Source organism: Streptomyces sp. NPDC048606, assembly GCF_040650855.1.
GTDB lineage: Bacteria > Actinomycetota > Actinomycetes > Streptomycetales > Streptomycetaceae > Streptomyces.
In genome coordinates this window covers 1-46,468 of the sequence record NZ_JBEZIB010000048.1, presented here as the reverse complement: position 1 = coordinate 46,468, position 46,468 = coordinate 1, and the positions used below count along the sequence as shown (strand labels likewise).

Sequence of the window (46,468 nt, the reverse complement as noted above, 5' to 3'; positions counted from 1 at the left end):
GTGGACGGCCGCCGACCAGCGCACCGCCCGCGCCTCCATGGCCTCGGAAGCCGCCCGTCTGCGACCCCGGGGCGGCGGGCCCGTCGCCCGTCAGGAGGAGCGGCGCCGCAGCCGCGTCGTCAGGTGGTGTTGCAGGGGCTGCCCCACCGCCGCCATGTCGTGGACCACCGTCAGCAGGTCCCCGTCCAGGGCGTAGTGCCGGCGCGTCGCGGTGACCTCCTTGGCCAGCGGGGTCAGCGCCACGTCCTTCGTCTCGATCTCGATCTCCGTACCCGACACCGCGCCCACGTACGTCTCGACGATTCCCGTCGGGTGGGCGAGCACGACCTCCAGCCCGGCGTCCGGCGTCACCCGCCACCAGCCCGCCTCGCGCCCGGCCGGACGGACCGGCGCCCCGTCCCCGTCCACCAGCCAGGCACGGGCCTCGTAACGCAGGAACGGCCGCCCGTCGTGGCTGAAGGTCACCTCCTGCTCGTACCGGAAGTCCTGCTCCAGGGTGGGGTAGTGGCCCTCCCCCCGACCGTGCCAGCGCCCCAGCAGCGCCAGCACCGGCGTCAGCTGGGGGTGCGGCGGGGCGCCCTCGCCGAGGACGTGGCTGTCGGGGTACGGATTCTCCTGCACCGAATCGAACATGTTCACCTTGTCTGTTCGTGGATGACGTCGCTCGCGCGCCCCGGACCAGCCCTGCCCGCGCGCCCGGACCGCGCCGCCTGGCACCGTACCCCGGCGGGGGAGCGGACGGCGCACGTCCGGTGCGCACACCGCCCCCGCGCGCTCGACCGGCCGGCACGCGGCGTCCTCACATCGTGTGACGTTCGAATCCGGGCGGCCCCGTCGCCCGCCGGGCCGCCGTGCGCCGGGTCGACCCTGGCCCGCAGACCGGCACGTCCGGTTCCCCCGGGTGAGAAGGAGAAGCGGCCATGGACTTCACCAAGCTGGCGCCCCCGTTGGCGGCGGTCTACGAACGCTACGAACAGCAGGGCCGTCGACGCGCCCCGCTCGCCCCCCAGGCCCGCACCCTCGGCCTGGTCTCCGTACGCGAACGGGCCAAGCCGCTGCGCATGGTGGTGTCCCTCATCTGTGATCCCGAGGCCGACCTCGGGCAGGGCCCGGACGAACACGGCCTCGGGGACGGCGTGGTGGTCAACGCGGGCGGTCGCACCGTCCGCACCGCCATCGTCGCCCTGGACGCGCTCGAACGCCTCGCCGCGCACCCCGCCGTGCGGCGCATCGTGCCCTCCACGCGCCTGCGGCCGTGCCTGAACCTGGCTCAGGAGAAGGTCCACGTACAGCGGTTCCGGGAGAGTTCCGGCACCGACGGCCAGGGCGTCGTCGTCGGCGTGGTCGACACCGGCATCGACCCCCGCCACCCGGCGTTCGCCGGCCGGATCGACCGGATCTGGGACCAGACGATCCGCGGCGGCGACGGGGTGCCGGAGGGCCGGTACGGCGCCGAGTTCCGCCAACCCCAGCCGGGCGCGGGGGCTTCGGGCACGCTGTCCCGGGACGTGGAGGGGCACGGCACCCACGTGGCGGGCATCGCCGCCGGGACGAGCGGGGTCGCCCCCGGATCCCGTCTGGTGATCGTGAAGACCGACTTCCAGGACGCGCACATCATCGACGCCGTCCAGTACGTCTTCCGGGTGGCGCGCGACCTCGGGCTGCCGGCCGTGGTCAACCTGAGCCTCGGCGGGCACTCCGACCCGCACGACGGGACCGACGCCATGTCCCGGGCGATCGAGGAGGAGTCGGGGCCGGGCCGGATCGTGGTGTGCGCCGCCGGGAACGAGGGCGACGACGACATCCACGCCCGCCTGCGGATCGCGGAGGGCGCGGTGCGCTCCGTCCCCTGCCATCCGGGGATCCTCGACGGCGAGCCGGACGTCTTCGCGCTCAACGGCTGGTACGGGGGCGGCGACCGCTTCGAGATCGCGATGGCCACCCCCTCCGGCGTGACGACGCCCTTCCGGCCGGTGCGCACGTCGGCGAGCCCCGCGGCGGAGTTCGAGCTGGACGAGGGCCTGGTCCAGATCGTCACCCCCGGCCCCAGCCCGGACAACGGGGACGTCAACTTCTTCGTGCAGGTCCAACCGGAGCCGCTCGGTCCCGGGGCGCCCCGGGGCCCGTGGCGGCTGCTGGTGCGCGGGGAGAGCGTCGCCGACGGGACGGTCGACGTGTGGATGCTCGGGGGCCCCGACGCGCGGCCCCAACCGCAGTTCAGCGGGCCGGTCGTGCACGACGCGCTGAAGATCGGCTCGCCGGGGGCGGCCCCCTCGGCGGTCACGGTCGCCGCCGCCACCACCCGTACGGAGTGGAAGGACATCGACGGCGTCGAGGAACGGGCCCCCTGGCTGGAGCTCGGCGACATCGCCTCCTTCAGCAGCGAGGGGCCGCTGCGCGACGGGACGCCCAAGCCGGACGTCGCGGCGCCCGGCGCCATCATCATCTCCTCGCTGTCGCGCGACGCCCGCGACCAGCCGCGGGAGTTCATCACGAGCCCGCGCGACGTCGGGATGCAGGGGACGAGCATGGCCTCCCCGTTCATCGCGGGGATCGCGGCGCTGGTGCTGGAACGCGACGCGACCTGCGACCCCGAGGGGTTCAAGGAGCTGCTGAAGGCCAACGCCCGCGTGCCCGGCGGCGGTGCGGGGACCTTCCACCCGAAGTGGGGCCACGGGCTCCTCGACGCCACCGGTCTTTGAGCGTCGGCCGATGGACTACGGGAAGCTCGACGCGGCCCTCTCCCTCGCCGTGGACGCCGAGGGCCGCGACCCGGCCGCCCGGGACCTGTCGGTCCTGGTCCGGCTCACGCAGCGGCCGTCGCCCGAGCAGTGGCAACGGCTGAGGGGGGCCGGGGTGGAGGGGGCGGACGGCGAGGGTCCGGACCGTACGGTGCTCACCGGCACCCTCTCGCGCCGGGACGTGGAGTCCCTGTCGGCCGAGCCGTGGGTGCACTCCCTCTCCCTGTCCGGGAGCCGCCGCCCGACGCGGTGACCCGTCCGGGCCCGTCCGGTCCGGTCCCGGCCCCGACGCGCCGGGTGCCCTCGGCGGCGCGTCGGCCCGGGTGCGGGAGGGTGGGGTCGAGCAGGGTACGGGGAGGGCCCGCACCCAGGAGGAGGCTTCCCATGAACTGGACGCTGGAGGTCGTCCCGGTCCCCGTCACGGACGTGGACCGGGCGAAGGCGTTCTACGCCGACGCGGTCGGCTTCGCCGTCGACGTGGACGACGAGGTGGCGCCCGGCACGCGCGTCGTGCAGCTGACCCCGCCCGGCTCCCGGTGCTCGATCGCGCTGCTGGAGGGCATGCCGCCCGCGCCGGGGACGAGGACGATGGCCCCGGGCACCCTGCACGGTCTCCAACTGTGCGTCACCGACATCGAGGCGGCCCGGGCCGCGCTGCTGGACCGGGGGGTCGAGGTCTCCCCGGTCCGGCACGTCGGGGCCACGGGCTGGGAGGAGGGCAAGGGCGGCACCTGGAACTCGTTCCTGACCTTCGAGGACCCCGACGGCAACGGCTGGGTCGTCCAGGAGGCCCCGAGCGAGCTGTCCCGGCGCTGAGCTGTCCCGGCGCTGAGGCGGCCCGGGGCCCGGCGGACCGCCGGTCAGCGACCGCTGTCGGCCAGGACCGTCGGCGGGGCGTCGCGCTGGTGGGGGAGCGTCGGCACCGGCGCGCCCCCGTCGGCGTGGTGGAGGGAGACCGTACGGGTGGGGGCGGGGATCGAGATGCCCTCGGCCCGGTAGCGCCGGTGCAGCCGCTTGATGAACTCGTGCTTGATGCGGTACTGGTCGCTGAACTCGCCGACCCCGAGGATCACGGTGAAGCCGATCCGGGAGTCCGCGAAGGTGTGGAAGCGGACGGCCGCCTCGTGGCCGGGGTCGGCGCCGAGGACGTCGGCCATCACCCCGTCGACCACGTCCAGCGTCACCCGCTCGACGTGCTCCAGGTCGCTGTCGTAGCCGACGCCGACCTGCACGAGGATGGTCAGCTTCTGTTCCGGCTGCGTGTAGTTGGTCATGTTGGTCTTGGCCAACCGGCCGTTGGGGATGATGACCAGGTTGTTCGACAGGTTGCGCACCACGCTGTTGCGCCAGTTGATGTCGACGACGTAGCCCTCCTCGCCGCTGCTCAGACGGATGTAGTCGCCCGGCTGGACGGTCTTCGAGGCGAGGATGTGGACGCCCGCGAAGAGGTTGGCGAGCGTGTCCTGGAGCGCCAGGGCCACGGCGAGACCGCCGACGCCGAGGGCGGTGACCAGCGGTGCGATGGACACCCCGACGGTCTCCAGGGCGACCAGGACGCCCATCGTGAGGACCACGACGCGCGTGATGTTCACGAAGATGGTGGCCGAGCCGGCGACCCCGGTACGGGAGGCGGCCACGGCCCGGACGAGCCCGGCGACGACCCGGGCCGCCGTCAGCGTCGCGATGAAGATCAGCAGGGCGGTGAGGGTCTGGTTCACCACCCCCGAGATCCGCGCGGTCAGCGGCAGCGCCGAACCCGCCACCGCCGCGCCGGCGATGACGGCCGCCCAGGGGGCGAGCGAGCGCAGCGCGTCGACGATGACGTCGTCCCCGCTCCAACGCGTGCGGCTCGCGTGCTTGCCGAGCCACTTCATCAGCACCCGCAGCAGCAGGGCGGCGACGCAGCCCGAGGCCAGGGCGATGGCGGCCACGATCCAGTCGTGGAGGACGAGGTCGCGGGTCAACGGACCGCCTCCGATCGGCCCGCGGCCGCTCCGGAGGGCGAAGCGGAGGCGAGGGGTGTCGCCGGGCGCCGTATGTGTCGTGTCGTCACCTTGTCACCTGTCGGGTCGTGTTGCGTGGTGTCCCCGTTCGGACGCGTGTGCGCGATCGGAACGGAATGCCATCCTCTCCCATACGGTCACGGCCCTCGCAGGGGGGCGGACGGGACACCGGTGACGGCCCCTCAGGCGGTGCGGTAGCGCGCCTCGATGCCCTCGACCACCAGCCGCAGCCCCTCCTCGAACCCCGCGTCGTAGTCCTGGAAGAGGTCGGCGCCCGCCGCCGCGGCGAGCGGGAAGGCGGCCATGCGCGCCGCGCGTTCGGCCACGTCGAAGCCCTCCCGGCGCTCGCCCGGCAGGGGCTGGACGCCCTGTTCCTCGGTGACGAAGCCGAGGGTGAAGAGGTAGGTCGTGGTGGTGGCGCGCACCGCCTGCGGCAGCGTGAAACCGGCCCCGACCAGGGCGGCGAGCTCCGCCTCCATCCGCTCCGCGTGCTCGGTGCCGGTGAAGCGGGTGCCGCTGAAGACCTTCGCGCCGTCGCGGTAGTCCAGCAGGGCCGCGCGCAGGCCCCGGTTGGCCTCCAGGAGCCGTTCGCGCCAGTCGGCGTCGGGGGCGGGGCGCCCCCGCGCGACCATCCGGCGGTACATCTCCGTCGCCATCTCGTCGAGCAGGTCCTGCTTGTTCTTGAAGTGCCAGTACAGGGCGGGGGCCTGGACGTCCAGCTCCTTGGCGATGGCCCGCAGGCTCAGCCCGTCCAGGCCGACCTCGTTCAGCAGGCGCAGCGCGGTCTCGACGGCCTGCTTCTTGTCCAGCCTGGGGGATCTGCGAGTAGCCACGGCGACAGCTTAACGGCCGCCGCGCTTGACGGCTTAACGCTGTTAAGTGCACCCTCGGACGGTCATGTACTTAACGGTGTTAAGGAGTGGGATCGTGGACACGGACGTACTGATCGTCGGAGCCGGAGCGGCCGGACTGGCGCTCGCCGTCGACCTCGCCCGCCGGGGCACCCGCGCCCTCGTCGTGGAGCGCTCCGCGACGCTCTTCCCGGGCTCGCGCGGCAAGGGCCTCCAGCCCCGCACCCTGGAGGTCCTCGACGACCTCGGCGTGGGCGAGGAGATCCGGGCCGCCGGCGGCCCCTACCCGGTCGGCATGATCTGGCAGGACGGGCGCCGCCGCGGCGAGTACCGGATGTTCGACGAGAACGACCTCGACGAGGGCTCCGCCCACCGCGAGCCCTGGATGGTTCCCCAGTGGCGCACCCAGGAGATCCTCCACGCCCGCCTGCGCGAACTGGGCGGCGAGGTGGCCTTCGGCCGGGAACTGACCGGCGTCGCGCAGGACGCGGACGGCGTGACCGCCGCCTTCGCCACCGGTGCCCCCGTACGCGCCCGCCACCTCGTGGCCGCCGACGGGGGCCGCTCCACCGTGCGCCGCGCCCTCGCCATCCCCATGACCGGCGAGGAGGTGGACCCCCACCCCATGCTGGTCGCCGACGTACGCATCGAAGGCCTCGACCGCGACAACTGGCACGTCTTCCCGCCCTCGGACACCGCCGACTTCCTCGCGATCTGCCCGCTCGCCGGCACCCGGGACTTCCAGATCGCCGCACGCTTCCCCGCGGGCACCCGGATCGACACCGGCCCCGAAGGCGTCCGCGCGACCATCGCCGCCCGCACCCACCTGGCCCCCGAGGACGTGACCGAGGTGCGCTGGGCCTCGGACTTCCGACCCCGCGCCGCGCTGGCCGACCGCTTTCGCGACGGCCGCGTCCTCCTGATCGGCGACGCCGCCCACGTCCACTCGCCCGCCGGCGGCCAGGGACTGAACACCAGCGTCCAGGACGCCTACAACCTGGGCTGGAAACTGGCGGCCGTCCTCACCGGCGCCGCCGACGCCGCCCTCCTCGACACCTACGAGCACGAACGCCGACCCGTCGCCGCCGACATGCTCGGCCTCACCACCCGCATCCACCGCGGCGAGGCCCGACGCGGCGCCGCCACCCGCCAGCTCGGCCTCGGCTACCGCCGCTCCCCGATCTCCGTGGAGACCCGCCCCGACCTGCCCGAGGACGCCCTGCGCGCGGGCGACCGGGCCCCCGACGGCGCCCCCGGCGGCATCCGCCTCTTCGACGCCTACCGGGGCCCCCACTGGACCCTGCTCGCCGTCGGCCCCCACGCCGAGCCGCCCCACCTCCCCGGCGTCCCCACCGTACGGATCCCCTCGTACGCGCCCTACGGCGACGGCCTCTTCCTCGTCCGCCCCGACGGCCACCTCGGCTGGGTCGGCCACAGCCCCCGGGAGGCGGCCCGCTACGCCGCGGCCTTCGTCCGCCCCTGACGCCCGCACGCCCCCTGACGCCCGTACGCCCCCGACACCCCGACACCGCGCCGCCGCGCGGCCGGGCCGGCCCCGCACACCCGCCGGGGATTCATCCGCCCGGCCGCGCAACGGATGCCGGGCGGACACCCCGGATGCAGGCTGTGGCCAGGACAGCCGTCACCACACAGACGAGGACCGTGCCATGACGACCCACCGCCGGCGCATCGGCGTCATCACCGGGGCCGCCGCACTGCTGCTCACCGCCACCGCCTGCTCGGGCCTCGGGCGCAGCACCGTCGGCATGCTGAGCTTCCGCTCGCACGACTCGCCGGTCGAGGTGAGCTACTCCAACACCCTGGTACGGGGCTGCCACCCCATCGCCCTCCCCGAGGGCGCCGCCCACGTGGAGAACAACACCCTCGTCGACATCGTCCTCTACCGCTCCCTCGACTGCGCGAAGGAGGACGAGGACCGCCCCGAGGGCACCTACGTGGCCACCACCCTCTCGAACGTGACGGCCCCCCACACCCGGCCCTGGCGCAGCTTCCGCGTGATCCACTGACCCCCGCGTCCGCGTCCGTGCCCGGGCCGGCCTCCGCGACCGTCACCCGGAGGCCCGCGCCGGCCCCCCGTCGAGCCGTACGAGGGCCCGCTCGCGGTGCGACAGCGGCGGACCCGACAGCGGCGGCAACAGCGGCCCGCGCGCGGCGCCCAGCAGGACCCGCGGCCGCACCAGCGTCGCCAGCGGCGCCTGGAGCGAGGTCACGGCCGTCAGGTCCCGCACCATCGCGAAGTCCCCGCAGCTCGTGCGCACCAGCCGGTCGACGTACCCGGCCACCACCCGGTCCCGGCGGCTCGGCCCGCCGCCCCGCACCCCGGGGAAGAACACGTCCTGCCCCACCGCGAGGTCCCACGCGGCGGAGACGGGCCGGGCCACGGCCCGCTGCACCCGGCGCGCCAGCCGCGGCGCCTCCACCCCGTCCACCCGCACCAGGTTCCGCAGGACCAGCGCCGCCCGCGCGGCGGCCGACATGCCGTGCCCGTAGAGCGGGTTGAACACGGCCAGCGCGTCCCCGAGGACCACGAACCGCTCCGGCCAACGCCGCACCCGCTCGAACATGCGCCGCGTGTTGCGGGTGCTGCGGCTGACCGCCACGTCCGTGAGCGGCTCCAGCCGCGAGATGATCTCGCCGACGATCGGGTGGCGCAACCCCCGCGTGAAGGACTCGAAGTCCGCGGCCGCCCCGCTCGGTTCGCCCCCTCGGGTGCCCACCGCCGTGACGATCCACCGCCCGCCCTCGACGGGCAGGATGCTCGCGCCCTGCCCGGGACGCCCGGTCCGCGGCAGCGGGTGCACGGCCACGATCGGGAAACCCTCGGCCCCCTCGGGGGCGCGGAAGACCCGCGTCGCGTACACCAGACCCAGGTCCAGGGAGCGTTCCGGCGCGGCCGGCACCCCCAACGCCCGCAGGAACGCGGGAGCCCGCGACCCCCGACCGCTCGCGTCGACCACGAAGTCCGCCTCCAGGACCTCCTCGCGACCGTCGGCCCCGCGCACCCGCACCCCGGTGATCCGCAGCGCGCTGCCGACGAGGCCCACCACCCGCCTGCGCTCCAGCACCCGCACGCCCGGGCGGGCCGTCAGCGCCTCGCGCAGCACGGCGTCCAGGAGCGGACGGGTGCACGCGATCACGAAATGGGTCTCGGCCCGACCCCAACGCCGGAACCAGCCCTGCGCGCTGAAGCCGACCATCCCGGTGGGGATCGGCACGCGCCGCGCCCCCGCCGCCAGCCACCGGTCGGTCACCCCGGGCAGCAGCTGCTCGGCGGCCCGCACCCCACCGCTCCAGAACAGGTGCGCGTGCCGGCCCTGGGGCAGCCCCCGGCGCGCCGCCGTCCCGTCGGAGAGCCCGTCGCCGTCGAGCACGAGGACCTCGTCCACCACGTCGCGCAGCGCCGCGGCGGCCAGGGCGCCGGCCAGGCTCCCGCCGATGACGACGGCCCGTCGCCGCCCGAACGGGGACCGGAGGTCGCGAGGGTCGGTCATGTCACCGCTCTCCGGGGTGTCGCGGGCGGACGGGGCGAGTCGGGGGCCGCGTCGAGCACCGCGAGGACGCGCACCGCGTCGGACAGCCGGACCAGTTTGTCGTCGTCGCCCTGGAGCATGGTCTCGAACCCGCCGGACCCGGGATCCACCGCACCGGGACGCAGCGTCCGGTACGCCGCCACCACCAGGGAGACGTACCGCGCCGACCCGGGCGCGAGACCGCCCGCGCCCGTCGGCCCGCCGCCCCGCCCGGGGGCCGCCTGCGCCGAGGGCCCGCCGTCGGGCCGGACGCCGAACTCCCCGGCCGGTTCCGTCTCCCGCTCCAAATAGGGCGTCAGCAGCCGCAGCCCGTCGCGGATGTCGCAGGTCCGGCGCAGGTGCCGCTTGCCGAGCGAGGACCACCACGGCAGGCGCACCAGCTCGTACGGGGTCACCGCGCGCGTGATCCGCCACAGCGGACCCAGCCGCTTGTACTGCGACCAGGCCCGCCACTGCCGGGCCACCCCGTGCCCGACGGACGGCAGGGCCAGGCCCACGCACTGGAACAGCGAGGCCACCGAGGCGACCACCGGCGCCACCGTCGTGCTCATGACGTCCCAGTCGTGGTCCGTCCAGCGCGCGCCCACGGCCGCCAGTTTGCACGTGTCATAGACGAGCGCGAGGGCGGACCCGTACACGATGATCAGCAGCCCGACGCGCAGCAGTCCCGCCACGTCGCGCGCCCAACGCCGGCACAGCGAGGCCAGGATCGCGCTCGCCGACGCGTGCGCCAGCAGGTACAGCACGATCATCTCGCGGACGAACGGCGTGTTCGCGTAGTACGTGTCGAAGTCCCGCAGCCGCTCGTCGGGCGCCTCCCCGAGCGCGAACAGCGTGAACAGCGTCGCGATCAGGACCCCGTAGGCGCCGACGCACCAGCGGGTGGCGGAGCGACGCCGCTCCTCGGGGCCGCCCCGCCAGGTGATCGTCAGATTGACGAGGGCGGCGCTGAGGGCCGCGACGATCCCGTACACCAGGGGGGCCGAGAAGTTCGCCACGCCCGTCAGCGCGTTCACCTTGGCCACCGTCGGCGGCGCCGCGAAGAAGAACACGGCGGCGGCCAGGGGCAACAGCACCGACACCGAACGGACCAGTGGATCGCGCCAGTACCGCAGCACCCCCGGCCCGCGCAGCGCGAAGGCCGCGAACAGCAGGGCGACGAGGACGTAGTAGTGCGCGTTGTTCATGAGGTGCCCCCTGAGGCTCGGACACCACGCGGCCCGGCTCCGTTGCCGGCGGGGGTGTGTGACAGTGACTGCGAGATCCGGACGAGATCGCCGTACTCGCCCGTCCCTTCCTGCAGACCGCGCGACGACGTGATCACCCGCCGCTCGGGATCCGCGCGCAACGCGCGCACGGCGGCCAGCAACATGGCGGCGTCGGCGCCGGCCGACGCCTCGTCCGGGCACGCGCCGCGCGCCCGGGCCGCCTCGAACACGCGGGCGCGCAGCCCGAGGTCGAAGTACGGGTTCAGGGTGAGCAGACCGTCACGGATCGCGGACTCGCGCTGGAGCCGACGTACGCCCACGGGGCAGAGCAGCACCATCCGCACCGTCGTGGCGCGCGGCGCGAGGTTCCCCACCAGCCGCGAGAGGGGCCCCAACCGCCGGTAGCGGGTCCAGTCCCGCCAGGGCTCGCGCAGCCGCTGCACGACCAGCGGCACCCCGAAGGCGAACGCCACCAGGGGGGCCGCCGCCGCGCTGAGGGCGCGGGCGACATCGGTGCTCAGCACGTCCCAGTCGAGGCCCGCCCACCGTGCGCCGACGGCGGCGAACTTGCACAGGGCGTAGCCGAGGGTGAGCGCGTATCCCGCCATCATGAGGGCCAGCCCCGCCCGGAGCTCTCCCGTGACGTGCGGCAACCAGCGCCAACACAGCGATGACATGGTCACGGCCGCCGCTCCGTGGGCCAGCAGATAGAGGACGATCATCTCACGGATGTACGGGGTGTTCGCGTAGTACGTGTCCAGGTCGCGCAGCCGCTCGACCGGCGCGTCCCCGAGCGCGAACAGGACGAACAGGGCCACGCTCAGGGCCGCGTAGCCCGCGACGCAGCCCCGACTGGCCCGCCGGATGCGCTCGGGCGGACCCCCGCGCCAGTTGATGACCAGCACGATCCCCGAGCCGGAGCACGCCATCACCCAGGTGTAGACGAAGGGGGCCGCGAGGTTCGGGATCCCGCTCACCGCGTTGACCTTCGCGATCATCGGGACGGCCCCGAAGAAGAAGACCCCGGTGGTGGAGAACAGGAACGCCGTCACGGCCCGCAGCAGCGGGTCGCGGGGATCGCGCAGCAGGCTGGGCAGCCGCATCAGGATCGCCACGGCCCCCAACACCGACGGGATCAGGAAGAGGGGATCCGACACCGTCAGCCTCTGCCGCCCGGATGGCCGAGGGCGGCCCCGATCCGTCCGGAGGTCGTCCCCCGGTCGAAGGGGGTCGGGCCGGGTGCAGCCAGCAGGTGCTGCACCGCGTGCGCCAGTTCCAGGCCGTACTGCTCGGCCGCCTCTTCCTCCCGCTGCTGCCGGCGGGCCCGGGACCCGTCCCGTTCCACCAGCGCGGGGCTCTGCCGGCCGGCCACCGACAGCACCGAGGTCACCACGCCGCGCAGGTCGGCGTCGTGGTCGAGGAGCCGGGCGGCCACGGAACCCTCGTCGAGGTGCTGGTGACAGTGCCCCAGCTCCAGGTGGCGCAGTTCGTGTCCGGTGATGATGACCTGGTGGTCGGGAGCGGTCAGCTTCTCCACGATGACCAGGTCGCGCTCGCCGAGGTCGAGGGCGAGACCGCTGGCGGTACCCGGCGGGAAGGAGGTCGTGCGGAACTCGATCCGCCGCCCGCGCCGCCGGCCCATGGCCTCGCACAGCGCCCGGCACACGGCCTCGCCCGACGCGGGCGCCTCCAGGTGGCCGACCGCCTCCACCAGGGCGCCGACCGACTGCCGCATCTCCCGTTGCCTGAACACACCGATCATCGCCGTCCCCCATGCCTTCGTGCCTCGTGCCCTGATGCCTTCGTGCTCCGGTGCCGTCGTGCCGTCGTGCCTTCGTGTTCTCGACCCCGCGCGCCGACGCGTGGCCCCGCCTCCCCGCCTTCCCGTACGCGGCCTTGACCACCCTCCCGGACCGGTCCGCGGCCCCGGAAGGCCGCGTACGCGCCGGGGCGCCGCTCCCGTCCCGCCGACGGCACACGCGGCCGACTCTGTCACGGGGCCGGCGGCAAGACCGCCCGTCCCCGGCCAACATGGCGCCGTCTGGCGGGAAACCTACGCTACTGCCCGCCCCGGGCCGGCGCGGCTCCGGGGCGGCGCCGACCGCGGACCGCCGGTTCTCCACCGCCCGCCCCGGTGCCGCCCGGCCGGTGCCGCCTGCCCCGGGCCGCCCGGCCCACGGTGCCGCCCGGCCCACGGGGCCGCTCAGCCGGGGAGGTCCGCCTCGGCCGCCGCCGCGGCGACGGCCAGCAGGTCCGCCTCCCGGCCGGCGGGGGCGACCAGTTGCAGCCCGACCGGCTCCCCGGCGGCCGTGAACCCGGCGGGCAGGCTGATCGCGGGATGCCCGCTGATGTTGAACGCCCAGGTCAGGGCCACGCTCATGACCTCGCCCGGTCCTTCGTGGCCGTGCGGCGGGTTGGGGGTGGTCGGCGTGGCCAGCAGGTCGGCGCGGGCGAACACCGCGTCCAACTCCGCCCGCAGGGCGGCCCGGCAACGCTCCGCCTCCCGCCCGTCGGTCGCCGTCCCGGTCCCGTCCCCCTTCCCGGACCGGCGCAGGTCATGCCAGGCGCGCGCCGGATCGGTGAGGCGTACGGGGAACTCCCGAGGGGTCACGGCCCGGACGGCGACCAGGGCCTCCAGGAAGGCGAGGGCCGTGGCGGAGACGGCCCCGTCGGTCGCGGCGAGGCCCAGCGTCGGGGACCAGACGACGGCCGGCGGCCGGGCGGGCGGTCGGGGGGCGGGTCCCACGGGGGAGCCCGTCAGCACGTCCAGGTAGCGCGCCGCGTCGCACGCGTGCCGGGCCAGGGGCCCGGCGACGTTCAGGCCGGCGCGGTCCCGGGACGGCGCCCGGCCGTTGGTCGGCTTGAGCCCGACGACCCCGCACCAGGCGGCCGGGATGCGTACCGATCCGGCGCCGTCGCTGCCCGTGGCCAACGCCACCATCCCGGCCGCCACGGCGGCGGCCGAGCCGGCGGAGGAACCGCCCGGACTGCGCAGCGGATCGTACGGGTTGAGGGTGGGGCCGTCGGGAGTCGCGCCCCAGGTCTGCCACCGCGTGCCCCGGCCGGGGGTGGAGGTCGCGCCGACCGGCACGCAGCCGGCCGCCAGCAGCAGGGCCGACTGTCGGGACGTCAGCCCCTCGGTGTCCTTGACCGCCAGCGGCACCCCGGCCAGCGGGAGCCGCTCGCCCGCCCGGACCCGCCGGGCGACGTCGGCGGCCCGTCCGGCCGCGATGCGGGGCCACACGGCGGTGAAGGCCCGCACCCGGGGGTCGCGCGCGGAGATCCGGGCCAGCGCCTCCTCGGCGGGCGCGCCGGCCGGGACCCGGCCCGCGTTGACGTCGGCGGCCACCGCGCAGGCGCACGGGTCCTGGTCGGAACCCCCCGACGGAACACCCACCGCGCCACCTCCCGATCCGCCCCGGACCGTCCCGCCGGAGCCGGCCCGATCATCGCACCCCGCCGCCGGCGGCGCCCCGAGGGGTGGGGGGATCGCCCCGACGCACCGGCCGCCCCGACGCACCGGCCGTCCCGACGCACCGGCCGTCCCGACGCACCGGCCGTCCCGAGGCGTCGACGCCCCGATGCGCCGGCCGCCCCGGCACGACCCGTCCCGACGCGCCACCCGCCCCGGCACCGGCCGTCCCGCCGCCACCCGCCCCGGCGCCGGCCGCCCCCGCTCACGGTTCCCGGTCACCCGTCCGGGACCGCACGGCCTGCGCCGCCGGTCTCACGGTGCACGTCTCGGTGGACCTGCCCGACCCGGGAGCGGCGTACCCGGGGCACGTCCGGGCCTGGGGCCCGCCGATGCGGAACGCTCCCCTCCCCACCCGTGGCCGGCCGGGTCGCACTGCATAGGCTTCGGTCATGAGCACGCCACCTCCCCCGGGCCCCGCCGGCCCGTACGGACCCCCGCCGCCCCAACAGCCCCCGCAGCAACCCCACCCGTACGGTGGTCAACAGCCCTACGGCGGGCAGCCGCCGACGCCCTACGGCGGACAGCAGCCCTACGGCGCCCCGCAGCAGCCGTACCCGCAGCAGCCGTACCCCGGCCAGGGCGGCTGGGGGCAGCCGCCGATGGGCCCGCCGCCGCGCAAGAGCCGTACCGGCCTCGTGATCGGCATCGTCGTGGCCTCGCTCGCCGGCCTCGGCATCGCCGGCTTCGCGGTGAACCGGCTGGCCGCCGCCGGGAAGGCGGTGAGCGGAGCCGGCTTCCCCGCGGCCACGCACCGCCTCACGGTGCCCAAGACGCTGGTGGACGGGAAGTTCGCCCTGGTCGAGGACCTGTCCCAGACCCAGGGCGCCGCCGCCCTCAAGGGCACCTGGGACCCGAGCGTCCGCGACGCCCGGCCGGCGGTCGGGCAGTACACCGCGGGTTCGCCCACCGAGGCGAGCGTCCTCGTCATGTCCGGCATGTACGGGCAGTTCAAGGACCCGGCGCGGGCCCGCAGGAAGATGGCGGAGGGCGCCGCGGAGGCGGACGGCGCCAAGGTCGCCGTCCCCGCGCGCGACGTCACCCCGCAGGGCTCCGACACCACGCTGACCTGCCAGGTGCTGACCTCGACGCAGAACGGGGCCACCGCGACCCTGCCCATGTGCGCCTGGGCCGACGGGAACACGGGCGCCTCGGTCGCGGTCGTCACCCCCGAGACGGCGAGCCGGGCCCCCTCGTCCGTCGACCTCGACGAGGTCGCCGCGCTCACCCTCAAGGTCCGCGCCGAGGCCCGACAGCCGATCGGCTGATCCCGTCGGGGCGCCGCCCGGGGCCCGCCGGCGCGGTGCCCCGTCCCGCCGCCCGCCCGGTGGCACGGGGCCCCTCCGGGGGACCCGTCCGCCGCCCGCCGTCATCCGTGCGGACGCTCCGTGACCCTCGTCTCACCGAAGCGCCGGCGCTTGTCTATGCAACGAGTTGCATAGAAGGATCGGGGCATGGCGCTCGAGCACGCGATCCTCGTCTCCCTCCTGGAGAAGCCCGGCTCCGGCTACGAGCTGGCCCGTCGGTTCGACCGGTCCATCGGCTACTTCTGGACCGCGACCCACCAGCAGATCTACCGCGTCCTCGGGCGCATGGTGGACGACGGCCGGCTCGACGTCCTCGACGTCGCGCAACGGACGAGGCCGGACAAGAAGGAGTACTCCGTCACCGCCGCGGGCCGCGAGACCCTCGCGGCCTGGCTGCGCGAGCCGATCCGGCCCGACAGCGTCCGGCACGAACTGGCCGTGAAGATCCGGGGCGCGGCCTACGACGACCCGGCGGCGCTGATCCGCGAGGTCGAGCGGCACCACCGGGAGCACACCGACCGGCTCACCCACTACCTGGCCGGGGAACTGCGCGACTTCACCGGCCCGGACGCCCCCGCGCCGGGCGATCCCGGCCCGGAACTGCAACACGTCGTGCTGCGCGGCGGCATCGCCTACGAACGCATGATGCTGGCCTGGCTGGACGACGTCCTCGCCACGCTGCACCGCCTCGCCGCCGCCCGCTGACCCCGGCGGCCGCGCGCTCCGGCGCCCCCTGTCCCGAGGCCCCTGAGGCCCCCGGGCGCACCTCCCGGCGCGGCCGGCTCCGCCACCCGGACCCGGCCCGCCCCGCCCGCGCCGCACCCGCTTCTGCCTCCGATCTCCGATCTCCGAAAGGCGACCCCTCATGACCGACCCGCTGCTGTTCAACCCGAACACCTACGACCCCGCCCACTTCGACCCCGAGACCCGCCGCCTGCTGCGGGCCACCGTCGACTGGTTCGAGGCCCGCGGCAAGCGCCGGCTGATCGAGGACTACCGCACCCGCGCCTGGCTGGCGGACTTCCTCGCGTTCTCCGCCAAGGAGGGCCTCTTCGCGACCTTCCTGACGCCGGCCTCCGCCGCCGGCGAGGGGGAGTCGGACAAGCGCTGGGACACCGCCCGCATCGCCGCCCTGAACGAGATCTTCGGCTTCTACGGCCTGGACTACTGGTACGCCTGGCAGGTCACCATCCTCGGCCTCGGCCCCGTGTGGCAGAGCGACAACGAGGCCGCCCGCACCCGCGCGGCCGAACTGCTGCGCGAGGGCGAGGTGTTCGCCTTCGGCCTGTCCGAGAAGACGCACGGCGCCGACATCTACTCGACCGACATGCTCCTGGAGCCCGACGGCGCGGGCGGCTTCCGCGCCACCGGCTCCAAGTACTACATCGGCAACGGAAACGCCGCCGGCCTCGTCTCCGTCTTCGGCCGTCGCACCGACGTGGAGGGCCCCGACGGGTACGTCTTCTTCGCCGCCGACAGCCGCCACAGCGCCTACCGGCTCGTGAAGAACGTCGTCGACTCCTCCAAGTTCGTCAGCGAGTTCCGCCTGGAGGACTACCCGGTCGCCGCCGAGGACATCCTGCACACCGGCCGGGCCGCCTTCGACGCCGCGCTGAACACCGTCAACGTCGGCAAGTTCAACCTGTGCACGGCCTCCATCGGCATCTGCGAGCACGCGATGTACGAGGCCGTCACCCACGCCCACGGCCGCGTCCTCTACGGCCGCCCCGTCACCGCCTTCCCGCACGTGCGCCGCGAACTCGCCGACGCCTACGTGCGCCTGGTCGGCATGAAGCTGTTCAGCGACCGGGCCGTGGACTACTTCCGCACCGCCGGGCCCCACGACCGCCGTTACCTCCTCTTCAACCCGATGACGAAGATGAAGGTGACCACGGAGGGCGAGAAGGTCATCGACCTCATGTGGGACGTCATCGCCGCCAAGGGCTTCGAGAAGGACAACTACTTCGCCCAGGCGGCCGTCGAGATCCGCGGCCTGCCGAAGCTGGAGGGCACGGTCCACGTCAACCTCGCACTCATCCTGAAGTTCATGCGCAACCACCTCCTGGACTCGGCCGAGTACGCCGCCGTGCCGACCCGCCTGGACTCGGCCGACGACGCGTTCCTCTTCCGCCAGGGCCCGGCCCGTGGTCTGGGCTCCGTGCGCTTCCACGACTGGCGCCCCGCCTACGACGCGTACGCGAACGTGCCCAACGTGGCCCGCTTCCGCGAACAGGCCGACGCCCTGTGCGAGTTCGTCGCCACCGCGGCCCCGGACGAGGAGCAGAGCCGCGACCTCGACCTGCTGCTCGCCGTCGGCCAGCTCTTCGCGCTGGTCGTGCACGGCCAGCTGATCCTGGAGCAGGCCCGCCTGACCGGACTCGACGAGGACGTCCTCGACGAGCTGTTCTCCGTCCTCGTACGCGACTTCTCCGCGCACGCGGTCGAGCTGCACGGCAAGGACTCCGCCACCGGGGCGCAGCAGGAGTGGGCCCTCGGCGCGGTCCGCCGCCCCGTCGTCGACGCCGACCGCGCGGCCCGCGTCTGGGCCCGCGTCGAATCGCTGGCCGGCGCCTACGAGATGGCTCCCTGACACCCGTGACACCCCGCCCGGGGCGGCCCCGCCGCCCCGGGCGTTCCCCGGCCGCCCCGGCCGCGGGTGCGACGGGCCGGGCCGTCAGGCCTCGCGCCCCGCGCCGCCGCCCCGGTACCCCGCGACCACCGTGGCCGCGGCCACGAGCAGCGCCACCGCCACGGTGCGCAGCGCCACCCCCATCGCGTCGGTGAACGCCGCCACCTGCGCCGGATCCGTCGGGTCCCCCCGGAACCGGGAGGCCAGCACCGTCCCGACCACCGCCACGCCGAGCGCCGCCCCGATCTCCCGCGCGGCCGTGTTGATCCCGGCCCCCAGCCCCGCCTGGTGCGCGGGCAGGGAGGCGACCACGCTGAGGGTCAGGGAGGGCGCGCAGAGCCCCGTACCGACCGACAGCACCAGCAGGTGGAGGGCGTACACCGCGTACGGCGTGTCCGCCCCCACCGTCGACACCAGCAGCAGTCCCGCGCCGATCAGCCCGAGCCCCAGGCCGACGGGCAGCCGGGGCCCCACCCGCTCCTGCAGGCGCGCCCCGTACCGGGGCACCACCGCCATGCCGACGGTCAGCGGCACGATCGCGAGACCGGTCACGGCGGGGGAGAAACCCTTGGCGTACTGGAGGTACTGCGCGTTGACGAAGAACAGGGCGAACAGCCCGAAGAAGGCCGCGCCGATGCCGAGCGCGCCGGCCCTGAGGCGGCGCGAGAGGAAGATCCGGGGATCGAACAGCGGCCGTGCGGCGCGCAGTCCGCGCACGACGAACAGGGCCAGCAGACCGGCGCCCGCCCCGAAGGCGGATCCCACGCGGACCGAGGTCCAGCCGTACCCGGGACCCTCGATGATCCCGTAGACGAGGGCGAGCAGCGCCGCCGCGAGCAGCAGGGCGCCCAGCGGGTCGACGGCGGCCTCGGGGCGCGCGGGCGTACGGGGCACCGTGCGGGCGACCGCGAGCGCCAGCAGCGCGGCGAGCGGGACCACGGCCCAGAACAGGGCGCGCCAGGTCAGGAACTCCCCGGCCAGACCGCCGCCCACGTTCCCGGCGAGCCCCCCGAGTCCCGCGGCGAGCGTCCAGGTGGCCAGGGCCCGCCCGCGCTGTTCGGGCGGTGACAGGTGCACCAGTACGGACATGGTGGCGGGCATGATCAGGGCGGCCCCGGCGCCGCACAGCCCGCGCCCGGCGATCAGCACGGCCGGATCCCCGGCCAGGGCGCTGACGGCGCCCCCGACCGCGAACAGGGCGAGTCCGCCGAGCAGGGCCCCCTTGCGCCCGTAGCGGTCGCCCAGGGCCCCGGCCGGGATCAGCAGGGCGGCGAACACGATCACGTACGCGTCGACCGCCCACAGCAGTTCGCCCGCACCGGGGCGCAGGGAGGAGGCGGCGAGCTGGGGGATCAGCAGGTTGACGGCGGCGACCATGCCCTGGGCGACGAGGACGCAGGCGCACAGCGTCAACAGGGCGGGCCGCGACAGTCCGGACGCGGCGGGCGCCGACGGGTGGCGGTCGCGCGCGCGGGGCGAGGCGGCGGTCTCACCCGTGCCGGACGGATCGTCCGGGGCCGGTGTGCGGGCATGACGGAGCACGGCTCCTCCAGGGAGTCGAAGCGATCGGGTGGTGGAAGCGGGGGAGGGCGGGCGGATTCGGCCCGGCGACCGGCCCCGCCGTCCACCGTAGGGTGGCGCTGACCTGCTTTCCAGTGCATGTTCCGCAAGGGGTGTATGCGTGTGACGCAATCGAGTACGGGGTTGGACCTGAACCTGCTGGTCGCCCTCGACGTCCTGCTGGAGGAGTCCAGCGTCTCCCGCGCCGCCGCCCGGCTCCACCTCTCCGAGCCCGCCATGAGCCGCACCCTGGGCCGCATCCGCAAGGCCCTCGGCGATCCGGTGCTGGTGCGCGCGGGCCGCTCGATGGTCCCCACCCCGCACGCGCTGGCCGTCCAGGGCGAGGTCCGCGCCGTCGTCGAGCGGGCCCGCGCCCTGTTCCTCGCGGGCGGACGCGTCGACCTGACCACCCTGACCCGCACCTTCACCGTCCTGGCCCACGACGCCTTCGCCGCCTCCTTCGGGGCCGAACTCTTCGGCCGGGTGGGCCGGGAGGCCCCGGGCGTGCGGCTGCGGTTCCTTTCGGAGAGCCACGTGGACGTGCCCGCGCTCCGCGAGGGCATCGCCGACCTGGAGATCGGCGTCATCGACACCCGCTCGCCCGAGGTGCGCATCGAGCACCTCCACGACGAACGCATGCTGGGCGTCGTCCGCACGGGCCATCCGCTGCTGCGCGGCCGACTCACCGCGCGCCGCTTCGCCGCCGGGGAGCACCTGATCGTCTCCCGGAGGGGCCGCATGCAGGGCCCGATCGACGCCGCCCTCGCCGAACGCGGCCTGACGCGCCGGGTGGTGGGCAGCGTCGGCTCCTTCCCCGCGTCCCTGTTCGTCCTGCGGGAGACCGACCTGATCGGCCTGATCGCCACCCAGGCCGCGCCGCAGGCCGAGGCCCTCGGCCTGGTGACGTTCGAAGTCCCCCTGGAACTGCCGCCGCTGCCCTTCGGCATCGCCTGGCACCCACGCCACGACGCCGACCCGGCACACGCCTGGCTGCGGGCCTGCGCCCGCGACCTGGTGCCGGGGGCGGAGGCGGGGGCGGGGGCGGGGGGCCGTGCGGGCGGCGAGGGGTCCGGGGCACGATGACCCCATGACTCCTGCCGCCCGCACACCGTTCCCGCACCGACACCCCCGCGTTCGACGGTGGGCCGCCACGGCCGCGGCCCTGCCGCTCGGCCTGGCGCTCGCCGCCTGCGGCACGGTGGTCGCCGGCTCCGGCTCCGGCTCCGGCTCCGTCTCGCCCTCCGCCCCCGTCCCCGACCGCCCCGCATTGGAGGCCCGGGCCCGCGCCGCGCAGATCGCCGTCGAGAACGTCTACGTCACCGGCGCCCCCGGCTTCGCGCCGGCCGTGCAGTCCGCCGGAGTCAGCGGCGACGACGGCTTCTCCGTGACGTACGTGCACACCGGCACGGGCGCGCGGATCGACCTCACCGCCGAGCGGCGCCCGCTCGACACCGTCTGCGGGCGGGGGTGCGTGCCCGACGGGGGCCTGTGGTACCGGGCGGGCGACGCCGGGGAGCACGCCTACGCGGTCGAGCGGGACGGCCTCCTCGTACGGCTCGCCGCCGATCCGGCGAAGGTGGACCGCGCCACCCTCCGCGAGGCGGCGAAGGCCGCCCACCCCGCGAGCGACGCCGAACTGGACGCCGTCCTGCCCGCCCCGCGCGGCGACGCCGGCCCGCCCCCGACCCGCGGCGACCTCCCGCCGGTCGGTGACGGCGCCCCGAACAACGAGGTGGGCGCCTCGGGTTGACCGCCCGGGGCGCCCCCGCGACCCGCTGGACGTCAGCCGGCCGGCGACCTCGCCGCACCCTAGGCCCGGATCACCTCGGGTCCCAGGGCGGTGATCTCGCCGGTCTGTTCGTCGGTCAGGTCGGCGTCGGTGACCAGCACGTCCACCTGGTCCAGGGTCGCGAAGCGGGCGAAGTGCCGGACGCCGTACTTGGTGGAGTCCGCGACCAGGACCACCCGGTGGGCGCCGGTCACCATGGCCCGTTTCACCGCCGCCTCGGCCAGGTCGGGGGTGGTCAGCCCGGACCGGGCGCAGAAGCCGTTGGTCGCGACGACGGCGACGTCGGGCTCGATGTCCGCCAGGTCCCGCAGCGCCCAGGCGTCCACGGCCGCCTGCGTGCGCCGGCGCAGCCGCCCGCCGACGAGGTGCAGGTCGAGCTCCGGGTGCTCGGCGAGGCGGGCGGCCACCGGCAGTGCGTTGGTGACCACCGTGAGGGTGGACTCCAGGGGGAGCAGCGCGGCCAGTCGGGAGACGGTGGTCCCGGCGTCCAGGAGCAGGCTGCCCCGTTCCGGGAGCAGGGCCAGCGCGGCCCTGGCGATGCGGTCCTTGGCGGCGGCGGCGGTGGAGTCGCGTTCGGCCAGCCCCGGCTCCAGGCGCAGGCCCCCGGCCGGCAGCGCGCCGCCGTGCACCCGCCGCAGCAGTCCCGCCCGTTCCAGGGCGCTCAGGTCCCGTCGTACGGTCTCCTGCGTGACGCCGAACTCCTCCGCGAGGGCCGGCACGTCGACCCGGCCGCGTTCCTGGGCCAGCCGCACGATCCGGTGCTGACGCTCGGGTGCGTACATGTGGGATCGGATCCGTTTCATGTGGGTTCGCTCCTGTATGGAACGGACCCTACTCCGCTCGGACGGCTCCGTTCCCGCCGTCGAAGGGCCACGCCTCGATGTCGCGGTAGCGGATCGGCTCGGGGCCGCGGCCGAAGTTGCTGCCGACCAGGTGCAGCCGCTCGGTCTCCCACCGTCGGCCGGTGAACCCCGCGAGGCCGTCGGCGACGTCCGCCGCCCGGAAGGGATCCTCCCGTCGGGAGCGGGCCAGGGTCAGGTGCGGGCGCAGCGGCCGGTCCTCCAGGGCGACCCCGCACTCCTTGACCAGCGCGCGCACCTCGGCGGCCAGCAGGTGCAGCCCGTCGACGTCCCCGTCGACGCCCGTCCAAGCGACGCGCTCCCCGAAGTGGCCGCCGCCGCGCAGGGCCAGCTCCAGGGGGCGGTGGGAGGCGGCGAGGGCCGCGAGGGGCGGCTTCAGCAGGGGGACGGTCGCGACCGGGAGCTCACCGAGGAAGGCGAGCGTGATGTGCCAGTCCTCGATCCGGTTCCAGCGCATGCGCGGGTGGGCGTCGTAGGCGGGACGCAGCTCCTTCTCCAGTTCCTCCTTCGCATCGTCGGGCGGGGCGAGGGCGATGAACACGCGAACGGTCGCCCCTGGCATCTCTTCGGTCATGAGGGAATTCGTACAGGGTGGTGGCCGGATCCGTCACTTCCGGTCCGGGCCCGGCCCCGGTTCAGGCCGGGGCGACCCCGGTCAGGATCCGGCCCGTGCCCCGCAGCCGGACGGCGCCGGCGCGCTCGTACGGGCGGAAGGCCCGCGTCAGGCGCCGGCGGGCGAGGGCCCGGGTGTCGGGGTCGACCTGGTCGAGGAGGTGCCGTCCGGGGCCCGAGTCGAGGAGGAAGTCGGCGGCGTCCCGCGCGTCCCGGCCCCAGATCCCGTACGCCTCCACGTGCGCGGCGCGCACGTCCCGCAGTCCCGCGCCGCGCAGCAGTTCGGTGGCCGCGTCGGCGTCCGCGAGGGAGAACATCCCCGGCCCGCCGGGTGCGCCGAAGCCGCCGATCGGCAGGATGTCCGCGAGTTCGTGGAGCGCGGTCAGCCACTGGTTCTCCAGCGGAGCCGCCGTGCACAGGAACGCGACCCGGCCGCCCGGCCGCAGGGCGGAGGCGATGTGGGCGAACGCGGCCGCCGGGTCGGCGAAGAACATGACGCCGAACCGGCTGATCGCCACGTCGAACGCGGCCCGGGGGAGCGGGTGGACCTGGGCGTCGCCGTGGACGAAAGAGGCGTTGGTGACCCCCTCCCGCGCGGCGACCGCGCGGGCCCGCTCCACCATGGGCCCCGAGAGGTCGAGGCCCAGCGCGTGCCCCTCCCCGGCCCCCTCCCCGGTCCTGGCCCCGGCCGCCCGCGCGGCGAGCCGGGTGGTGGCGCCGGCGCCGCACCCGATGTCGAGGACGCGTTCGGCGGGCCGGATGGCGGCAGCGTCGAGCAGGGGCCGGTCGAAGCCGGAGTTCACGGCGTTCCAGCGGTCGTGGTGGGCGGCCCAGTGGGAACCCTCGTAGCCGTTCCAGGCGCGGGCCTGGACGGTGGCGTGGGCGGTGTCGGCGGTGTCGGCGGAACGGTGCTGCATGCGGAGGACCTCCCGGGTGATCGACCCTTAGTATGGGCGAGTGCCCAAACAGTATGGGCGCTCGCCCATACTGGCAACACGCAGATTCGGGGAGGGTGTTGATGTCACCGCGCGGAGTGGTCATCGAAGACCTGAGGGAACGGCTGTTCGCGGCGGCGGAACGGGTCGTGGCCGGGGCCGGCGCCGCCGCGCTGACCAGCCGGGCGATCACGGAGGAGGCGGGCTGCGCCAAGGGCGTGCTGCACGCCCACTTCGCGGGTCTCGACGAGTTCGTCGCCGATCTGGTGCTCCACCGGTTCGCGATCACCGCGGCCTCGGCCGGGGACCTCCCGTCCCGCGCGGGCACCGGCGCGGTGCGCGACCACCTCGCGGACGTCGCCTCGACGGTGCTCCGCCTCGACCCCGGACTCGTCGGGCTCGCCGTGACCCGTCCCGCCGCCGCGCACCGCGTACGGGAGGCCTGGCAGGCCGGGGCGCCCGGCTTCACCGCGATCCAGGACGCGGTCGGCGACTACCTCCGCGCGGAGCAGGCCCTCGGCCGGGTCCCGCGGGGCCTCGACGCGGACGCGATCGCCCTGGCGCTGGTCGGCACCCTTCACCACCTGCTGATGACCGGCCCACCCGAGGCCCGCCCCGAGACCCGGGCACAGGTCGAACGCCTGATCACCGCCCTGGTCGGGACCCCGTGACCCGCCAGGCGGTGGCCGGCGGGTGAAGCGGATCGCCTACCGGGAGCCGGTCGACCCGGGGGCGGCGCTGTTCAGCTCTCGGTGCCGAGGGCCTCGGTCCGGCCGCCGTCGAGCCGGCGGGCCAGTACCTGTCCCGGCCAGGCGTCGGACAGGAAGCGGTCGGTGGGGGTGAAGCCGTTGCGCTCGTAGAACGCGACGAGCTCGCCCCCGCCGCCCGCCCAGCAGTCCACCCGCAGCAGGTCGACGCCGGCCCGCCGGGCCTCCTCGGCCGCACGGGCCAGCAGTGCGGCCCCGATGCCCAGACCGGCGTACCGGCGGTGGGACACGAGCAGCCGCACGTACCGCTCGGGCTCCCCGGCCGGCGCGATCGGCATCAGGGGACTGGGTCCGGAGTCCAGTACGAGCGTGCCGACCGGCGTGCCGTCGAGTTCGGCGATGAAGGGGCTGTTCTCGGTCATGTACCGCTCGACCCGCGCCACGCCGCCCGGCTTCTTCGAGTAGGGCGTGGTGCCCCACTGCTCGGTGTTGCCGCGTTCGTTCATCCACAGCACCGCGGAGTCCAACATGTCCAGCACGACGGACACGTCGGCCACCCCGCCGACCCGTATCCGTATGCCGCTGCCGTCGCCGTGCGTTCTCGTCTCGTCCACGGCGGCAGTCTAGGCGGGTGCCGATGTCCGGCGCGGTCGGCGCCGGGTCAGGTCTCGGGGAGGACGTTGCCGTCCTCGTCCATGCCGAGGTGGATGCGGGTCGGTTCCTGGGAGTTGACGTCGGACGGGCGCGGGCCCTCGGGGCCGTCGGGGCCCCAGCGCAGCAGGCGGCGGGTGCGGACGATCCGGTAGGCCGTGTCGCGGAACACCAGCCGGTTGACGCGCCCCACCCGCAGGGTGTCGGCGGCCCGGGCGTACGCCGCCGCCTCGTCGGCGGGCCAGGTGCGGGCGTCCGCGTGCGGGTCGGCGTCGTAGGGGATGATTCCGTGCATCCGGGGCCACATCCACGTCAGGGCGAAGTCCAGCGACTTGCGTGCGGCGTGCGCCGTGGCGTGGGGGCCGATGACGGGGCGCCAGCTGCCGATCCGCTGTTCCACGACCGTGAACGTCGCGGGCAGCGGCAGGACGTCCGGATGGGTGTCCAGCGCCCGCCGCGCGTCGGCGCGCACGTCCTCGGGGAAGCGGTCGCCGGTGTAGCGCAGGTCGCGCAGGGACAGGCGCTCGATCGCCTGGGTGGGGGTGACGGGCTCGTCCGGGTCCAGGAGCAGTCCGTCGTCGATCGCGGGGTCCTTGGCGGCCCGCTCCCAGTCGGGAACCAGGGGCTCGGGGTCGGTCGGGCGGGGCTGTTCGATGCCGTCGGGGCCCGTCACCGCGTACTCCTCGGCCCGTACGACGCGGTACCGGGTGCCCTCCACGTCGAGTTCGTCGACGCGCTCGCGCTCCAGCCGGGCCACCGCCGCCAGCAGCGCCCGCCGTTCCGCCCTGTCCCGCGCCGCGTCCTTGGCGCGGAACCACAGGGTGGAGTTGAGTCCGTCGCGGGAGATCTGTGGGCAGCCGTCCGTCACCGCCGCCACCACCCGCCACCGTGCGCCCGCCCAGGGCGGCAGCGCCGCCACCCCGAACAGGGGTCCGCGCACCACCACCTTGGCCGTGCGCGCCGCCGCGTCCCTCGCGTCGGCCTCGATGGCCGCCTCCACCGGCTCCACCGGTACCCGAACCGCCACCGGCCGCGATCCGCGCCGTTCCGCATTCCGAGGTTCCATCGGCCCATCGTGGCGACGGCCGGGGGCGGCCGTCCCGAATTCGCCGATTCCTCGCCCGTACGGGGCTCGCGCCTGTATGGGGGAGCCGGGCACCCGAGACCGCCGTGCTCCGACCCCGCCTTCCGCCTATCGTTCGTATGTATTTGCCTAATGAGGTTAGGCAAACGCATACTCGTGCATGCCAGGAGGCGAAGCGAAGAGGTGTGGAGGCGGACGGCATGGCACGGGTGGGGCTGACCACGGAACGCCTGGTACGGGCGGGAGCCGAGCTGGCCGACGAGATCGGCTTCGAGCAGGTGACCCCGGCGGAGCTCGCCAGGCGGTGCGGCGTCAAGACCGCGAGCCTGTACTCGCACGTCAGGAACGCGCACGACCTCAAGACCGGGATCGCCCTGCTGGCCCTGGAGGAACTGGCCGACCGGGGCGCCGCCGCCCTCGCGGGACGGGCCGGCAAGGACGCCCTGACAGCCTTCGCGAACGTCTACCGCGACTACGCCCTCCAACACCCCGGCCGCTTCGTCGCCGCCCGCTTCCGACTCGACCCCGAAGCGGCGGCCGCCTCCGCGGGCGCCCGCCACGCCGGGATGATGCGGGCGATCCTGCGCGGCTACCACCTGGCCGAACCCCACCGGACGCACGCGGTACGACTGCTGGGCAGCGTCTTCGGAGGCTTCGTCACCCTGGAGTCCGCCGGAGGCTTCGACCACAGCGCCCCCTCCTCGCAGGAGAGCTGGACCGAGATCCTCGACGCGCTGGACGCGCTGCTGCGCACCTGGCCGACCGCCCCCTGAGCCCGTTCCCGACCGACGCCGTCCCGACCGACGCCGTCCCCCCGACCCCCTCGCGACCGACCCCCTCGCGACCGAACGACCGGAAGAGACCCAAGGACATGCACCCCGAGCACGACGCCGGCGCCCGGCCGGGATGGATCACCACCCCCCTCACCGCCGAGCTGCTGCGCGGCGCCCTCGACCTGGAGCGCACCGAACGGGGCCTCCTCCCGCACCGGTTGCCGGCGTGGGCCCGCCGACAGATCCCGGACGGGCAGCTGGCCATGGCGCAGTCGCAGCCGGCCGGCGTGCGCCTGGCCTTCCGCACCCGTGCCACCGCCGTCGAACTGGACGTGGTGGCCACCAAGCGGATCTACCGGGGAGCGCCGCCCCGCCCGGACGGGGTCTACGAACTCCTCGTCGACGGCCGGCTCGCGGGCCGCGCGGTCGCACCCGAGGGCGACGCGCTCGTCATCGACCTGTCCTCGGGCGCGACGCACACCCGCCCCGGGCCCGTGGAGACCCTGCGGTTCACCGGCCTCCCGGAGCACGAGAAGGCCGTCGAGATCTGGCTGCCGTACGACGAGACCACCCGACTGGTCGCCCTGAGGACCGACGACCCCGTCGACCCGCCCCGCACCGGGGACCGCAGGGTGTGGGTCCACCACGGCAGTTCGATCAGCCACGGTTCCAACGCCGCCACCCCCACCGGGACCTGGCCGGCCGTGGCGGCCGCGCTGGGCGCGGTGGAGCTGGTCAACCTCGGGTTCGGCGGCAGCGCCGTCCTCGACCCCTTCACCGCGCGCACGATCCGTGACACCCCGGCGGACCTGATCAGCGTCAAGGTCGGCATCAACATCGTCAACCTCGACGTGATGCGGCTGCGCGCCTTCGGCCCGGCCGTCCACGGCTTCCTCGACACCATCCGCGAGGGCCACCCCACCACGCCGCTGCTGGTGGTCTCGCCCCTCCACTGCGCCCTCCACGAGGACACCCCCGGTCCCACCCTTCCGGACCTCGGCGCCCTGAGCGAGGGGCGGATGGGCTTCGTCGCCGCCGGGGACCCCGCGGAGACCGCCGCCGGGAAGCTGACCCTCGCCGTCATCCGCGCCGAGCTGGCCCGCATCGTGGGGGAGCGCGCCGCCGACGACCCGCACCTGTACCACCTGGACGGCCTCGACCTCTACGGCGAGGCGGACGCCGCCGCGATGCCGCTGCCCGACGCCCTGCACCCGGACCCCGCCGCCCACCGGCACATCGGCGAACGCTTCGCCCACCTCGCCTTCGGCGCCGGCGGCCCGTTCGCCGGCGGGACCCGCTGACACCCGCCGGTCGTTCGCCCAGTCGGGGCCCCTTTCGCCGCGCACGGGGCGCGGTGCCCCGCCCGGGGTCGTCGACGGTCCAGTCTCGGACGGACGTCCCGCGTACGGACGTCCCGTACGGACGTCGTGAACGGATCGGCTCGGTGGAGGTCGGCGCATGCCCGGTGCCCCTGTCGGCCCCAAGCGTGCGGGCGGCCCCCAGCGCGCGGGGCCGTACCGCGCCTACCTCGTCGCGGCGGTGGCGGGCGCGCTCGTCGGACTGGTCGGCGGCGCGTTCCGCTGGTGCCTGGAACGCGCCGACGCCCTGCGCGTCTCCCTCTCGGAGACCGCAGCCGGGTGGGGCGCCGCAGGATGGCTGGTCCCGATCGCCGTCACGGCGACGGGCGCGGCCGTCGCGTGCGCCATCGCCCTGCGCGTCCCCTTCGCGGCGGGGAGCGGGATCCAGCACGTGGAGGCCGTCTGGCGGCAGGAGAGCGACCCTCGGTCGCCGTGGCTGCTGCCGGCGAAGTTCCTCGGAGGGCTCGTCGCCATCGGCTCCGGCCTGGCCCTCGGCCGGGAGGGGCCGACCGTGCACATGGGTTCCGCGATCGGATCCGGGGCGGCCCGCCGTGCGGGCCTGGGCCCCGAGGACGTCCGACTGCTGCACACCTCCCTCGGCGGCGCCGGCCTGGCCGTGGCGTTCACCGCCCCGCTCGGCGGCCTGTTGTTCGTGTGCGAGGAGGTGACGCGCTCCTTCCGGCCCCGGCTGGTCCTGGTCACCATCATCGCCACCGCCACGGCCGTCGCCTGCGCGGGGATCGTCATCGGCGACGAGTCCGTCCTCCCCGTCCCCGACGTACCGGCCCCGCCCCTGTGGCTGCTGCCCGTCTTCCTGGTGTTCGGCGCGAGCGCCGGGGTGCTGGGCGCCGCCTACAGCGCCCTGGTCGTCGGGACGTTGGCCTTCTGCGACCGGCTCGCGCGGGTACCCGTCGTGGTCCGGGCGGCGGCCATCGGGGCCGTCGTGGGCCTGCTGTCCGTGTTCGACCCGCTGTTCGCCGGGGACGGCGACCCGCTGAGCGAGCGACTCGTCGCCGGGGACAGCCCCGCCGTGATCGTCATGGCCGGCTACCTCCTCGTACGGTTCGCGGTCGGACCGCTCAGCTACGCCGCCGCCACCCCCGGGGGCCTCTTCGCGCCGCTGTTGGCCCTCGGTGCCCTGTGGGGCACCTTCGTACACGCCGTCACCCTCCCGCTGCCGCCCGACCAGTCGGCCGGCCCGGGGGCGTTCGCCGTGGTCGGGATGGCCGCCCTGTTCGCCGCGGTGGTACGGGCGCCCGTCACCGGCGTCGTGCTGGTCGTGGAGATGACCGGAACCACCACGCTCCTGGTCCCGCTGCTGACCGCGTGCTTCGCGGCGACGCTGACCGCGGACCGGTTGGAGAGCGAGCCGGTCTACGACAGCCTGCGCCGGCGCATGCGCGAGCGCCCCTGAACACCCGCCGAGGCGCCCGCGACACCCGCGACACCCGCCGCACCGCGCCCCGACCGCCGATGCGTCCCGCAACCCCGCCAAACCCACCCTGACCTGCGGCGGAACCTGGTTCCCCGACCCATCCTCACCAGCCGGTCCCGCCGCTGTCCATCCGTGCGGACACCCATATTCCGGCCATCCCAAACATGGCACCATGAGGCCCGCCGCGCCGGTTCCGCCTGCCGTGATCCGCCGCGCCCACACCACCACCGCCGGCGCGCACGACACCGCGCCGGACACGCTCACCACTCGAAGGGGGATGGATCGTGCCCGCTCCACGCATGCGCACGACACCGCTGCCCGGCATCGGCGTCCAATACGACCTCACCACCCGCGAACACCGCAACCTGTCGGTCATCGCGCACCGCGACGGAACCCGCACGGTCAACCTGTACCGGGTGGACGACCCCGACGCGTGCGCCCACTCCCTGCACCTCACCGGGGCGGAGACGGCCTCGCTGATCGACGCGCTGATGCCGGCGCACCACAGCCCGAACGTCCTGCACACCACCGACCTCGGCCTGGTCGCCGAGAGGGTCGAACTCTCCGCGCACTCGCACTGGAACGGGCGGGTCCTGGGCGAGACGAGGATGCGCACCGAGACCGGCGTGTCCGTCGTGGCGGTGCTGCGGCGGGCCGAGGCCCGACCCTCGCCCGCGCCGGACTTCCGCCTCGCCGGCGGGGACACCCTCATCCTGATCGGCACCCGCGAGGGCGTCGACGCCGCCGCCGCGATACTCGACAGGGAGTGATCGAGTGCATTCCGCAGTCTTCCTCATCGAGTTCGGGGCGATCATCCTCGGACTGGGCCTGCTGGGCCGCGTCGCGGGCCGCCTGAAGTTCTCGCCGATACCCCTCTACCTCCTCGCCGGCCTCGCCTTCGGCACCGGCGGCCTGCTCCCGCTCGGCGCGAGCGAGGAGTTCGTCGCCATCGGCGCGGAGATCGGCGTCATCCTCCTGCTGCTGATGCTGGGCCTGGAGTACACGGCCACCGACCTCGTCTCCAACCTCAAGACCCAGTACCCCGCCGGGCTCGTCGACTTCACCCTCAACGCGCTCCCCGGCGCCGCCGCCGCCCTGCTGCTCGGCTGGGGACCGGTGGCCGCCGTCGTCCTGGCGGGCGTCACCTGGATCTCCTCCTCCGGCGTCATCGCCAAGGTCATGGGTGACCTGGGCCGGCTCGGCAACCGGGAGACCCCGGTCATCCTCAGCATCCTGGTCCTCGAAGACCTCGCCATGGCCGTCTACCTGCCCATCATCACGGCGCTGCTCGCCGGGGTGAGCCTGGCGGCGGGCAGTCTCACGCTGGCCATCGCGCTCGGTGTCGCGGGCGCGGTGCTCTTCGTCGCCGTCCGCTACGGCCGCCTCATCTCCCGCTTCGTCTCCAGCGACGACCCCGAGAAGCTGCTCCTGGTGGTCCTCGGACTGACCCTGCTGGTGGCCGGCATCGCCCAGCAGCTCCAGGTCTCGGCCGCCGTCGGGGCCTTCCTGGTCGGCATCGCGCTGTCCGGTGAGGTCGCCGAGGGCACCCACACCCTGCTCAGTCCGCTGCGCGACCTCTTCGCGGCCGTCTTCTTCGTCTTCTTCGGGCTCCACACCGACCCGGCCAGCATCCCGCCGGTCCTGCTGCCCGCCCTGGCGCTGGCCGTGGTCACGGCCGCCACGAAGATCGCCACGGGTTACTGGGCGGCGCGGCGCGCCGGCATCGGCGTCAAGGGCCGGTGGCGGGCCGGCGGGACCCTCGTGGCCCGGGGCGAGTTCTCCATCGTCATCGCCGGTCTCGCGGTCACCGCGGGCATCGAGCCGCAACTCGGTCCGCTCGCCACCGCCTACGTCCTGATCCTGGTCGTCCTCGGCCCGCTGACGGCCCGATACACCCAGCCCCTCGCGGCCTGGGTCGCCGCGCGCCGGGCCCCCGAACGACCGGACGTCGTGCCCGCACCGGACCCCGTGCCGCCCCTGCCGGAACCGGCCGGCCGCGAAGGGGGCTGAAGCCCGCCGAGGGGGCGGGGAAGCGAGCCGAGGGAAGGCCGAGCGCGGTGGAGCGGAGCCGACCGGATTCGAACCGGCGTCCTCGCGGTTTTGGAGACCGCGCGCGACGACCTCTGCGCTACGGCCCCGCCCTCCGCGCATCCTAGGCCGTGGCCCCCGGGGGGCGGCGCCCGCACGCGTACGAGGAAACGGCGAAGGCAAGGAGGTCGACACAGCTCGACACAGCTCCTTGCCTTGATCAACTTATAGCCCACGGGGGGCCTTGCGGCAAGGCCCCGGTCGTACCGCAGAATCAGGCGATCAAAGCCCGGACCTGCGGAAACGAGTACTGTGACAATCGACGTGATCATCGCCGGCGGTGGACCGACGGGCCTGATGCTGGCCTCGGAGCTGCGCCTGGCCGGGGTGCGGACCGTGGTGCTGGAGAAGCTCACCGAGCCCACGGCGGAGTCCCGCGGACGCGGGTTCCACGTGCGCACCGTCGAGGTGATGGCCCAACGGGGGCTGCTGGAACGCTTCCTCGCGGTCGGCGAGCCCCTCGCGATCGGCGACTTCGGCGGACTGCCCAAGCTGCGCCCCGGCGCCCTGGACACCGCCCACCCCTTCGGCCTCGCCGCCCCGCAGCCCGTCACCGAACGGCTGCTCCACGAGCGGGCCGTGGAACTCGGCGCCGAGATCCGGCGCGGCCACGAGCTGGTCGCACTGAGCCAGGACGAGGACGGCGTGGACGTCGAGCTGGCGGACGGTACGCGGCTGCGCGCCCGCTTCCTCGTCGGCTGCGACGGCGGCCGCAGCACGGTGCGCAAGCTGGTCGGCATCGACTTCCCCGGCGAGGCCGCCAAGGTCGAGACCCTGCTCGGCGACATGGAGGTGACCGCGGACCCGGAGACGGTGGCCGCCGTCACCGCGGAGGCCCGCAAGGTCCACGGACGGTTCGGCACCGTCCCGATGGGCGACGGGCTGTACCGCGTCATCGTGCCGGCGGAGGGGGTGTCGGAGGACCGTACGACCCCGCCGACCCTCGAAGAGGTCAAGCGACAGCTGCGGGCCCACGCCGGCACCGACTTCGGCGTGCACGCGCCGCGCTGGCTGTCGCGGGTCGGCGACGCCTCCCGTCAGGCGGAGCGCTACCGGGCCGGTCGGGTGCTGCTGGCCGGCGACGCCGCGCACATCCACCCGCCGGCCGGCGGTCAGGGCCTGGGCCTCGGCGTCCAGGACGCGTTCAACCTGGGCTGGAAGCTGGCCGCCGAGGTCAACGGCTGGGCACCGGAGGGCCTGCTGGACACCTACCACACGGAACGGCACCCGGTGGGCGCCCGCGTGCTGGCCAACACCCGGGCGCAGGGCGTGCTGTTGGACGACTCCCCGGGGGCCGTGGCCCTGCGGGAGCTGTTCTCGCGACTGTTGGACTTCGACGAGGTCAACCGATACGTCACCGAGATGACCAGCGGCATCGGCATCCGCTACGACCTCGGCGAGGGCCACGAACTGCTCGGCCTGCGGCTGCGGGACGTACCGCTGAAGGAGGGCAGCCTCTACGGGCTGATGCACGGCGGGCGGGGCCTGCTGCTCGACCGGACCGGGCTGCTGTCGGTGCGGGGCTGGGCCGACCGCGTGGACCACGTGGTCGACGCCTGCGAGGGGTTGGACGTGCCCGCGGTGCTGCTGCGTCCCGACGGCCACGTGGCCTGGGTCGGAGCGGACCAGCGGGACCTGACCGGCCCGCTGAACCGCTGGTTCGGGGCGCCGGCCGGCGACTGACCGCACCGGCACCGCACCCGCGACCCGTCGTGGCGGTACGGCCCGAGCGGGCCGTACCGCCACGCCCTTTCGACCCCACGGGAAAAACGGGTCCTCGCTTCAACCTTTTCCCGGCGACGGCGCTCAGAACAGGGGTGGAAGGACAAGGACCCCGTGACGGGGACCGGAAAGGAAGAGCAGATGCCGGAGATCGGCCGGGCCCACGAAGCGCCGGAGGGCCCCTCGGGACCCGAGAGCTTCGAGGCCTTCGCGCGGGCGGGCCAAAGACGGCTCTACCGCGTCGCCTACCTGCTGTGCGGGGACGCCGAGGCGGCCCGTGACCTCACGCAGACCACCCTCGCCAAGCTGTTCCAACACTGGCGGCGGGCGAGCGCCGCCGACCACGTGGACGCGTACGCGAGGACCGTGCTCACCCGCACCTACCTCGCCGAACGCCGACGTCGCCTGCGCGACCTGTGGGCGCACTCCCGCCCCGACCCCCGTACCTCGCCCGACCACGCGGACCTGCGGGTGACCCTGCTGTCGGCCCTCGCCGAACTGCCGCCCAGGGCGCGCGCCATGGTCGTGCTGCGGTACTGGGAGGACCAGAGCGTCGAGTCCGTGGCGCGGCTGCTGAAGTGCAGCGAATCCACGGTCAAGAGCCAGTGCTCACGGTCCCTGGCGAAGCTGCGCGAGCGACTGGGCGAGGCCCACCTCTACACCACGGGGAGCTGAGGAACGGACATGGCGAACAACCTGTACGAAGACGACCACCACCACGACGCCCTGCTGGTCAGGGACGAGATGGAACGCGCGCTCGCGCAACTGCCACCGGTCGAGGACCTGGTGGGCCCGGCGGTGGCGCAGGGGCGCCGCCGCCGGGCCCGGGCCCGACTCGCGCTCGTCGCCGGCGTCGCCTGCCTGGCCGGCGCGGTGGCCCTCGGCACGGCGGCGCTGCCGACCGCGCACCCGGGCGGGACGAAGGACGGCCCGGCCACCGCCGCCTCACCCGAACCGCGCTCCGCGGAGCCCACGCCGGGGAGCTACCGGACCCCGGTGCACACCGACCCCACCGGCCGGCCGGCCGCGTCGACCCCGCCTCCCGCCGAGCGGCAGCGGCGGGAGGAGTACCAGCAGCGGGCGGCCGTGCTCCTCGACGACCTCCTGCCGGACGAGGTGGGTCTCCTGCGGCCCTCGGCCGACGACGTGCGGCGCTACCAGGGGGAGGCGAAGGGCGGTGCGAGGTTCCCGGTGTTCCTCTCCGTACGCCCGGCCGACGGCGCCTCCAACCCGCGGACCTGCCCCGGCCCGTCCCCCGACGCGCGCGGTGTCACCTGCGCGCAGGCCCCCCTGCCCGGCGGCATCACGGCCACCTCGCTGCGCTACCCCTCCGACGGGCCCGGGACCACGGCCACCACGGTTTCCTTCGCCTACGGGGCGAGCGAGGTCTCGCTCACCGTCACCCCCGACACGAGCGCCGCCGTCTCGGCCCCGGTGAGCGGCGAACAGCTCCTGAGGGCCGTCGCCGACCCGCGCTTCCTCGACCTGGTCCGCTACGCCGTCGACCACCCGGTGCAGGAGGCCGGGACCTCGATCCCGGGCGGCTGACACGCCCCGGGGGGACCCGGGCGGGGACGGGACGGTGCCGGCGACGAGGCGGCCGGGGTGCGACGCGCACCGCACCCCGGCCCGTCGCCCTCCCCGGCCCGCCCCGTCGCCGGCCCCGTCCGTCAGACGCGGACGTCCACCACCGAGCGGAGCTTCCCGCTCGCCGCGCTGCGCTCCAGCGAGGCCCCGTCGACCGCCTCCACGGCCAGTTCCAGCAGCCCCTCGTCCACCGCCGCGCGCAGGTCGGCGTAGCCGGACAGGAACACCTCCCGCAACGCCGCCGTATCCGTGGACCCCAGCCGCTCCACCCGCACCGTCAGCCGCTCCCGCGCCGGCGTCCGCTCCAGCAGGACCTGCAGCTCGCCGGTGTGCCCGCCGCGCTCCCCGGCCAGGGAGACGAAGCGCCGCCGGTCGAGGAAGTACGTCGCCACGCGCATGACGTCACCGATGCGCCCCTGGAGCTCGAACCGGGGCGCCAGGCTGCCGCACGCGCAGCGCCCCGGGATCTCGCGACCCAGATCGCCGATGACGTAGCGGCCGAGGTCCTGCCCGCGCCGCGCGTGCGTGGAGAACACCAGCCGGCCCGTCTCGCCCGGCGCGACCGGACGGTCCTCGACCGGGTCGAGGACCTCCAGGGCGTGCAGGTCGGCGTGCAGGTGGTGGACGCCGCCCGTGCCGTGCACGCACTGGTAGCCCAACGGGCCGAGGTCGGTGCTGCCGTAGGTGATCGAACGGACCACCTCGATGCCGAACTCGTCCGCCAGGGTGCGCCGTTGCTCCGGCGTGAAGTGCTCGCCGCCGTAGAACACCTTGCGCAGGCCCCCGTAGGCGCGCAGCGCGTCCGCCTCCGCGTGCAGCAGTTGCCACAGGTACGAGGGCATCCCGAAGAGGGTGTCGGCCCCGTGGTCGATCAGCGCCCGCGCCGTCGCCCGGTGGTCGGTCCCCGCCGCGAGCGGCAGCTGCATCCCGCCCAGCCGTTCCAGTACGGAGAAGAAGCTGATGAAGCCGCCGTACATGCCGCCGCTGTAGAAGAGGTTGGCGGTGCGGTCACGGGCCGGGTCGTAGCCCGCGGCGAGCAGACCGCGGGCCGCCGCGTGCATCTGCGTGTCGTAGTCCTCGTAGCTGAACAGCGACAGGGCGGGCGCGCCGGTGCTGCCCCCGCTGTGGAAGTACAGCTCGGCGTCGGCCCGCGCCACCAGCCCGTTGCGTTCCCGCACCTCGTCCTTGCCCAGCAGCGGGCCGGAGGGGCGCGGCAGGCGGACGGGGCGTACGAGGTCGTCCAGGCAGGCGGTGGTGGCGAAGCGTTCCGGATCGGTCTGGACGGCCACGCGGCGGCTGTAGCGCTGGAGCGCGTACACCCCGTCGTGCGGTTCGCCCGCGTAGCTCGCCGCCATGGCGCCGACCGGGGTGACCCGGGTGACGCCCGCGGCCAGCACCGTACGGGACAGCTCGGCGACGTCCGTCCGGCTGCCGGCGATGCCCGCCGTCTGGAGGTAGCGGCGCATCGGGCGCAGGGTGGCCATGGCCTCCCGGCGGGGCAGCGGCTTGATCCACACGCTGCGGTGCAGCGGCGAGGCGGTGAGCGGGGAGCGGGTGTCGGCCATCACCCGCCAGGCGCCGTCGGGCGCGGCGAACACCCGGGTCAGCCCGAGGTGTTCCTCCAGCCGGGCCATCAGGACGGTGGTGGTCAGCTCCGCCTCCCGGGCCGGGTCCTCGGCGGGGTCGACCGGGGCCGGGGGACGGGCGGCGAGCACCCCCGCGAACCGCTCGGCGAAGGCGAACAGCTCGCTCTCGTCCGCGGTGTCGAGGTAGACCACCTGGGGGCTGGAACAGGCCTGTTGTTCGAACAGGCACACGTCGTCGGCGAGCGCCTCCAACGTCGCGGGGTCCGCCCACGCGTCGCCCGTCAGGTAGGCGAAGGAGATCCGGTGCCCCCACTCCACCAGCCGGCATCCCGGCGGCACGTGGGCGGCGACCCCCTGGACGGCCTCCTCCCCGCCCCACACGGCGACGGCGTCGGCGGGCGCGCACATGAGGCGCAGCCACTCCCGGCGCGCCGAGGGGAACCGCAGGACCACGATCCGCTCGGCCAGGGCGCCGTCGGGATCCAGCGCGGCCAACTCGGCCACCAGGGCCTGGGTGAGGAGGCCGTCCGCGCTGCTGGTCTTCAGGACGTTGACGTTCCCGGCGAGCAGGCCCTCCACGAGGCTGAGCGTCGCGACCCCGGCGGCGTTGCCCGGGGCGATGTGGGCCACCAGGCCGACGGGAGCCCACGCCTCGTAGGCCGTCTCGCGCGGATCGGCCCGGTTCAGCCGGCCGGGTACGGCGCCGCCGAGCTCGCGGCGCAGCTTGCGGGTCAGTTCCCGACGGCCGAGCAGCCGGCCCAGCTCGGTCAGGAGGACCGGGTCCTCCCCCTCGGGCAGGTGCGCGGCGACGCGGGCGTACACCGGATGGTCCGGGTCGAGCAGGGCGGTGCCGAGGGCGTCGCAGGCCGCCAGGACGGTCTCGGTCTCCAGCGGTGTCGCCAGCGCGGCCTCCACGGCGGCGGGCCAGTCGGCCAGCAGGCGCCCGGCCTCGTCGTCGCCGACGAAGGTGCCCTGCCAATAGTGGGGGGCGTCCGCGCCGACGCGCGTGGAGTCGACGCGCGTGGAGTCGGCTTGCGTGGAATCGACGTACGTGGAGTCGACGTGCGTGGAGTCGACGCCCGCGGCGCCCCGGCCCGTCGTCCCGATCGTGTGCGCGCTCATGGTCACGCCATTCCCTTCATCAGTTCCGCCGCGGCCACCGCGCAGCTCCGGTTGCGGCTCACCCCGGCCCGGCCGTGGACGGTGAACCAGGGGGTCCCCAGATCGCAGCCGCAGGCGTCCCCCGGCCACAGGGAGGCCAGGTCGCCCATGACGACGCTCTGCGCCGGCACCGAGGTGATGTACGGCGAGACCAGGTGCAGGTAGCCCGGCTCCCCGTGGGGCAGCGGTTCGAGGGTGCGGGTCGAGCGGATCGTGACCCGCGACCAGACGGGCGCGTGCAGGCGGTGGTGTGCGCACTCCACGTAGGGGACGCAGTGCTCGACGGAACCGAACGTGTCCCGGATCCGCTCGCCGGGGATCCCCAGCTGTTCGGTGATCCGCGCGTACAGCTCCTCCTTGCCGATGCTCCGGTCGGCGTTGCCCTTCCACCCGCCGCCGAGCACGACGAGGGAGCCCTCGGGAAGGCGCAGCGGGGGCAGGCCCATGGCCCGCATCCGTTCCAGGGTGAAGAAGAGGAAGGCGGGGAAGCCGAGGACGCGCACGGGGGCGTCCTGCCGCTCGAAGCGGCGCAGCGCCGCGACGCAGCCGAAGGGGTCGAACTCGTGACCGCCGGCGGTGTCGCGCAGCGCGTAGGCGACCTCCCGCGCCGGCGCGAAGTCGCACAGGTAGTTGTCGGTGAAGGCGGTGCCCAGGTCGAGGGAGGGCGCCGGCTCGTAGCTGTACAGCAGGTAGTTCACCTCCTGGTCGGGGGTGATCCAGCCGTTGCGTTCGAAGATCCGGGCGACCATGCGCTGCGCGGAGCGGATGGTCCACCGGTCGAAGAACATCTGCGACTTCTGCCCGGTGGTGCCGGAGGAGGTCAGGTGCAGGTCGACGTCCTCGCGCGGGATCGAGAGCACCTCGTGCCGCTTGAAGAAGTTCGCGTGGACCAGCGGGGTGCGGTACGGGCCGTCCGGCGCGGTGCTCTCGTACAGCGAGGCGAAGAACGGGGACCGCTCGGTGTGCCAGGCGTTGATCTCCGCCATGGCCGCCGCGAACAGCTCGTCCTCGGCGGGGCCGTGCGCGTAGGGGTCGGTCAGGTCGCACAGCCGCTGTACGTGCGGCAGGAGGTCCGGGTCGGGCACGGTGACCGGTGCGAGATGGGGGTTCATGGGGCAACCTCGGATGGTGTGGGCAGGTGTGTCGACGCCCAGGCCGACACGTAGCAGTCCAGGTAGGGCTGGAGGGGCGGCGGAGCGGCGACGCCGCGGAAGTCGATCCGTTCCGTTGAGCGGGACAGGACGGCGTAGTCGTGGAAGCCGTCGCCGTCCGCGCGCATCGCCGGGTAGACGGCGCCGGCGACGAACCCCTGGGCCAGGAAGGCCGAGAGGGCCTCGTGGTGGGCCAGCGGTACGAGGGCCTCCACGTAGCCGGCGCCTGCGCGGGCCAGCGCCCGGGTGACGGCTTCGAGGTGGTCGGCGGCGGCGGCCGGGTCGGGGTGCGCGCTCAACAGGGAGCAGTAGCCGCCGGCCCGGTTCAGGGAGGCGTACACCTCGAAGCCGCCGTCCTCGGGGGTCAGCAGCACGTTCGGGGTGTGCAGCGGGTAGAACCAGCCCTCGCGGCCGGGGAAGCGCTCGCGGAAGCGGCGCCCCACGAAGGCGGGGGCCTCGATCAGCTCCAGCCGGTCGGCCGAGGCGCGGGCCCCGGGCGCCGGGAGCGGGGCGGAGCCCGCCCGCAGGTCCGGGTAGTCGATGCCCAGCGCGGCCCCGGCGGTCCGCAGCAGCGGCAGCAGGGGCGCGGGCACCTCGGTGACGGGGATCCGGCGGTCGAGCACCCCGGCGCCGTGGCGGGCGTAGAGCGCGAGGCTCTCGCGGTCGCGCAGGTCGACGGCGTTGGGCAGGATGCCCAGCGGCCGGAATCCGTGGCGGGCGACGAGCCGTTGGGGGCCGGCGCCGGCGGTCCGCACGGTCGCGTACACCGAGTCGAGGCGGCCGCTGTCCAGCATCCCGGCGCACAGCGCACCCGTGAGGGCGCCGGCCAGCCCCGACGCGCGGTGGTCGGGGTGTACGGCGATGCCCTCCAGGCGCCCGATCCGGCTGCCCGGCTCGCTGCGGATGGCCGCCGACGAGGTCAGCGCGCCGGTGTCGGGGCGGCGGCCGACGAGCCACAGGGAGTGCGGGTCGGCGATGAGGCGGGCCATCTCGGCGGGGTCGGTGCCGAGGGCGACGGGGTAGTGGGGCCCGTACACCGCGTAGTAAAGCTGCCGCAGTTCGGCGATGTCCGTACGGGAGGCGGGGGAGACGACGGGGTTCACCGGGGGTCTCCGATCCGTTCGGTGTCGGGGTGTCCGGCGGGGGTTCCCCGTGCGGCGGTCCCGGCCGACAGGGCCAGGGCGCAGGCGGCGGGCAACAGGCCGAGGCCCTGGACCAGGCAGAGCGTCCGCGGTGACAGGAAGTCGCCCGCGGAGCCGAACACCAGGGACGCCACCGGCAGGGCGGAGCCCAGGACGGCCTGCATCGCGGCGAAGAAACCGGGCTTGTCCGCGGCGGGCACCGACCGCTGGAAGAGGGCCACGAAGCGCACGCTGACGGCGCCCGCGCACCAGCCGGACACGGCCAGGCAGGCCGCGAAGACGGCGCGGTGCGCGAACAGTCCCGGCAGCGCGAGCGCCAGGGCCATCAGCCCCAGGCAGTACGCGCCCGCGACGGTCGGCCGGCCGGGCAACCGGGACCCGGTGAAGGCACCGACGAGCGCTCCGGCGCCCAGGGAGGCCTCCAGCAGCGCCACGGTGGCGCCCCCGCCGTCGAGGACGGCACGGGTGTAGAGGGGGATGACGACGAACACGGCGGCGGTGAACAGGTTCGCCGCGGTGAAGCAGACCAGGATCCGCCGCACGGCGGGCAGCTCCCCGAGGAGGCTCCGCAGCGGGCGCGGCCCGGCGGCGGCCGGCAGGCCGGACCCCGCGTCCCCGGCCTGCCCCGCGTCCCCGCCGTCCCCCGCGTCCCCGGTTCCCGGTACGGGGCCGGCGGCGCGGAAGCGCGCGCCCGCGACGAGCAGGGCGGCGCCGAGGTAGGCGACGGCGCAGCCCGCGGCCAGGCCCGGCACGCCGGCCCGGTCCACCGTCAACGCCCCGAGCAGGGCGCCGCCCAGGCCCGCCAGGGACTGCGTCGACAGCTCGAAGCCGGTGGCCGTCTCGATGTCGGCGTCGTCGACGAGCTCGGGCACCGACGTCGTCAGGCAGGGGTCGAAGAACGCCTGGCAGGCCGCCAGGGCCAGGGCCGCCCCGTACACGGTCGGCAGCGGCGGGCCGTCGCCGTACGCCCACGCCGCGAGGGCCAGCGCGACGCCGCCCGCGAGCGCGGCGGAGTTCCGCAGGACCGAGCGGTGGGCGAAGCGGGCGAGCGCCCGTGCCACCACGGGCGCCAGGACGACGGCGGGCAGCGTGCAGGCGGCCATGAACAGCCCGGAGGCGACGCCCGCGCCGTCCCGCACGGCGTGGGCGACGAGCCACCAGGACACGCCGACCTGGAACATGCGGACGGCGGCCTGCGTGAGGACCTGCCCGAGCCATACGGCGCCGAACGCCCGGTTGCGCAGCACGAGCGGCGCGCGCCGCCCGCCCGCCGGGGCGGGCGGGGACGACGGCGCGGACGGGGGAGCGGGAGCGGAGGCCGCAGGGCGGCTCACGCGGTCGGCCTCTCGTCCAGGACCCGGATCAGCTTGCCCGAGCGCGGGTTGACGGCGAGGTCGCGGTGGCGCACCCATTCCACGGTCGCCGGGTGCACGAACCCGGCGCGCACGCTGTCCGGGTACAACGGTCGTACGGACTCCAGCTCGGCGACGACGGCCGCGGCCAGCGCCCGCCGCGCGTCCGGGTCCGGGTCCGCGCCCGGGGTCCCGTCGCCGGGCGCGGTGGCCAGGCGCAGCACGAGCCCGTCGCGGCCCTCGCTGCGGCGGACGACGAGCTGCGTGCCGACGACCAGGCCGGCGGTGTCCACCGCGGCCACGGCGTCCTGGACGTCCCGGGTGTACAGGGCCACGGGCCCGACCCGCACGCCCTCCTCGGCGCGCCCGAGGATCCGGAAGTGCCCGGGCCCGGTGCCGGTCCATTCGGCCCGGTCGCCGGCCGGGTAGCGGATGATCGGCATCAGCCGGCGGAACAGGCTGGTGACCACGACGCGACCGGGACGCCCCGGTTCGGTGATGGGCTCGCCCGTGGTGTCGTCGAGGATCTCGACCACCGCGTACGGGGTGAACGCCCGGTGCACGCGGGTGTCGGCGCCGGGCACGGGCCGCCCCAGCAGACCGGCGTCCACGCTCGCGTACCCGACGGAGCGGACCTCGGCGCGGGGGAACGCGCCGACCAGCAGCCGGCGTTGGTCCTCGAACAGCGCCTCGCCCCCGAACAGCAGCAGTTCCACGTCGTCCAGGCGCTCGCCCGAGGCCGCCACCCGCTCGGCGAGCCGGCACAGCGTGGTGGAGGTGCCGGTCAGGACCTGTGCGGAGAGGTCGCGCAGCGTGGGGATCGTCGACTCCGGCGGGGCCGCCCCGCCGACGGGCAGCCGGACGTTGTCCACGGGGGCGTGGGCGAGGGAGTCGAGGACGAACAGGAAGCTGGCGTAGAGCTCCCCGGCGTAGAACAGGTCGGCGACCCGGTGTCCGGGCCGCAGTCCCGCGTCCACGAGGCCCTGCCCGAAGGCGGTGACGAAGGTGCGCCACTCGTCGCGGGTGTAGACCGAGAACTTGGGGGAACCGGTGGTCCCGCCCGTCTTGTACACGGTGGCCTCGTTGAGCGGACCGGTCAACACGCGGTTGTCGCGCGGGGTGTTGGCCGCCCAGAACGCGTCCTGGTCGACCACCGGGAGGTCGGTGAGACGGTCGGTGTCGGGCGGCAGGGACGCGTACAGGTCCCGGTAGAAGGGCGAGTTGTGCCGGGCGAACCGTATGAGGTCCGAGAGCAGGTGGGCGGACATGGGCCTTTGCCTAGGGGAACGAAGAATCCGGAACGGGAGCCACCGTGGGGCGCGGCGGGTGCGCGCCCCCGTCTCCTCGACGGACGTCAAGAGCTGACGTGCAGTCACGATGATGAAACATCAGTGCGCACGCCGCAAAATCAAGCGAAAATTTTCGGCCAGAAGGGCATTGTTCAACAATTTTTCACACCGTGGTGGAGGTGTCGCGGCGGCGTACGCCGTACGGCCGGGGCGCGCGGGGGCACCGGCCGGGCCCGCTCGCGGAGTTGGCCGGGAACATGCGGAACCCGGGGGCCGGCGGTGAGTCCACGGCCCCCGGCCCGAGGCCCACGCCCCCGGTTCCGGTCCCCGGGTCCGCCCGCTTCAGCGCCCGCCCGCCGCGCCGGCGCCCAGCGCCGACACCGCCGCCAGCAGCCGGTCCCAGAACAGGTCGGTCCGCAGCCCGACGGCCACCCGGGCGTTCGCGGGCCGGCCCAGCGTCCCGTGCAGGTCCACCACGGTCGCCCCGCGCGTGTGCCTCCCGCTCAGCTCCACGGCCACGTAAGCGTCCACGCACGCGACCATCGCCGGGTCGATCACCCGGGCGACCGCCACCGGGTCGTGGACCGGGGGAGCGGAGAACCCGAACAGCCGCCGGTAGGTGCCCGCGAAGAAACGCAGCAACTCGACGCAGATCCACCCCAGTTCGGTGTCCAGCGCCTCGAAGCGGGCGAGGACCTCCGGTGTGGCCAGGGCCTGGTGGGTGACGTTCAGCCCGCACATCGTCACGGGGACGCCGCTGCGGAAGACGATGTCCGCCGCCTCCGGGTCGGTGTGGATGTTGAACTCGGCCGCCGGGGTGCGGTTGCCGCGCTCCGTGGAACCGCCCATCAGCACGATCTCCCGGATGCGGGGCGCCAGTTCCGGGTGGCGGGTCAGCAGCAGGGCGATGTTCGTCAGCGGGGCGGTCGGCACCAGGGTGACCGGCTCCGGATGCTCCGTCAGGATCCTGCGCAGCAGGTCCACGGCGTGCCCGGGTTCGGCCGTCACCGTCGGCGCGGGGAAGCGCGGGCCGTCGAGGCCGGACTCCCCGTGCACGTCGTCGGCCACGCGCAGCGGCTGCACCAGCGGGCGGGGGCACCCGGCCGCGACCGGTACCCCGGTGATCCCGGCGACCGTGCACACGCGCAGCGCGTTGAGGGTGGTCTTTTCCAGGCTCTGGTTCCCGGCGACGGTGGTGACGGCCAGCAGGTCCACCGCCGGGTCGCCCGCGGCGAGGAGGATCGCGAGGGCGTCGTCGTGCCCCGGGTCGCAGTCGATGACGATCGGAACGGGAACGCTCACGGACCGGACCCCTCTCCCTCGGGCCGCCCCTCGGCGGCCCCACGGCTCCAGTCTGCTCACGCCGACGGCCGCCCACCCGTACGCCGCCCCGAGGGGGCGAGGATCCGGCCGGCCCCGGCCGCCCGGCGCGCCCCCACCGCCGCCCCCGGCGCGCCCCCACCGCCGCCCCGGCACCCGCCGTCCCGTCCCCTCCGTGCCGCGCGCCGGCATACTCACCCGCCCCGCGGGCAGCCGCTGCAACATGACCGTCCTCGCACTCCCGCCCGGGGTCTACCGCCCCCAGGCCGACACCCGCCTCCTCGCGGAGGCCCTGGAGGCCGAACCCCTCGGCCCCGGCAGCACGGTCCTGGAGATCGGCACCGGCAGCGGGGTCCTCGCCCTGCTGGCCGCCCGCCGGGGCGCCCTGGTCACCGCCGTCGACCCCTCCGCGCGGGCCGTGGCCACGGCCCGGCTCAACGCCCGCCACCACCACCTGCCGCTGCGCGTCGAGCACGCCGAGGCGGCCACCTGTGCCCCCGGCCGGCGCTTCGACCTGGTCGTCAGCAACCCACCCTACGTGCCCTCGCCGCACCGGCGCGGTACCGGACCGGCCCTCGCCTGGGACGCCGGCCCCGACGGCCGCGCCGTCATCGACGGGCTGTGCGACCGCGCTCCCGCCCTCCTGCGGCCCGGCGGGGTCCTGCTGCTGGTCCACTCCGCCCTGTGCGGCGCCGCCACCACCGTCGCCCGGCTGCGCGCCCGGGGCCTCGTGACCCGCATCGTGCGGCGCGGGGACGTCCCCTGGGGGCCGGTGCTGAGCGCGCGGCGCGCCTGGCTCCACGAACAGGGCCTCGCGGGCCGCTCCGAGACCAGGGAGAAGCTGGTGGTGATCCGTGCCGAACGACCCTGACACCGAACGCACGCCCGACCCCGGGCCCACCCGCCCGCGACGCACCGCCCGCCGGGTCCTCCTGGACTCCGATCCGCACGGCCCCGTCCTGGTGGAAGGCCCGGTCGAGGCCGTCGCCGCCGACGGTGAGGTGCGGCGCAGCGACCGGTTCATGGTCGCCCTGTGCACCTGCCGGCGCAGCCGCGACTACCCGTGGTGCGACACCAGCCACCGTTCCAGGGAGCGTCGACGATGACCGTACCCCCGACCGCTGCGGAGGCCGCCTGGCACACCGCCCCGCGCGGCCCGCTGTCCACCGCCGTCACCACCGCCCTGCTGGGCCACGACCGGCCGCCGCCGGAGCTCTGCGCCCAGGCCGCCGACATCGCCACCGACCCCTGGGGGGACGACCTCCACCTCGCCCTGTACCTGCTCTACGAACTGCACTACCGCGGCCTGCCGGGCGTCGCGGACGACCGTGAGTGGGACCCGGACCTGCTGAGGCTGCGGGCCGCGTTGGAGCAGCGGTTCGTCACCGCCCTGGAGGAGGCCCTGCCCCGCGACCGGAGCGTCGCCGAGGCCTTCGCCCCGCTGCTCACCGAGCCCGCCGACGGCGCCGGGGGCATCAGCGCACACCTCGCCGACGCCGGAACCCCCGAGCGGCTGCGCGAGTACGCCGTCCTGCGCTCCCCGTACCACCTCAAGGAGGCCGACCCGCACGCCTGGGCCATCCCGCGGCTGACCGGCCGGGCCAAGGCCGCCTTCGTCGCCGTCGAGTACGACGAGTTCGGCGCCGGGCACCCCGAGGCGGTGCACGCGCGGCTCTTCGCCGACCTGATGGTGGACCTCGGCCTGGACCCCGCGTACAACCACTACCTCGGCCACGTGCCCGCCCCGGCCCTGGCGACGGTCAACCTGATGTCCCTGTTCGGGCTGCACCGGGCCTGGCGCGGCGCGCTGGTCGGTCACTTCGCCTGCGTCGAGACCACGTCCTCACCGGGTTCGAAGCGCATGGTGAAGGCCCTGACCTCCTGTGGCGCGGGTCCGGCCGCCGTGCGTTTCTACGCCGAGCACGTGACCGCCGACGCCGTCCACGAGCAGGTCGTCCGGCACGAGGTCGTCGGCGGTCTGCTGGAGGAGGAACCGCACCTGGAGCCCCAGGTGGCCTTCGGCTGCGACGCCACCTCGTTGCTGGAGGACCGGCTCGCCGCACACGTCCTGGACGCCTGGGGCCGCGGGGCCAGTGCCCTGCGTGCCCCGCTCCCCGACGGGCCCGCGTGACCACGGAGCGTCACCGTTCGACGCGCGGGATGGATCGTTTTCGCCTAGTTTGCGTAAGTCGGTAACCGAACACTTCTCACCGAACACCTCTCACCGAACTCTCCAAGGAGTCGTCATGGCGGACAAGGGCAAGATGGACCAGCTCAAGGGCAAGGCCAAGGAGGCCGCGGGCAAGGTGACCGGCGACGACCGGCTGAAGGCCGAGGGCAAGATGGACGAGGCCAAGGGCAAGGCCAAGGAACACATGGCCGACGCCCAGAAGCGGGCCCGTGAGGCCGCCGAGGACCTGCGCGACCGTCGCAAGTAGCGACGACCGCGAGGAGCGACGACGGCCGGCGGGCCGGGATCCGGATCGCCGGGCCCGCCGCGAGCCAGGCCGACCTGTCCGACGCGTTCGCCGGCAACGACGGGCT

43 protein-coding genes and 1 tRNA gene are annotated in these 46,468 nt (G+C 75.0%); 23 read left to right on the top strand and 21 right to left on the bottom strand.

Going from position 1 to position 46,468, the window contains the following annotated elements; genetic code table 11:
• Positions 1 to 90 precede the first annotated feature (90 nt).
• Positions 91 to 633: an FABP family protein gene (locus tag AB0D01_RS35330; RefSeq protein WP_363062681.1), complete on the bottom strand. Its 543-nt coding sequence runs from the start codon at positions 631 to 633 to the stop codon at positions 91 to 93.
• 287 nt (positions 634 to 920) lie between these two features.
• On the opposite strand from AB0D01_RS35330, the gene AB0D01_RS35325 reads away from it, so the two are divergent.
• The 3 genes from AB0D01_RS35325 to AB0D01_RS35315 all read left to right on the top strand — a co-directional run bounded on the left by AB0D01_RS35325 (position 921) and on the right by AB0D01_RS35315 (position 3,557).
• Complete coding sequence (locus AB0D01_RS35325) at positions 921 to 2,702, top strand: S8 family serine peptidase (protein ID WP_363062679.1); 1,782 nt, start codon at positions 921 to 923, stop codon at positions 2,700 to 2,702.
• A 10-nt stretch (positions 2,703 to 2,712) separates the two neighbouring features.
• Positions 2,713 to 2,994 (top strand): hypothetical protein, encoded by a 282-nt coding sequence (locus AB0D01_RS35320; protein WP_363062677.1) that lies wholly within the window; start codon positions 2,713 to 2,715, stop codon positions 2,992 to 2,994.
• A gap of 131 nt (positions 2,995 to 3,125) precedes the next feature.
• Positions 3,126 to 3,557, top strand: coding sequence for a VOC family protein (locus tag AB0D01_RS35315; protein ID WP_363062675.1), 432 nt, complete (start codon positions 3,126 to 3,128; stop codon positions 3,555 to 3,557).
• Between the two features lie 44 nt (positions 3,558 to 3,601).
• On the opposite strand, the gene AB0D01_RS35310 is transcribed toward AB0D01_RS35315, so the two are convergent.
• Together AB0D01_RS35310 and AB0D01_RS35305 are read right to left on the bottom strand one after the other, a co-directional pair.
• Positions 3,602 to 4,705 carry a mechanosensitive ion channel family protein gene (locus AB0D01_RS35310; protein ID WP_363062673.1) on the bottom strand — a complete coding sequence of 368 codons (1,104 nt, stop codon included), beginning with the start codon at positions 4,703 to 4,705 and terminating at the stop codon, positions 3,602 to 3,604.
• 221 nt (positions 4,706 to 4,926) lie between these two features.
• Positions 4,927 to 5,577, bottom strand: coding sequence for a TetR/AcrR family transcriptional regulator C-terminal domain-containing protein (locus AB0D01_RS35305; RefSeq protein WP_363062671.1), 651 nt, complete (start codon positions 5,575 to 5,577; stop codon positions 4,927 to 4,929).
• A gap of 94 nt (positions 5,578 to 5,671) precedes the next feature.
• Between AB0D01_RS35305 and AB0D01_RS35300 the strand changes: the two genes are divergently transcribed.
• Both AB0D01_RS35300 and AB0D01_RS35295 read left to right on the top strand, forming a co-directional pair.
• A complete protein-coding gene (locus tag AB0D01_RS35300; protein ID WP_363062669.1) occupies positions 5,672 to 7,078 on the top strand; it encodes an FAD-dependent monooxygenase in 1,407 nt (468 codons plus the stop codon).
• 184 nt (positions 7,079 to 7,262) lie between these two features.
• Positions 7,263 to 7,622: a hypothetical protein gene (locus AB0D01_RS35295; protein ID WP_363062667.1), complete on the top strand. Its 360-nt coding sequence runs from the start codon at positions 7,263 to 7,265 to the stop codon at positions 7,620 to 7,622.
• Between the two features lie 42 nt (positions 7,623 to 7,664).
• Here the strand turns inward: AB0D01_RS35295 and AB0D01_RS35290 are convergent, their stop codons facing one another.
• From AB0D01_RS35290 to AB0D01_RS35270, 5 genes are all read right to left on the bottom strand, one after another.
• Entirely contained in the window at positions 7,665 to 9,107 is a 1,443-nt protein-coding gene (locus AB0D01_RS35290; protein ID WP_363062665.1) for an FAD-dependent oxidoreductase, read from the bottom strand.
• Positions 9,104 to 10,333 (bottom strand): MAB_1171c family putative transporter, encoded by a 1,230-nt coding sequence (locus AB0D01_RS35285; RefSeq protein ID WP_363062663.1) that lies wholly within the window; start codon positions 10,331 to 10,333, stop codon positions 9,104 to 9,106. The genes AB0D01_RS35290 and AB0D01_RS35285 overlap by 4 nt, the downstream gene beginning before the upstream one ends.
• Complete coding sequence (locus AB0D01_RS35280; RefSeq protein ID WP_363062661.1) at positions 10,330 to 11,511, bottom strand: MAB_1171c family putative transporter; 1,182 nt, start codon at positions 11,509 to 11,511, stop codon at positions 10,330 to 10,332. The genes AB0D01_RS35285 and AB0D01_RS35280 overlap by 4 nt, the downstream gene beginning before the upstream one ends.
• A 2-nt stretch (positions 11,512 to 11,513) precedes the next feature.
• Complete coding sequence (locus tag AB0D01_RS35275) at positions 11,514 to 12,116, bottom strand: toxin-antitoxin system, toxin component (protein WP_363062659.1); 603 nt, start codon at positions 12,114 to 12,116, stop codon at positions 11,514 to 11,516.
• 441 nt (positions 12,117 to 12,557) lie between these two features.
• On the bottom strand, positions 12,558 to 13,751 hold the full coding sequence (locus AB0D01_RS35270) for an amidase (RefSeq protein ID WP_363062657.1): 1,194 nt from the start codon (positions 13,749 to 13,751) through the stop codon (positions 12,558 to 12,560).
• Positions 13,752 to 14,218: 467 nt separating this feature from the next.
• On the opposite strand from AB0D01_RS35270, the gene AB0D01_RS35265 reads away from it, so the two are divergent.
• From AB0D01_RS35265 to AB0D01_RS35255, 3 genes are all read left to right on the top strand, one after another.
• Complete coding sequence (locus AB0D01_RS35265) at positions 14,219 to 15,094, top strand: hypothetical protein (RefSeq protein WP_363062655.1); 876 nt, start codon at positions 14,219 to 14,221, stop codon at positions 15,092 to 15,094.
• A 186-nt stretch (positions 15,095 to 15,280) separates the two neighbouring features.
• Positions 15,281 to 15,838 carry a PadR family transcriptional regulator gene (locus AB0D01_RS35260; RefSeq protein ID WP_363062653.1) on the top strand — a complete coding sequence of 186 codons (558 nt, stop codon included), beginning with the start codon at positions 15,281 to 15,283 and terminating at the stop codon, positions 15,836 to 15,838.
• A 160-nt stretch (positions 15,839 to 15,998) separates the two neighbouring features.
• Positions 15,999 to 17,723: an acyl-CoA dehydrogenase family protein gene (locus AB0D01_RS35255; protein WP_363062651.1), complete on the top strand. Its 1,725-nt coding sequence runs from the start codon at positions 15,999 to 16,001 to the stop codon at positions 17,721 to 17,723.
• Positions 17,724 to 17,807: 84 nt separating this feature from the next.
• On the opposite strand, the gene AB0D01_RS35250 is transcribed toward AB0D01_RS35255, so the two are convergent.
• Entirely contained in the window at positions 17,808 to 19,193 is a 1,386-nt protein-coding gene (locus AB0D01_RS35250) for an MFS transporter (RefSeq protein ID WP_363062693.1), read from the bottom strand.
• 246 nt (positions 19,194 to 19,439) lie between these two features.
• Here AB0D01_RS35250 and AB0D01_RS35245 point away from each other — a divergent pair, with 246 nt between their 5' ends.
• Together AB0D01_RS35245 and AB0D01_RS35240 are read left to right on the top strand one after the other, a co-directional pair.
• The gene (locus AB0D01_RS35245) at positions 19,440 to 20,405 is read left to right on the top strand and encodes a LysR family transcriptional regulator (RefSeq protein WP_363062649.1); all 966 of its coding nucleotides are present in this window, start codon (positions 19,440 to 19,442) and stop codon (positions 20,403 to 20,405) included.
• A 4-nt stretch (positions 20,406 to 20,409) separates the two neighbouring features.
• On the top strand, positions 20,410 to 21,072 hold the full coding sequence (locus tag AB0D01_RS35240) for a hypothetical protein (protein WP_363062647.1): 663 nt from the start codon (positions 20,410 to 20,412) through the stop codon (positions 21,070 to 21,072).
• A gap of 59 nt (positions 21,073 to 21,131) precedes the next feature.
• Here the strand turns inward: AB0D01_RS35240 and AB0D01_RS35235 are convergent, their stop codons facing one another.
• From AB0D01_RS35235 to AB0D01_RS35225, 3 genes are all read right to left on the bottom strand, one after another.
• Complete coding sequence (locus AB0D01_RS35235; protein WP_363062691.1) at positions 21,132 to 21,893, bottom strand: DeoR/GlpR family DNA-binding transcription regulator; 762 nt, start codon at positions 21,891 to 21,893, stop codon at positions 21,132 to 21,134.
• 49 nt (positions 21,894 to 21,942) lie between these two features.
• Complete coding sequence (gene thpR, locus AB0D01_RS35230; protein ID WP_363062645.1) at positions 21,943 to 22,545, bottom strand: RNA 2',3'-cyclic phosphodiesterase; 603 nt, start codon at positions 22,543 to 22,545, stop codon at positions 21,943 to 21,945.
• Positions 22,546 to 22,606: 61 nt separating this feature from the next.
• Entirely contained in the window at positions 22,607 to 23,500 is an 894-nt protein-coding gene (locus tag AB0D01_RS35225) for a methyltransferase domain-containing protein (protein ID WP_363062643.1), read from the bottom strand.
• 101 nt (positions 23,501 to 23,601) lie between these two features.
• Here AB0D01_RS35225 and AB0D01_RS35220 point away from each other — a divergent pair, with 101 nt between their 5' ends.
• A complete protein-coding gene (locus tag AB0D01_RS35220; RefSeq protein WP_363062641.1) occupies positions 23,602 to 24,189 on the top strand; it encodes a TetR family transcriptional regulator in 588 nt (195 codons plus the stop codon).
• Between the two features lie 71 nt (positions 24,190 to 24,260).
• On the opposite strand, the gene AB0D01_RS35215 is transcribed toward AB0D01_RS35220, so the two are convergent.
• The gene (locus tag AB0D01_RS35215; protein WP_363062689.1) at positions 24,261 to 24,755 is read right to left on the bottom strand and encodes a GNAT family N-acetyltransferase; all 495 of its coding nucleotides are present in this window, start codon (positions 24,753 to 24,755) and stop codon (positions 24,261 to 24,263) included.
• 131 nt (positions 24,756 to 24,886) lie between these two features.
• The gene (locus AB0D01_RS35210; protein ID WP_363062639.1) at positions 24,887 to 25,903 is read right to left on the bottom strand and encodes a DUF5954 family protein; all 1,017 of its coding nucleotides are present in this window, start codon (positions 25,901 to 25,903) and stop codon (positions 24,887 to 24,889) included.
• Between the two features lie 257 nt (positions 25,904 to 26,160).
• On the opposite strand from AB0D01_RS35210, the gene AB0D01_RS35205 reads away from it, so the two are divergent.
• From AB0D01_RS35205 to AB0D01_RS35185, 5 genes are all read left to right on the top strand, one after another.
• The gene (locus AB0D01_RS35205) at positions 26,161 to 26,733 is read left to right on the top strand and encodes a WHG domain-containing protein (RefSeq protein ID WP_363062637.1); all 573 of its coding nucleotides are present in this window, start codon (positions 26,161 to 26,163) and stop codon (positions 26,731 to 26,733) included.
• Positions 26,734 to 26,831: 98 nt separating this feature from the next.
• Entirely contained in the window at positions 26,832 to 28,034 is a 1,203-nt protein-coding gene (locus AB0D01_RS35200) for an SGNH/GDSL hydrolase family protein (RefSeq protein WP_363062635.1), read from the top strand.
• 157 nt (positions 28,035 to 28,191) lie between these two features.
• Positions 28,192 to 29,505, top strand: coding sequence for a ClC family H(+)/Cl(-) exchange transporter (locus AB0D01_RS35195; RefSeq protein ID WP_363062633.1), 1,314 nt, complete (start codon positions 28,192 to 28,194; stop codon positions 29,503 to 29,505).
• A gap of 320 nt (positions 29,506 to 29,825) precedes the next feature.
• Positions 29,826 to 30,296 (top strand): TrkA C-terminal domain-containing protein, encoded by a 471-nt coding sequence (locus AB0D01_RS35190; RefSeq protein ID WP_363062687.1) that lies wholly within the window; start codon positions 29,826 to 29,828, stop codon positions 30,294 to 30,296.
• 4 nt (positions 30,297 to 30,300) lie between these two features.
• Positions 30,301 to 31,536, top strand: coding sequence for a cation:proton antiporter (locus AB0D01_RS35185; protein ID WP_363062631.1), 1,236 nt, complete (start codon positions 30,301 to 30,303; stop codon positions 31,534 to 31,536).
• Between the two features lie 53 nt (positions 31,537 to 31,589).
• Here the strand turns inward: AB0D01_RS35185 and AB0D01_RS35180 are convergent.
• Positions 31,590 to 31,664: transfer RNA gene (locus AB0D01_RS35180), tRNA-Trp, on the bottom strand.
• A gap of 202 nt (positions 31,665 to 31,866) precedes the next feature.
• Between AB0D01_RS35180 and rox the strand changes: the two genes are divergently transcribed.
• The 3 genes from rox (at position 31,867) to AB0D01_RS35165 (ending at position 34,884) form a co-directional block, all read left to right on the top strand.
• Positions 31,867 to 33,297, top strand: coding sequence for a rifampin monooxygenase (gene rox / locus AB0D01_RS35175; protein ID WP_363062630.1), 1,431 nt, complete (start codon positions 31,867 to 31,869; stop codon positions 33,295 to 33,297).
• A 180-nt stretch (positions 33,298 to 33,477) separates the two neighbouring features.
• Positions 33,478 to 34,011, top strand: a complete 534-nt coding sequence (locus tag AB0D01_RS35170; RefSeq protein ID WP_363062685.1) for a SigE family RNA polymerase sigma factor — start codon at positions 33,478 to 33,480, stop codon at positions 34,009 to 34,011.
• Between the two features lie 9 nt (positions 34,012 to 34,020).
• Positions 34,021 to 34,884 (top strand): hypothetical protein, encoded by an 864-nt coding sequence (locus tag AB0D01_RS35165; RefSeq protein WP_363062628.1) that lies wholly within the window; start codon positions 34,021 to 34,023, stop codon positions 34,882 to 34,884.
• A gap of 122 nt (positions 34,885 to 35,006) precedes the next feature.
• On the opposite strand, the gene AB0D01_RS35160 is transcribed toward AB0D01_RS35165, so the two are convergent.
• From AB0D01_RS35160 to AB0D01_RS35135, 6 genes are all read right to left on the bottom strand, one after another.
• Positions 35,007 to 37,631, bottom strand: a complete 2,625-nt coding sequence (locus AB0D01_RS35160; protein ID WP_363062626.1) for an acyl-CoA reductase — start codon at positions 37,629 to 37,631, stop codon at positions 35,007 to 35,009.
• A gap of 2 nt (positions 37,632 to 37,633) precedes the next feature.
• On the bottom strand, positions 37,634 to 38,782 hold the full coding sequence (locus AB0D01_RS35155; protein ID WP_363062624.1) for an acyl-protein synthase: 1,149 nt from the start codon (positions 38,780 to 38,782) through the stop codon (positions 37,634 to 37,636).
• A complete protein-coding gene (locus AB0D01_RS35150) occupies positions 38,779 to 39,924 on the bottom strand; it encodes a GNAT family N-acetyltransferase (protein WP_363062622.1) in 1,146 nt (381 codons plus the stop codon). Before AB0D01_RS35150 ends, AB0D01_RS35155 begins: the two co-directional genes overlap by 4 nt.
• A complete protein-coding gene (locus AB0D01_RS35145; RefSeq protein ID WP_363062620.1) occupies positions 39,921 to 41,297 on the bottom strand; it encodes an MFS transporter in 1,377 nt (458 codons plus the stop codon). Before AB0D01_RS35145 ends, AB0D01_RS35150 begins: the two co-directional genes overlap by 4 nt.
• A complete protein-coding gene (locus AB0D01_RS35140; protein WP_363062618.1) occupies positions 41,294 to 42,583 on the bottom strand; it encodes a phenylacetate--CoA ligase family protein in 1,290 nt (429 codons plus the stop codon). The genes AB0D01_RS35145 and AB0D01_RS35140 overlap by 4 nt, the downstream gene beginning before the upstream one ends.
• A gap of 363 nt (positions 42,584 to 42,946) precedes the next feature.
• Positions 42,947 to 43,906, bottom strand: coding sequence for a nucleoside hydrolase (locus AB0D01_RS35135; RefSeq protein WP_363062616.1), 960 nt, complete (start codon positions 43,904 to 43,906; stop codon positions 42,947 to 42,949).
• 241 nt (positions 43,907 to 44,147) lie between these two features.
• On the opposite strand from AB0D01_RS35135, the gene AB0D01_RS35130 reads away from it, so the two are divergent.
• From AB0D01_RS35130 to AB0D01_RS35115, 4 genes are all read left to right on the top strand, one after another.
• Positions 44,148 to 44,795, top strand: a complete 648-nt coding sequence (locus AB0D01_RS35130) for a HemK2/MTQ2 family protein methyltransferase (RefSeq protein ID WP_363062614.1) — start codon at positions 44,148 to 44,150, stop codon at positions 44,793 to 44,795.
• Positions 44,796 to 44,856: 61 nt separating this feature from the next.
• Entirely contained in the window at positions 44,857 to 45,030 is a 174-nt protein-coding gene (locus AB0D01_RS35125; RefSeq protein WP_363062683.1) for a CDGSH iron-sulfur domain-containing protein, read from the top strand.
• Positions 45,027 to 46,055, top strand: coding sequence for an iron-containing redox enzyme family protein (locus tag AB0D01_RS35120; protein ID WP_363062612.1), 1,029 nt, complete (start codon positions 45,027 to 45,029; stop codon positions 46,053 to 46,055). The genes AB0D01_RS35125 and AB0D01_RS35120 overlap by 4 nt, the downstream gene beginning before the upstream one ends.
• Positions 46,056 to 46,170: 115 nt before the next feature.
• Positions 46,171 to 46,362: a CsbD family protein gene (locus AB0D01_RS35115; protein WP_363062610.1), complete on the top strand. Its 192-nt coding sequence runs from the start codon at positions 46,171 to 46,173 to the stop codon at positions 46,360 to 46,362.
• Positions 46,363 to 46,468 lie beyond the last annotated feature (106 nt).

Excerpts from the sequence above, each read along its gene's own strand:
- AB0D01_RS35330 (WP_363062681.1), bottom strand. The coding sequence starts at position 633 with ATGTTCGATTCGGTGCAGGAGAATCCGTACCCCGACAGCCACGTCCTC.
- AB0D01_RS35325 (WP_363062679.1), top strand. The coding sequence starts at position 921 with ATGGACTTCACCAAGCTGGCGCCCCCGTTGGCGGCGGTCTACGAACGC.
- AB0D01_RS35320 (WP_363062677.1), top strand. The coding sequence starts at position 2,713 with ATGGACTACGGGAAGCTCGACGCGGCCCTCTCCCTCGCCGTGGACGCC.
- AB0D01_RS35315 (WP_363062675.1), top strand. The coding sequence starts at position 3,126 with ATGAACTGGACGCTGGAGGTCGTCCCGGTCCCCGTCACGGACGTGGAC.
- AB0D01_RS35295 (WP_363062667.1), top strand. The coding sequence starts at position 7,263 with ATGACGACCCACCGCCGGCGCATCGGCGTCATCACCGGGGCCGCCGCA.
- AB0D01_RS35290 (WP_363062665.1), bottom strand. The coding sequence starts at position 9,107 with ATGACCGACCCTCGCGACCTCCGGTCCCCGTTCGGGCGGCGACGGGCC.
- AB0D01_RS35285 (WP_363062663.1), bottom strand. The coding sequence starts at position 10,333 with ATGAACAACGCGCACTACTACGTCCTCGTCGCCCTGCTGTTCGCGGCC.
- AB0D01_RS35275 (WP_363062659.1), bottom strand. The coding sequence starts at position 12,116 with ATGATCGGTGTGTTCAGGCAACGGGAGATGCGGCAGTCGGTCGGCGCC.
- AB0D01_RS35265 (WP_363062655.1), top strand. The coding sequence starts at position 14,219 with ATGAGCACGCCACCTCCCCCGGGCCCCGCCGGCCCGTACGGACCCCCG.
- AB0D01_RS35260 (WP_363062653.1), top strand. The coding sequence starts at position 15,281 with ATGGCGCTCGAGCACGCGATCCTCGTCTCCCTCCTGGAGAAGCCCGGC.
- AB0D01_RS35255 (WP_363062651.1), top strand. The coding sequence starts at position 15,999 with ATGACCGACCCGCTGCTGTTCAACCCGAACACCTACGACCCCGCCCAC.
- AB0D01_RS35245 (WP_363062649.1), top strand. The coding sequence starts at position 19,440 with ATGCGTGTGACGCAATCGAGTACGGGGTTGGACCTGAACCTGCTGGTC.
- AB0D01_RS35240 (WP_363062647.1), top strand. The coding sequence starts at position 20,410 with ATGACTCCTGCCGCCCGCACACCGTTCCCGCACCGACACCCCCGCGTT.
- AB0D01_RS35235 (WP_363062691.1), bottom strand. The coding sequence starts at position 21,893 with ATGTACGCACCCGAGCGTCAGCACCGGATCGTGCGGCTGGCCCAGGAA.
- thpR (WP_363062645.1), bottom strand. The coding sequence starts at position 22,545 with ATGACCGAAGAGATGCCAGGGGCGACCGTTCGCGTGTTCATCGCCCTC.
- AB0D01_RS35225 (WP_363062643.1), bottom strand. The coding sequence starts at position 23,500 with ATGCAGCACCGTTCCGCCGACACCGCCGACACCGCCCACGCCACCGTC.
- AB0D01_RS35220 (WP_363062641.1), top strand. The coding sequence starts at position 23,602 with ATGTCACCGCGCGGAGTGGTCATCGAAGACCTGAGGGAACGGCTGTTC.
- AB0D01_RS35215 (WP_363062689.1), bottom strand. The coding sequence starts at position 24,755 with ATGTTGGACTCCGCGGTGCTGTGGATGAACGAACGCGGCAACACCGAG.
- AB0D01_RS35205 (WP_363062637.1), top strand. The coding sequence starts at position 26,161 with ATGGCACGGGTGGGGCTGACCACGGAACGCCTGGTACGGGCGGGAGCC.
- AB0D01_RS35200 (WP_363062635.1), top strand. The coding sequence starts at position 26,832 with ATGCACCCCGAGCACGACGCCGGCGCCCGGCCGGGATGGATCACCACC.
- AB0D01_RS35195 (WP_363062633.1), top strand. The coding sequence starts at position 28,192 with ATGCCCGGTGCCCCTGTCGGCCCCAAGCGTGCGGGCGGCCCCCAGCGC.
- AB0D01_RS35190 (WP_363062687.1), top strand. The coding sequence starts at position 29,826 with ATGCGCACGACACCGCTGCCCGGCATCGGCGTCCAATACGACCTCACC.
- AB0D01_RS35170 (WP_363062685.1), top strand. The coding sequence starts at position 33,478 with ATGCCGGAGATCGGCCGGGCCCACGAAGCGCCGGAGGGCCCCTCGGGA.
- AB0D01_RS35165 (WP_363062628.1), top strand. The coding sequence starts at position 34,021 with ATGGCGAACAACCTGTACGAAGACGACCACCACCACGACGCCCTGCTG.
- AB0D01_RS35160 (WP_363062626.1), bottom strand. The coding sequence starts at position 37,631 with ATGAGCGCGCACACGATCGGGACGACGGGCCGGGGCGCCGCGGGCGTC.
- AB0D01_RS35155 (WP_363062624.1), bottom strand. The coding sequence starts at position 38,782 with ATGAACCCCCATCTCGCACCGGTCACCGTGCCCGACCCGGACCTCCTG.
- AB0D01_RS35140 (WP_363062618.1), bottom strand. The coding sequence starts at position 42,583 with ATGTCCGCCCACCTGCTCTCGGACCTCATACGGTTCGCCCGGCACAAC.
- AB0D01_RS35130 (WP_363062614.1), top strand. The coding sequence starts at position 44,148 with ATGACCGTCCTCGCACTCCCGCCCGGGGTCTACCGCCCCCAGGCCGAC.
- AB0D01_RS35120 (WP_363062612.1), top strand. The coding sequence starts at position 45,027 with ATGACCGTACCCCCGACCGCTGCGGAGGCCGCCTGGCACACCGCCCCG.
- AB0D01_RS35115 (WP_363062610.1), top strand. The coding sequence starts at position 46,171 with ATGGCGGACAAGGGCAAGATGGACCAGCTCAAGGGCAAGGCCAAGGAG.